This window comes from Flavobacterium ginsengisoli, from assembly GCF_029625315.1.
GTDB classification, from domain to species: domain Bacteria; phylum Bacteroidota; class Bacteroidia; order Flavobacteriales; family Flavobacteriaceae; genus Flavobacterium; species Flavobacterium ginsengisoli.
Window position 1 is genome coordinate 3,518,428 of sequence record NZ_CP121110.1, and the last position, 57,671, is coordinate 3,576,098.

At 31.9% G+C, this 57,671-nt stretch carries 44 protein-coding genes and 13 pseudogenes (2 of these 57 only partly in view); 22 read left to right on the forward strand and 35 right to left on the reverse strand.

Going from position 1 to position 57,671, the window contains the following annotated elements:
* The 12 genes and pseudogenes from P5P87_RS16395 to dusB all read left to right on the forward strand — a co-directional run.
* Nucleotides 1-369: the 3' portion of an outer membrane beta-barrel protein gene (locus P5P87_RS16395; RefSeq protein WP_278019963.1), read on the forward strand. 243 nt of this gene lie to the left of the window's left edge; 369 of the gene's 612 nt are visible here — the last part of the coding sequence; its start codon lies off the left edge, out of view; its stop codon occupies nucleotides 367-369.
* 5 nt (nucleotides 370-374) lie between these two features.
* A complete protein-coding gene (locus tag P5P87_RS16400) occupies nucleotides 375-746 on the forward strand; it encodes an ApeI family dehydratase (RefSeq protein WP_278019964.1) in 372 nt (123 codons plus the stop codon).
* 2 nt (nucleotides 747-748) lie between these two features.
* The gene (locus P5P87_RS16405) at nucleotides 749-1,234 is read left to right on the forward strand and encodes a hypothetical protein (RefSeq protein ID WP_278019965.1); all 486 of its coding nucleotides are present in this window, start codon (nucleotides 749-751) and stop codon (nucleotides 1,232-1,234) included.
* Between the two features lie 16 nt (nucleotides 1,235-1,250).
* Nucleotides 1,251-2,426: pseudogene (locus P5P87_RS16410) on the forward strand (DUF2062 domain-containing protein).
* A gap of 225 nt (nucleotides 2,427-2,651) precedes the next feature.
* Nucleotides 2,652-3,041, forward strand: a complete 390-nt coding sequence (locus tag P5P87_RS16415; RefSeq protein WP_278019966.1) for a hypothetical protein — start codon at nucleotides 2,652-2,654, stop codon at nucleotides 3,039-3,041.
* 48 nt (nucleotides 3,042-3,089) lie between these two features.
* Nucleotides 3,090-5,522, forward strand: coding sequence for an MMPL family transporter (locus tag P5P87_RS16420; RefSeq protein ID WP_278019967.1), 2,433 nt, complete (start codon nucleotides 3,090-3,092; stop codon nucleotides 5,520-5,522).
* A 17-nt stretch (nucleotides 5,523-5,539) separates the two neighbouring features.
* Nucleotides 5,540-6,106, forward strand: a complete 567-nt coding sequence (locus P5P87_RS16425; protein WP_278019968.1) for a lysophospholipid acyltransferase family protein — start codon at nucleotides 5,540-5,542, stop codon at nucleotides 6,104-6,106.
* A complete protein-coding gene (locus tag P5P87_RS16430) occupies nucleotides 6,075-6,329 on the forward strand; it encodes a hypothetical protein (protein WP_278019969.1) in 255 nt (84 codons plus the stop codon). Before P5P87_RS16425 ends, P5P87_RS16430 begins: the two co-directional genes overlap by 32 nt.
* Complete coding sequence (locus P5P87_RS16435) at nucleotides 6,326-7,843, forward strand: phytoene desaturase family protein (RefSeq protein ID WP_278019970.1); 1,518 nt, start codon at nucleotides 6,326-6,328, stop codon at nucleotides 7,841-7,843. Before P5P87_RS16430 ends, P5P87_RS16435 begins: the two co-directional genes overlap by 4 nt.
* 7 nt (nucleotides 7,844-7,850) lie before the next feature.
* Nucleotides 7,851-9,514 (forward strand): annotated as a pseudogene (locus P5P87_RS16440) (C45 family autoproteolytic acyltransferase/hydolase).
* A pseudogene (gene flxY, locus P5P87_RS16445) lies at nucleotides 9,511-10,798 on the forward strand (flexirubin biosynthesis putative acyl-CoA ligase FlxY). Before P5P87_RS16440 ends, flxY begins: the two co-directional pseudogenes overlap by 4 nt.
* A gap of 142 nt (nucleotides 10,799-10,940) precedes the next feature.
* Nucleotides 10,941-11,934 (forward strand): annotated as a pseudogene (dusB, locus tag P5P87_RS16450) (tRNA dihydrouridine synthase DusB).
* 105 nt (nucleotides 11,935-12,039) lie between these two features.
* Here the strand turns inward: dusB and P5P87_RS16455 are convergent.
* The 5 genes and pseudogenes from P5P87_RS16455 to rbfA all read right to left on the reverse strand — a co-directional run bounded on the left by P5P87_RS16455 (nucleotide 12,040) and on the right by rbfA (nucleotide 16,095).
* Nucleotides 12,040-12,246: a hypothetical protein gene (locus tag P5P87_RS16455; protein WP_278019971.1), complete on the reverse strand. Its 207-nt coding sequence runs from the start codon at nucleotides 12,244-12,246 to the stop codon at nucleotides 12,040-12,042.
* Nucleotides 12,247-12,262: 16 nt separating this feature from the next.
* Nucleotides 12,263-12,805, reverse strand: coding sequence for a DUF6934 family protein (locus tag P5P87_RS16460; RefSeq protein ID WP_278019972.1), 543 nt, complete (start codon nucleotides 12,803-12,805; stop codon nucleotides 12,263-12,265).
* 94 nt (nucleotides 12,806-12,899) lie between these two features.
* Nucleotides 12,900-14,331: pseudogene (locus tag P5P87_RS16465) on the reverse strand (MATE family efflux transporter).
* A 168-nt stretch (nucleotides 14,332-14,499) separates the two neighbouring features.
* Nucleotides 14,500-15,701, reverse strand: a pseudogene (locus tag P5P87_RS16470) (ABC transporter permease).
* A gap of 1 nt (nucleotide 15,702) precedes the next feature.
* Nucleotides 15,703-16,095: a 30S ribosome-binding factor RbfA gene (rbfA, locus tag P5P87_RS16475; RefSeq protein WP_095930618.1), complete on the reverse strand. Its 393-nt coding sequence runs from the start codon at nucleotides 16,093-16,095 to the stop codon at nucleotides 15,703-15,705.
* 229 nt (nucleotides 16,096-16,324) lie between these two features.
* Between rbfA and P5P87_RS16480 the strand changes: the two genes are divergently transcribed.
* The 3 genes from P5P87_RS16480 to P5P87_RS16490 all read left to right on the forward strand — a co-directional run bounded on the left by P5P87_RS16480 (nucleotide 16,325) and on the right by P5P87_RS16490 (nucleotide 21,711).
* On the forward strand, nucleotides 16,325-16,744 hold the full coding sequence (locus P5P87_RS16480; RefSeq protein ID WP_198855020.1) for a CBS domain-containing protein: 420 nt from the start codon (nucleotides 16,325-16,327) through the stop codon (nucleotides 16,742-16,744).
* Between the two features lie 377 nt (nucleotides 16,745-17,121).
* Nucleotides 17,122-20,112 (forward strand): SusC/RagA family TonB-linked outer membrane protein, encoded by a 2,991-nt coding sequence (locus P5P87_RS16485; RefSeq protein WP_278019973.1) that lies wholly within the window; start codon nucleotides 17,122-17,124, stop codon nucleotides 20,110-20,112.
* Between the two features lie 18 nt (nucleotides 20,113-20,130).
* Nucleotides 20,131-21,711, forward strand: coding sequence for a RagB/SusD family nutrient uptake outer membrane protein (locus P5P87_RS16490; protein ID WP_278019974.1), 1,581 nt, complete (start codon nucleotides 20,131-20,133; stop codon nucleotides 21,709-21,711).
* Nucleotides 21,712-21,777: 66 nt separating this feature from the next.
* On the opposite strand, the pseudogene P5P87_RS16495 reads toward P5P87_RS16490, so the two are convergent.
* The 20 genes and pseudogenes from P5P87_RS16495 to P5P87_RS16590 all read right to left on the reverse strand — a co-directional run bounded on the left by P5P87_RS16495 (nucleotide 21,778) and on the right by P5P87_RS16590 (nucleotide 42,183).
* Nucleotides 21,778-23,033: pseudogene (locus P5P87_RS16495) on the reverse strand (murein hydrolase activator EnvC family protein).
* A gap of 24 nt (nucleotides 23,034-23,057) precedes the next feature.
* On the reverse strand, nucleotides 23,058-23,837 hold the full coding sequence (gene lolB1 / locus P5P87_RS16500; protein ID WP_198855024.1) for a lipoprotein insertase outer membrane protein LolB1: 780 nt from the start codon (nucleotides 23,835-23,837) through the stop codon (nucleotides 23,058-23,060).
* A 12-nt stretch (nucleotides 23,838-23,849) separates the two neighbouring features.
* The gene (locus P5P87_RS16505; RefSeq protein ID WP_198855025.1) at nucleotides 23,850-25,202 is read right to left on the reverse strand and encodes a tetratricopeptide repeat protein; all 1,353 of its coding nucleotides are present in this window, start codon (nucleotides 25,200-25,202) and stop codon (nucleotides 23,850-23,852) included.
* A 46-nt stretch (nucleotides 25,203-25,248) separates the two neighbouring features.
* On the reverse strand, nucleotides 25,249-26,265 hold the full coding sequence (locus P5P87_RS16510) for a sugar phosphate nucleotidyltransferase (RefSeq protein WP_198855026.1): 1,017 nt from the start codon (nucleotides 26,263-26,265) through the stop codon (nucleotides 25,249-25,251).
* Between the two features lie 63 nt (nucleotides 26,266-26,328).
* Nucleotides 26,329-26,764: pseudogene (dut, locus tag P5P87_RS16515) on the reverse strand (dUTP diphosphatase).
* Nucleotides 26,765-26,791: 27 nt separating this feature from the next.
* Nucleotides 26,792-28,252, reverse strand: coding sequence for a lipopolysaccharide biosynthesis protein (locus tag P5P87_RS16520; protein WP_278019975.1), 1,461 nt, complete (start codon nucleotides 28,250-28,252; stop codon nucleotides 26,792-26,794).
* Nucleotides 28,253-28,347: 95 nt separating this feature from the next.
* A pseudogene (locus tag P5P87_RS16525) lies at nucleotides 28,348-28,795 on the reverse strand (GNAT family N-acetyltransferase).
* Nucleotides 28,796-29,456: 661 nt separating this feature from the next.
* On the reverse strand, nucleotides 29,457-30,317 hold the full coding sequence (gene atpG, locus P5P87_RS16530) for an ATP synthase F1 subunit gamma (protein ID WP_278019976.1): 861 nt from the start codon (nucleotides 30,315-30,317) through the stop codon (nucleotides 29,457-29,459).
* 88 nt (nucleotides 30,318-30,405) lie between these two features.
* Nucleotides 30,406-31,983, reverse strand: a complete 1,578-nt coding sequence (gene atpA / locus P5P87_RS16535; protein WP_278019977.1) for a F0F1 ATP synthase subunit alpha — start codon at nucleotides 31,981-31,983, stop codon at nucleotides 30,406-30,408.
* A 28-nt stretch (nucleotides 31,984-32,011) separates the two neighbouring features.
* Nucleotides 32,012-33,544, reverse strand: a complete 1,533-nt coding sequence (locus P5P87_RS16540; protein WP_198855031.1) for a hypothetical protein — start codon at nucleotides 33,542-33,544, stop codon at nucleotides 32,012-32,014.
* 9 nt (nucleotides 33,545-33,553) lie between these two features.
* Nucleotides 33,554-34,092 (reverse strand): annotated as a pseudogene (gene atpH / locus P5P87_RS16545) (ATP synthase F1 subunit delta).
* Nucleotides 34,093-34,096: 4 nt separating this feature from the next.
* Nucleotides 34,097-34,598, reverse strand: a pseudogene (locus P5P87_RS16550) (F0F1 ATP synthase subunit B).
* A gap of 90 nt (nucleotides 34,599-34,688) precedes the next feature.
* Nucleotides 34,689-34,886, reverse strand: coding sequence for an ATP synthase F0 subunit C (atpE, locus tag P5P87_RS16555; RefSeq protein WP_278019978.1), 198 nt, complete (start codon nucleotides 34,884-34,886; stop codon nucleotides 34,689-34,691).
* 34 nt (nucleotides 34,887-34,920) lie between these two features.
* Nucleotides 34,921-36,096 carry a F0F1 ATP synthase subunit A gene (gene atpB, locus P5P87_RS16560; protein ID WP_278019979.1) on the reverse strand — a complete coding sequence of 392 codons (1,176 nt, stop codon included), beginning with the start codon at nucleotides 36,094-36,096 and terminating at the stop codon, nucleotides 34,921-34,923.
* Nucleotides 36,097-36,665: 569 nt separating this feature from the next.
* Nucleotides 36,666-36,827 (reverse strand): AtpZ/AtpI family protein, encoded by a 162-nt coding sequence (locus tag P5P87_RS16565; protein ID WP_422854073.1) that lies wholly within the window; start codon nucleotides 36,825-36,827, stop codon nucleotides 36,666-36,668.
* 43 nt (nucleotides 36,828-36,870) lie between these two features.
* Complete coding sequence (locus P5P87_RS16570) at nucleotides 36,871-37,272, reverse strand: bactofilin family protein (protein ID WP_198855036.1); 402 nt, start codon at nucleotides 37,270-37,272, stop codon at nucleotides 36,871-36,873.
* A gap of 12 nt (nucleotides 37,273-37,284) precedes the next feature.
* A complete protein-coding gene (gene porW / locus P5P87_RS16575) occupies nucleotides 37,285-38,778 on the reverse strand; it encodes a type IX secretion system periplasmic lipoprotein PorW/SprE (RefSeq protein ID WP_278019981.1) in 1,494 nt (497 codons plus the stop codon).
* Nucleotides 38,772-39,812 (reverse strand): type IX secretion system periplasmic lipoprotein PorW/SprE, encoded by a 1,041-nt coding sequence (gene porW, locus P5P87_RS16580; RefSeq protein ID WP_278019982.1) that lies wholly within the window; start codon nucleotides 39,810-39,812, stop codon nucleotides 38,772-38,774. The genes porW (P5P87_RS16575) and porW (P5P87_RS16580) overlap by 7 nt, the downstream gene beginning before the upstream one ends.
* A gap of 175 nt (nucleotides 39,813-39,987) precedes the next feature.
* Entirely contained in the window at nucleotides 39,988-40,683 is a 696-nt protein-coding gene (locus tag P5P87_RS16585; RefSeq protein WP_278019983.1) for an ABC transporter ATP-binding protein, read from the reverse strand.
* Between the two features lie 39 nt (nucleotides 40,684-40,722).
* Nucleotides 40,723-42,183: a DUF5687 family protein gene (locus P5P87_RS16590; protein ID WP_278019984.1), complete on the reverse strand. Its 1,461-nt coding sequence runs from the start codon at nucleotides 42,181-42,183 to the stop codon at nucleotides 40,723-40,725.
* Nucleotides 42,184-42,311: 128 nt separating this feature from the next.
* On the opposite strand from P5P87_RS16590, the gene P5P87_RS16595 reads away from it, so the two are divergent.
* Entirely contained in the window at nucleotides 42,312-43,364 is a 1,053-nt protein-coding gene (locus tag P5P87_RS16595; RefSeq protein WP_278019985.1) for a 2Fe-2S iron-sulfur cluster-binding protein, read from the forward strand.
* Nucleotides 43,365-43,646: 282 nt separating this feature from the next.
* Complete coding sequence (locus P5P87_RS16600; RefSeq protein WP_278019986.1) at nucleotides 43,647-44,036, forward strand: hypothetical protein; 390 nt, start codon at nucleotides 43,647-43,649, stop codon at nucleotides 44,034-44,036.
* 87 nt (nucleotides 44,037-44,123) lie between these two features.
* On the opposite strand, the pseudogene P5P87_RS16605 reads toward P5P87_RS16600, so the two are convergent.
* Nucleotides 44,124-45,130 (reverse strand): annotated as a pseudogene (locus tag P5P87_RS16605) (glycosyltransferase family 9 protein).
* Between the two features lie 40 nt (nucleotides 45,131-45,170).
* A pseudogene (locus P5P87_RS16610) lies at nucleotides 45,171-45,775 on the reverse strand (DUF4254 domain-containing protein).
* A 110-nt stretch (nucleotides 45,776-45,885) separates the two neighbouring features.
* Here P5P87_RS16610 and upp point away from each other — a divergent pair.
* Nucleotides 45,886-46,539, forward strand: coding sequence for a uracil phosphoribosyltransferase (gene upp, locus P5P87_RS16615; protein ID WP_198855045.1), 654 nt, complete (start codon nucleotides 45,886-45,888; stop codon nucleotides 46,537-46,539).
* Between the two features lie 142 nt (nucleotides 46,540-46,681).
* On the opposite strand, the gene P5P87_RS16620 is transcribed toward upp, so the two are convergent.
* On the reverse strand, nucleotides 46,682-47,464 hold the full coding sequence (locus P5P87_RS16620) for a hypothetical protein (RefSeq protein ID WP_278019987.1): 783 nt from the start codon (nucleotides 47,462-47,464) through the stop codon (nucleotides 46,682-46,684).
* 141 nt (nucleotides 47,465-47,605) lie between these two features.
* Here P5P87_RS16620 and P5P87_RS16625 point away from each other — a divergent pair, with 141 nt between their 5' ends.
* Entirely contained in the window at nucleotides 47,606-47,836 is a 231-nt protein-coding gene (locus P5P87_RS16625) for a DUF6341 family protein (protein WP_198855047.1), read from the forward strand.
* A gap of 42 nt (nucleotides 47,837-47,878) precedes the next feature.
* Here P5P87_RS16625 and purD read toward each other — a convergent pair whose 3' ends face one another.
* Nucleotides 47,879-49,153 carry a phosphoribosylamine--glycine ligase gene (gene purD / locus P5P87_RS16630; protein ID WP_278019988.1) on the reverse strand — a complete coding sequence of 425 codons (1,275 nt, stop codon included), beginning with the start codon at nucleotides 49,151-49,153 and terminating at the stop codon, nucleotides 47,879-47,881.
* 135 nt (nucleotides 49,154-49,288) lie between these two features.
* On the opposite strand from purD, the gene P5P87_RS16635 reads away from it, so the two are divergent.
* The gene (locus tag P5P87_RS16635; RefSeq protein ID WP_278019989.1) at nucleotides 49,289-50,599 is read left to right on the forward strand and encodes a phenylacetate--CoA ligase family protein; all 1,311 of its coding nucleotides are present in this window, start codon (nucleotides 49,289-49,291) and stop codon (nucleotides 50,597-50,599) included.
* Between the two features lie 35 nt (nucleotides 50,600-50,634).
* The gene (locus tag P5P87_RS16640; RefSeq protein ID WP_198855050.1) at nucleotides 50,635-51,165 is read left to right on the forward strand and encodes an ORF6N domain-containing protein; all 531 of its coding nucleotides are present in this window, start codon (nucleotides 50,635-50,637) and stop codon (nucleotides 51,163-51,165) included.
* A gap of 35 nt (nucleotides 51,166-51,200) precedes the next feature.
* Here P5P87_RS16640 and P5P87_RS16645 read toward each other — a convergent pair whose 3' ends face one another.
* From P5P87_RS16645 to P5P87_RS16660, 4 genes are all read right to left on the reverse strand, one after another.
* A complete protein-coding gene (locus P5P87_RS16645; protein WP_278019990.1) occupies nucleotides 51,201-51,968 on the reverse strand; it encodes a glycosyltransferase family 2 protein in 768 nt (255 codons plus the stop codon).
* 75 nt (nucleotides 51,969-52,043) lie between these two features.
* A complete protein-coding gene (locus P5P87_RS16650) occupies nucleotides 52,044-53,027 on the reverse strand; it encodes a UDP-glucuronic acid decarboxylase family protein (protein ID WP_066033174.1) in 984 nt (327 codons plus the stop codon).
* Entirely contained in the window at nucleotides 53,024-54,142 is a 1,119-nt protein-coding gene (locus P5P87_RS16655; RefSeq protein WP_278019991.1) for an O-antigen ligase family protein, read from the reverse strand. The genes P5P87_RS16650 and P5P87_RS16655 overlap by 4 nt, the downstream gene beginning before the upstream one ends.
* Nucleotides 54,143-54,433: 291 nt before the next feature.
* The gene (locus tag P5P87_RS16660) at nucleotides 54,434-55,393 is read right to left on the reverse strand and encodes a DUF1972 domain-containing protein (RefSeq protein WP_278019992.1); all 960 of its coding nucleotides are present in this window, start codon (nucleotides 55,391-55,393) and stop codon (nucleotides 54,434-54,436) included.
* A 136-nt stretch (nucleotides 55,394-55,529) separates the two neighbouring features.
* Here P5P87_RS16660 and P5P87_RS16665 point away from each other — a divergent pair, with 136 nt between their 5' ends.
* Complete coding sequence (locus tag P5P87_RS16665; RefSeq protein ID WP_198855056.1) at nucleotides 55,530-56,306, forward strand: 2OG-Fe(II) oxygenase; 777 nt, start codon at nucleotides 55,530-55,532, stop codon at nucleotides 56,304-56,306.
* Between the two features lie 6 nt (nucleotides 56,307-56,312).
* Here P5P87_RS16665 and P5P87_RS16670 read toward each other — a convergent pair whose 3' ends face one another.
* Complete coding sequence (locus tag P5P87_RS16670; RefSeq protein ID WP_278019993.1) at nucleotides 56,313-57,428, reverse strand: glycosyltransferase family 4 protein; 1,116 nt, start codon at nucleotides 57,426-57,428, stop codon at nucleotides 56,313-56,315.
* Nucleotides 57,418-57,671, reverse strand: the 3' end of a protein-coding gene (locus P5P87_RS16675; protein WP_278019994.1) for a hypothetical protein. 1,009 nt of this gene lie beyond the right edge of the window; only the last 254 of its 1,263 coding nucleotides appear in the window; its start codon lies beyond the right edge, outside the window; it ends in the stop codon at nucleotides 57,418-57,420. Before P5P87_RS16675 ends, P5P87_RS16670 begins: the two co-directional genes overlap by 11 nt.

The following is a 57,671-nucleotide window of genomic DNA, read 5'->3' on the forward strand; positions in this document are numbered from 1 at the left end:
TATTTTGATGAAAATACACAGACCAATAAAGTAGAACATTTAGATCTTGATATCAATTATTTGTCACTTTCTGTTATGAATAAATTTACTTTACCAGTAGGAATTCAATTTCAAGCAGGACCAACATTAGATATTTTATTGAATGATAATCTTGCGGTTAGAAAAGCACAAAATGATCTTGGTTTGGTTTTAGGAGTTGCCTATGCCCTGCCTTCTGGTTTAACATTTGAAGCGCGATTCAAAAAAGGGTCGCTTGATATTTTAAGCGACGATTATTATCAAAATGACTCCAATAATTATTATTTATTTGGAGATTATAACACGAATATTAATTTTCAGTTGGGGGTTTCCTATTCATTTGGAAAATAAAAAATATGATTTTACAAGATTTTTATAAAATACTATCAGAAGAAAAAGTATCTGATTCGAAATATATTATTACAATTTTAGTCAATGAGAAACATGAGGTTTTTAAAGGGCATTTTCCTGGAAATCCTATTATGCCTGGTGTTTGCATGATTCAGATTATCAAAGAACTTACAGAATCGATTACCAAAAGTTCGCTGATGATTCAGTCTTTGGCAAATGTAAAATTCATGGCGCTGATTAATCCGGAGGTTACTCCAGAATTACGCTTGGAATTGGATGCTACCACAACGGAAGACGATTTAGTAAAAGTGAAAAACACGACTTACTTTAACGACACAACTGCTCTTAAATTGAGCACGGTGTACAAAAAAATATAATTATGAAACTGTTACTGACATTACTTTTATGGGTGAATTTTGCTGGAACGCCAGATTTGGCTTCAATCCGAAAAATGTATTCTGATGTAGCAAAATCAGAAAGCAATGCCAAAGAGTTTGTAGCCAAACTTGCAGGTGTTTCAAGCAATGATGATAAAATTTTGGTGGCTTATAAAGCGGCTTCTATTTTATTGGATTCTAAATTTGAAAAAAAATTAAGCCAGAAAATGGATCGTTTTAAAGAAGGCGCAAAATTACTTGAAGCTACAATAAAAAGTGATCCAAGTAATATTGAAATGCGAATGATCCGATTGAGTGTTCAGGAAGATGTTCCAGGTATTACTGGCTACAAGAAAAATATTAAAGAAGATAAAAAATTCATAACGACGTATTATGCTTCGCAAGGCGCAGCTTTGAAAGATTATCTAAAAGACTTTGTTTTACAATCTAAGAGTTTCTCCGAAAAAGAGAAACAATTTGTAAAGTAAGCTCAAAAAACTCCCCATGAAATCACAGCAAGAATTACTCAGTTCAACTAACTTTTGCGTTATTGTACCCACTTACAATAACCAAAAAACACTGAAAAAAGTACTGGATTCTATTTTAGATTTCACCACAAATATCATTGTTGTTAATGACGGTTCAACCGATTCTACCAGCGAAATTCTAAAATCATATTCGCAACTGACTCAAATTCAACATCCTAAAAACTTAGGAAAAGGACGAGCGCTGAGAAACGGATTTAGAAAAGCATTGGAATTGGATTTTGAATACGCCATTACAATCGATTCTGACGGTCAGCATTTTGCTGTAGATATTCCTGTTTTTTTGGAAGCAATTCAAGATGAGCCTAACGCTCTTTTGATTGGAAGCCGAAATATGACTCAGGAAAATGTTCCGAAGAAAAGCAGTTTTGGAAACAAGTTTTCTAATTTCTGGTTCAAGTTTGAAACTGGAATTAAGCTAGACGACACACAATCTGGTTTTAGATTGTATCCGCTTCGTTTGCTTCCAAAACGTTTTTATACCAATAAGTTCGAATTTGAAATCGAAGTTATCGTGCGTGCTGCTTGGAAAGGAATTGTGGTAAAAAATATTCCGATTCAAGTTTTGTATGATCCTGCTGAAAGAGTTTCACATTTTCGTCCGTTTCAAGATTTTACCCGAATCAGTATTTTAAATACGGTTTTGGTGACCAATGCTTTGCTGTATATAAAGCCAAGAGATTTTTTTAGAAGAGCAAAAAAAAAGGTTTTAAAAAATTCTTTTTAGAAGATATTTTAGAAAGCAACGATTCTAATTTTAAAAAATCGGCCGCAATCGCTCTAGGTATTTTTATCGGACTTTCTCCTTTTTGGGGATTTCAGACTATATTACTTTTTACCTTTCTTTGCCTTGTTCCGACTTAACAAAGTCATTGCTTATCTTACTTCAAACGTAAGTTTTCCGCCTTTTATTCCATTTATTATTTATGCTTCACTTCAGGTTGGAAGTATTTTCGTTTCTAGCGATGCGCCACTGGTTTTGGACAGTTCAATTACTCTCGATGATATTCAAAAAAATGCTACGCAATATATCGTAGGAAGTCTTATTTTAGCAACCGTTTCAGCGCTATCAGTTGGTCTTATAAGTTATTTGCTTTTAACGGCTTTTAGTTCTAAAAAACAAATCGAAAATTAAATTATGTTTGCCACAGATTAAAAGGATTAAAATGATTTTTTTTCGCCACGAATTTCACAAATTTCCGCGAATTAATTTGTGAAATTTGGGACAAACCGACACTGATTAGAATCTTTCTAATCCTTTTAATCTGTGGCAAAAAATAAAACAAATTTATGCCCTTTTTCAAATAAGAATTCGTGAAAATTCGTGAAATTCGTGGCGAAAAAATTTTAAACATAAATCATGCATCAATACTTCTACGCCATTCATTTATTTGTAAACCGAAGAAAATCTCTTTCGGTTTTTTTGGCTGTTCTGATGCTTCTAGTTTTTGGATTTTTCGCTTCAAGATTGAAGTTTGAAGAAGATATTACCAAACTTATTCCAACCAACGACAAAACCGATGTTACCGCCAAAGTCTTAAAACAATTAAACTTTGCCGATAAAACCACCGTAATTTTTAGCTTGGATAAAAATGGTACTGCCGAGGATTTGAAAGAAATGGCAACTGTTTTTTCAGATAGCGTTTCTAAATCTTGCAAACCTTACATAACCGAATTCAAGGAAAAATTGATGAAGAAAACATTCAGGAAACTATCGATTTTGTTTACAATAATCTGCCGCTTTTTCTAGATGATAAAGATTATTCGGCTATCGAAAAGAAACTTCAAAAAGACAGTATTGCGAGCAACCGTTCAAGGAAATTACAAATCGATTATTTCTCCGTCTGGATTTATAACCAAAGATTTTATTTTGCAAGATCCATTTGGGATTTCTTTTATTGCTCTAAAAAAATTACAGCAATTAAATATTGGCGACGATTTTACGCTCGAAAACGGTTTTGTAATGACGAAAGATAAAAAGAAATTACTGCTTTTTATCACATCCAATATTCCGTCGAGCGAAACAGAAAAGAATACCATTTTTGCAGAAAAACTGAAATCGATTCAGGAAAATCTAAATACACAATTTAAAGGAAAAACGTCTATCAGTTATTTTGGTTCTGCTTTAATTGCAGTTGCCAATGCCAATCAGATTAAAGGAGATATTATTTTAACGACATCCATTGCGATGTTTACTTTAATGCTCATTCTGATTTTATTTTATAGAAAAGTCTTAATTCCGTTGATTATTTTTCTGCCAACGGTTTTTGGCGGTTTGTTTGCGGTTGCCTTTTTATATTTTGTGAGAGAACAAATCTCAGCAATTTCATTAGGAATTGGTTCTATTTTATTGGGAATTACGATTGATTATTCTATTCACATTCTCACGCATTACAAACATAATAGCGATGTAAAAACGTTGTATAAAGATATTACGATGCCGGTCATCATGAGCAGTTCTACAACCGCAGTTGCTTTTTTATGTCTGCTTTTTGTAAAATCGGATGCCTTAAACGATCTCGGAATTTTTGTCGCTGTTATCGTTATGGCAACGGGAGTTTTCTCGCTTTTGATTGTTCCGCATTTGTACAAACCAAAAGAAAATCCGGCAGAACATAAAAAGAATGTGATCGATAAAATGGCTCATTTTTCTTTTCACAACAATAAAATCTTAATCGGACTTTGCGTTATTATTACCATTATCTGCTGTTTTACTTATAATGATGTTGGTTTTAATAACGATTTATCTCAGCTGAATTTTATTCCGAAAGAAATCAAAGTCGCCGAAAAACAGTTGGAAGAAAGCACGAGCTTAACTTCTAAAACCATCTATGTCGCTTCTTATGGAAAAACCATGGAAGAAGCTTTAGAGCATAATAGCAAACTTTTTGATGATTTATCTGCAGCAAAAAAACAGGATAAAATTTTAAATTTCAGTTCAGTTGGCGGCATTGTACTTTCGCAAAAAGAACAAATTGAAAAAATTAAAAAATGGAATTCGTTCTGGACTTCACAGAAAAAAGAATTCATAAAATCAGAATTAATTGCCGAAGGTTCTAAACTTGGTTTTAAACCCACAACATACAATCTGTTTTTTGATCATTTAGATTTTGATTTCAAACCTGTTTCTGCGACTGAATTTCTAAAAATTAAAGCACTCCAGTTACAAGAATTTATAACCGAAAAAAATGGTTTTTATACTATTTCAACCTTAGTAAAAGTATCGCCAGAACAACGAGATATTTTTGTAAAATCGGCTTCGGCAAAAGAAAACGTAATTGCAATTGATCGCCAGCAGATGAACGAAACGTTTTTCAGCACTTTAAAAACCGATTTTAATTCGCTTGTCAATTATTCATTTGTTGCCGTAATTTTAATTCTGTTTTTCTTTTTCCGAAGAATCGAATTAGTAATCATAAGCTGTATTCCAATTGCATTAACAGGAATTGTGACCGCAGGAATTATGGGCATTTTTGGCATTCAAATGAATATTTTCAGTATGATTGTCTGCACCTTGATTTTTGGTCACGGAGTCGATTTCAGTATCTTCATGACTAGTGCATTACAAAAAGAATATACCAATGGCGTTAACGAAATTGCCATTTACAGAACCTCAATTATTCTGGCAGTTATCACGACAATCTTAGGAATCGGCGCAATGATTTTTGCCAAACATCCTGCGCTTACTTCCATTTCTCTGGTTTCATTAATAGGGGTTTTTGCGGCGCTGATTATTACTTTCATTTTCTATCCGATTTTGTTCAAACTGTTTTTATCAAATCGTCCCAAAAAAGGAAATCCTCCTTTTCAATTGCGAACTTTTGTTCACGGTATAATTTCGTTTGCTTATTATGGTTTAGGCGGCATTGTAATGTCGATTTTCAGTTTTACTATTATGCCGATTTTGCCTTTCAGCAAAAAATCAAAAATGAAAGCTTTCCGATATGTGATTTCAAAATTCATGAAATCGGTATTGTATTCAAATCCTTTTATTCGCAAAAAAGTCATTAATAATTTCAATGAAACTTTTGAGAAACCGGCCGTAATTATTGCTAATCACTCTTCATTTCTAGATATTCTTTCAATCGGAATGTTAAGCCCAAAAATCATTTTCTTGGTAAGCGATTGGGTGTACAATTCTCCTATTTTTGGCGGTGTTGTTAGAAAAGCAGGTTTTTATCCCGTTTCTGAAGGTCTTGAAGGCGGCGTTGAACATTTAAGAAAAAAATAGAACAAGGCTATTCGTTAATGGTTTTTCCAGAAGGAACTCGTTCCGAAAGCAATATCATTAAGCGATTCCACAAAGGTGCTTTTTTCCTTGCCGAAGAATTTAAACTGGATATTATTCCGGTTGTTATTCATGGTGCTTCAGAACTAATTCCAAAAGGTGATTTTGTGATTCACCACGGAAAATTGACAGTTACAATTTTAGAACGAATTGCTCCAGATGATCTTTCGTTTGGAAATAATTATGCCGAAAGAACCAAACAAATTAGTTCGTTTTTTAAAGCAGAATATCGCAAAATTAGACAAGAACTTGAAGGTCCAGATTATTTCAAAACAATGTTAATCAACAGTTATGATTACAAAGAAATTGAAATTGGACAAAGCGTAAAAAAGGATTTGAAACATAATCTCGAAACGTATTACAGCTTAAATAAACACGTTCAGCCAAAAGCAAAAATCCTTCATTTAGGAAGTGATTACGGGCAATTGGATGTTTTATTGGCTTTGCACGAACCGCAACGAAAAATATTTTCTTTTATAAATGATGAAGAAAAAATTGTTGGTAGCCAAAACGAATTATTTAGTTAAAAAGAGAAAAATAACATATCTCGACAAATTAGAATCGGCATTTGAAAATCATTACGATATACTTTTAATTTCTGACGAAAGCTATCGCGATGAAATCGAAAAACGAATTCTAAACGTTTCTTTTATAATTTTAGTCAATTGTTCTCGTTTAAAAAGTCAGTTTGAGAATTTTGAAATTGTTTCTGAAGAAAATGCTTTACTAGTTTTAAAGAAAAAAGGATGAAAAAACAATACGATGTAGTTATCATTGGCAGCGGTTTAGGCGGATTGGTTTCTGCTGTTATTCTGGCAAAAGAAGGCTACAGCGTTTGTATACTCGAAAAAAACAATCAATATGGCGGAAATCTTCAGACTTTCGTTAGAGATAAAACTATTTTTGATACGGGAATTCATTATATCGGAGGTTTAGGCGAAGGCCAAAATCTTCATCAGTATTTCAAATATATTGGAATAATGGATCATTTGAATCTAAAAAAATTAGACGAAAATGGTTTTGATATTATTTCTTTTGATGATGACCAAACCGAATATCCGCATGCACAGGGTTTTGAAAATTTCATTCAGCAACTGACAAAATACTTTCCTGAAGAAAAAGAAAATCTCGAACAATACTGCCAGAAAATAAAAGCAGTCTGCAAAACATTTCCGCTTTACAATCTAGAATCGCAAGGAAAATATAATGATGAAATTTTAGCGCTTAACGCGAAAGAAACTATCGATTCTTTTACTGGAAATGAAAAACTAAAAGCTGTTCTGGCGGGATCCAATTTTCTCTACGCCGGAATTCCAGATAAATCGCCATTTTACGTTCATGCGCTTGTTGTCAATTCGTACATCGAAAGTTCTTGGCGTTGTGTAAATGGCGGAAGTCAAATTACCAAACAATTGCTGAAACAGCTTAAAAAATATGGTGGAGAGTTTTTCAAACATAAAGAAGTCACCAAAATTGAAGTCGAAAATCAAAAGGTAAATTCGGTACAAATGAAAGACGGAACCGAAGTTTCTGGAACGTATTTTATTTCGAACATTGAACCGAAAACGACTTTGAAAATGGCGGGTCAGGAAAACTTTAGAAAACCGTTTTTCAATAGAATTCAAAATCTAGAAAACGTACTATCTGCTTTCAGTTTGTATATCGTTTTTAAACCTAAAACTTTTAAATACATCAATCACAATTATTATCATTTTAAAAGTACAAATGATGTTTGGACTGCTTATGAATATGATGAAAATTCATGGCCAAAAACATTTATGGCTTCTATGAATCCGTCGAAAAAAGATGAAGAATGGGCAGACGGAATGACGTTTTTGACTTATATGAAATATGATGATGTCAAAGCTTGGGAAAACACTTTCAATACTACTTTTGAAGAAAATGATCGAGGGGAAAGTTATGAGAATTTCAAAGCTAAAAAAGCAACCCAATTTTTAGAAGAAATAGAGAAAAAGTTTCCTGGCATAAAAGATTGCATCAAATCAGTGCATACTTCTACTCCACTTTCTTATCGTGATTATATTGGCGGAGACGGCGGAAATATGTACGGATATGTTAAAGATTCTAATAATCCGATGAAAACTTTAATTCCGACTAAAACTAAGGTAGAAAATCTTTATCTTACAGGCCAAAGTATCAACATGCACGGTGTCTTAGGAGTTACGGTCGGAGCGGTTATAACCTGCTCAGAAATTGTAGGAAAAGAATATCTGCTCGAAAAAATTAAAAAAGCATCTGAATAGTCTCATTATGAAAAGCCGAATTTTTTATTTCTTCCTTATCGGTTTTTTAAGTTTGATGGTTTCCTGTGGTACTTCAAAATCAAAAAAGCACACGCCAGATCTTACTGGTTTAAATAATACAAAACCAACTGTCACCAAATTATCTGATAGTATTTTTATTTCTGGAAAAAACTCCCTTTTAAAAAACAAACAAGGTCTTTGGGAATTATATGTAGAAGGCGATCCGCTCGAAATCGGACTTTCGACTGGTGCTCTGACAGATTCACTTTTACACAAACAGCAACGCATTTTTTTCTCCAAAATAACCGATTTAATTCCGTCAAAATTCCAGCAGAAAATGCTTCGTCAGTTTTTAAAATGGTACAATCGAAAATTGTATCTGAATGTTCCTGACGAATATCAAACGGAGATTTACGGTGTTTCTCAATATACTTCGAACGACTTTGATAATATCGCACCGCAATATCAGCGCGGTTTGTACTTACATGCTGCACATGATATTGGACACGCTTTACAGGATTTGGCTTTAGTGGGCTGTTCTTCTTTTGCGGCTTGGAACGAAAAATCGGAAGATGGAAATTTAATTCTGGCCCGTAATTTTGATTTTTATGTCAATGACGCTTTTGCGGAAAATAAAATTGCGACCTTCATTAAACCAAAAGAAGGATATCCGTTTATGATGGTAACTTGGCCAGGAATGATCGGCGCTGTTTCTGGAATGAATTACGAAGGATTGACTGTAACGATAAATGCATCAAAATCTAAAATTCCACTTAGCGCTAAAACTCCGATTTCTATTTTAACTCGCGAAATTTTACAGCATGCCAAAAATCTAGATGAAGCTATTGTTATTGCAAAAAAAAGAAAAGTCTTTGTTTCTGAATCAATTATGGTTGGAAGCGCCAATGATAACAAAGCTATTTTAATTGAAGTTTCTCCAGATAAAATGGATGTTTATGATGTTCCAAACAGCGATCAACTAATTTGTTCCAATCATTTTCAAGGAGAAGCTTTCAAAGAAGATAAACGAAATCTGGAACAAATTGCCAACAGTCATTCTGAATATCGTTACGAAAGAATGCAGGAATTACTGTCTGAAAACCCAAAAGTAAATCCTGAGATTGCATCAGAAATTCTTCGAGATAAAGAAGGCTTAAAAAATATTTCTTTAGGATATGGAAATGAAAAAGCACTCAATCAATTGTTGGCGCATCACGGAATTATCTTTAAACCAAAAGAAAAATTAGTCTGGGTTTCGGCAAATCCGTTTCAATTGGGCGAATTTGTTTGTTATGATTTGACTTCAATTTTTAGCGAAAATAGAAATGAAACAAAATCGTTTCAGAAAGAAAATCTGAATATAGCAAAAGATCCTTTCTTGGAAACAGTTGCTTTTCAGAATTTTAAAAAGTTCAAAATTGAAGATCATAAAATAGATTCTATTTTAGAAAAAAAGAAACTGTATCTCTAGAGTTTCTTCAGAATTATCAAGCGTTAAACCCTAATTATTGGGTTGTATATTATAAGACAGGATTGTACTTTTACCAAAAAAAGGAATTTCTACAAGCAAAGCTGAATTTTGAAAAAGCTTTGAGTCACGAGATCACTACAGTTCCTGATAAAGAAAAAATTGAAAAATATTTAAAAAAAGTCAAAAGAAAATTACAATGATTCCAGCAATAGAAAAAGATTCTTTAGAAGAAATTAAAATTTTTCAAGAAAAAAAATTAGCCGAACTTTTAGCATACATCAGCGAAAATTCCCCTTTTTACAAAAGACTTTTTGCAGGACAAAATATTGATATTTCCAAAGTTAAAACACTGGAAGATTTACAGCATTTACCTGTTACTACTAAAGAGGATTTACAACAATATAATGATGATTTTTTGTGCGTTCCGCAAGCATAAAATTATAGATTACGCTTCGACCTCAGGAACTTTAGGAGATCCCGTTACTTTTGGTTTAACCGATTCTGACTTAGATCGTTTGGCTTATAATGAAGCAATTTCATTTGCCTGCGCCGGAATTGCAGAAGGAGATGTTGTTCAATTGATGACGACAATTGACCGAAAATTTATGGCTGGTTTGGCTTATTTTTTAGGTCTTAGAAAATTGAAAGTGGGCGTAATTCGAGTTGGTGCAGGAATTCCAGAAATGCAGTGGGATTCTATTTTAAAATACAATCCGAGTTATTTGATTACGGTTCCTTCTTTCCTTTTGAAATTAATTGAATATGCTGAAATACACGGAATTGACTATAATAATTCGAGTATAAAAGGCGCCATCTGTATTGGTGAATCTTTGAGAGAACAGGATTTTTCAATGAATATTTTATCCAAAAAAATCACTGATAAATGGAATATTAAGTTGTTTTCGACTTATGCTTCTACCGAAATGAGCACTGCTTTTACAGAATGTGAACACGGAAAAGGCGGACACCATCATCCAGAATTGATCATTGTAGAAGTTTTAGACGAAAATAATCAGCCTGTAAAGAATGGAGAAACAGGCGAATTGACTTTTACTACTTTAGGAATTGAAGCTATGCCTTTATTACGTTTTAAAACGGGCGACATGGTTCAGTTTCATGATGAGCCTTGTGCTTGCGGAAGAAATACTTTACGTGTTGGTCCAGTTGTTGGACGCAAAAAACAAATGATTAAATATAAAGGGACAACGCTTTATCCGCCAGCGATGAACGATGTTTTGAGCAGTTTTGATAATATCGAAAATCACCTTATCGAAATCTCTACCAACGATTTGGGAACAGATGAAATCTTGATTAAAATTGCTGTGAAAAACCAAACTCCAGAATTTTTGCAAGAAATAAAAGATCACTTTAGAGCAAAATTGAGAGTGACTCCAAAAATAGAATTTGCTTCAAAAGAAGTTTTGAATCCGTTGGTTTTTAATCCAATGAGCCGAAAACCAATTCGTTTTTTTGATTACCGTTAAAGGTACAAAGTTACAAAGGCTCAGATTTACAAAGGTTTAACATCTGAATATAAAACCTTTGCAACTTTGTCACTTTGAACCTTTGAACCTCAATTTGGTACAAATTGAACTAAATGTTGTAATTTTGCAAAAAATTACGAAGATGGTCAAGATTGGCAACATAGAATTACCCGAATTTCCTTTATTACTCGCACCGATGGAAGATGTTAGTGATCCGCCGTTTCGCAGATTATGCAAAACGCATGGAGCTGACATGATGTATTCTGAATTTATTTCATCGGAAGGATTAATTCGTGACGCTATAAAAAGCCGCATGAAGCTGGATATTTTTGATTACGAACGTCCGGTTGGAATTCAGATTTTTGGTGGTGATGAAGAAGCGATGGAAATGTCATCTAAAATTGTTTCTACTGTAAAACCAGATTTAGTAGATATCAATTTTGGATGTCCAGTAAAAAAAGTAGTTTGTCGTGGTGCAGGTGCAGGAGTTTTAAAAGATGTTGATTTAATGGTTCGTTTAACGAAAGCGGTTATCAAAGGAACTGATTTGCCTGTTACAGTAAAAACACGTTTAGGATGGGATGATAGCTCAATTAATATTGATGAAGTTGCAGAAAGACTTCAAGATATTGGTGTTCAAGCTTTAACTATTCACGCTAGAACTCGTGCGCAAATGTACAAAGGTCATTCTGACTGGTCACATATTGCACGCGTGAAAAACAACCCAAGAATTACAATGCCTATTTTCGGAAATGGCGATATTGACAGTCCGGAAAAAGCATTAAAATATAAAAACGAATACGGAATTGACGGTATCATGATTGGCCGTGCTTGCAATTGGTTATCCGTGGATTTTTAACGAAATCAAACACTATTTCAAGACAGGCGAACACTTACCTGCTCCAACGGTTATTGATCGTGTTGAAGCGGCTAGAAATCATTTAATGTGGTCTATGGAATGGAAAGGCGAGCGTTTGGGAATTGTTGAAATGCGACGTCATTATACCAATTATTTTAAAGGAATCCATTCGTTTAAAGAGTTCAAACAAAAATTAGTTACGACTGATGCTCCTGAAGATTTATTCGCTATCATGAAAGAAATCGAAGAAGTTTACGCAGGATACGAGTTTGTTTAAAAATAAAAAAGAATCTTTGTTAAAGTTTTGAACTTTGACAAAGATCTAAAAACTGAAAAGACCTTCAATACTGAAGGTCTTTTTTATATGTTTTTTACCAATAATTTATTCTAAAGCACTTCTTTTAGCAAGATCAATAGCTGACTTTAGTTCAGAAAAAAATAATTCTGCCTCTTTAGCATTTCGAATTGATTTGGTCAAGTTATCACTATTATTTGATATCGTAGCATCTCTACTATCTGCTATATTATTCTTCGAAGCAGAAGCAATTTCTTGAATTTTATTAATTTTATTTTGAATAGAATCTTTCATAAAACAAATTTAAGCATTATTGATTTAAATTAAACATATAGTATCTATAAAGATCATCTGTTTTCCTTTTAAAATCAAAAGGTTCTGGTTTTGGTTTAAAAAAAGCCAATCCATTACTATCTAACTCTATTGTTCCGTTTCGAAGTAATCTCACATACCAATCTACACCAATAATCACTAGAAAATCTTTCAAGTTTTTATAATTATATCTGAACATTCGATGATATAAATTTGCCCGTAAATCATCTGAGCCATCGATACCAATTGAAGCATGAGGATTATTTTTTAAAAAAGTTATTGAAAACAAAATGATTGTCGAAAACACTTTATTACTATCCTTATGTTTAAGATTTATAGAGTCATTTATTCTTCCACTTATATCAAATGGTCCAAAAGCTAAATTATAAACATTTGGCAGTAAAGATTCTGCAATGTTTGTAAACTTAACCTTCAGCTTAATTATTGTATCATCTTTTAAAACAGATTCAAAAATATATTGGTCAAAATTGTGACTTACAGAAGTCGCCTCAAAAGTATTCTCTAAATTAATTTTAATCATAAAAAATATTAAATTCAATCAAAATATAAATTTCAAATTTAATATAATTTTCTTACAAAATAAAAGGCCTTCAAATTTGAACGCATTTTTTAAACTATACTTGAACTCGTTTCCACTTTCCTCTTTTATAGAAAAATATTCCCGCTAAAGTGATTGCGGTTTCAGCAACAGGAATAGCAATAAAAACTCCTGTTGGTCCCATATTAAAATGCTTTGCTAATATATAAGCAAGCGGAATTTGAAACAACCAAAATCCGAAAAAGTTAATTCCTGTTGGTGTCCAAGTATCTCCTGCTCCATTGAAAGTATTGATTAAAACCATTCCGATTCCGTAGAAAATAAATCCGATGCTCATAATCTGTAAAGCTTCAATTGCAATGGTTTTTACTTGCTCGTCATTCGTGAAAAACGAAATAATATATTGTCCAAAAATCAAAGTAATAATCATAATCGTAGCCATGAAAATTACATTATATCTGGCTGTTGTATAAACTGATTTTTCGGCACGTTCGATTTGTTTTGCTCCTAAATTTTGTCCAACCAAAGTAGTCGCAAGCATTGCTCAATCCCCAAGCTGGAAGTATGAAAAACATCATAATTCTTAAAGCGGTTTGATAACCTGCAGAACCGTGATCGCCTCCAGTTGTCGCGACTAATTGTGCTAAGAAAATCCAACTGCAAGATGCTATTACAAATTGCAGAATTCCTGGTGCTCGCAATTTTTACTAAAGCTCGTATCTGTTTAAAATCGGGTGCGAAATAAGGTATTTTGATTTTTAAAATTCCATTTCCAAAAAATAAATGATAAACCTGATACAAAACTCCAATACTTCTTCCGATAGTAGTTGCTAAAGCTGCGCCAACTAGTCCGAAAGCAGGAATTGGTCCGAAACCATTAATTAGAACTGGACATAAAATAATATTACAAATATTTGCAATCCAAAGGCTTTTCATTGCAATGGCGGCATTTCCAGCTCCGCGGAAAATTCCGTTAATTAGAAATAAAAGCATGATACACAAGCTAGAACCAATCATAATCTGAGTAAAACGGAAACCATGTTCGGCCGATTCTACAGAAGAACCCATTAAAATTAAAATATCTTTTGCGTATATAATTCCCAAAATGCTCATTATACTATTAATTGCAAATGCAATGATAATGGCTTGCATTCCCGCTTTAGTCATGCAACAACAGGATCTTTTTCGCCAATACGTCGTGCAACTACTGCAGTTGCGGCCATACTCATTCCGATAGCGAGCGAATAAATTACAGTTAACACAGATTCGGTTAATCCAACGGTCTGTATGGCAAAACTGCTATGTTCTAAATGTCCTACGAAATATAAATCAACTAGAGCAAAAACCGATTCCATCATCATTTCCAAAACCATCGGAATGGCCAATAGAATTACGGCTTTTTTTATACTTCCAGAAGTATAATCAAAAGATTCGTCGCCTTTTAAGGCTTGTTTTAAAGTGGTAAAAATTTTGGAAATAAAACTTTCCTTTATAGATGTTTCTGTCATGATATTTTAGGATAAATGATAAAATTGGTTCAGATGTATAAATCTGAACTAAAAAAGTAAAAACGTAAGTATCCTAATTATTCTAAAAATAAAATAGGATTAGGCAGAAACAATCATATGCTGTAGTTTTTAAGGCGGTAAATATACTTAATATTTCTTAAGTAGTTATTAGTCAAGTAGTTTTTTACTCACTCGACTGCTTGCAATTAGTGAAGCAACAAAACCTAGAGAAATAATCGTTGTCATTACAATTAGAACATTTTCTACTGTAAAGACAACTGGGTAAGCCAAAGTTGGTGTAATCATAATAAGATCAAACTTCTGCTCTGCAATATTACGAGGATTATCCCTAAAGCAAGTCCTATTAAACCTCCAAAAACACTTAATAAGGTTCCTTGAAGCAAAAATATTTTTCGAAGCCCATTGATGTCTGTTCCTAAATTGAAAAGGGTTTTAAGATTTCCTTTCTTTTCTAAAATCATCATAATTAAGGCTCCAATCAAATTAAAAAGCGCCACAATGATAACTAATGTAAAAATAAGATAAACGGCAATGTTTTCGGTATTTAACATTCTATACAAAGACTCATTCAGTTGTGCTCTATTTTTTAAAGTAACTTTATTTTTAAAAATAGAATTAAGCTGTTTTTTTATTGCGTCTTCATCTGCGTTTTCTTTTAATTTAAATTCAATTCCAGAAATCTGATTGGGTTTGTACATTAACAATTCCTGTACTAAACTTAAATCTGCGAATACATATTTTGAATCTAAGTCTTCACTGATAGAATAAATTCCAACAGGTAAAACATCTGTTTTTGTGAAAGCTTCTTCGGGGTTCTCGATTGCTCCTTTTCCTGGTTTTGGTGCAAAAATCTGAAGCGGATTTTCAAAATCAAGAATTCCCATTGAGAAATTTTGAGCTAATCCATAACCAATTACAACTTGAAAACTATCTGGTTTAAGCCATTGGCCATTAAAGAGTTTTTTCTTGATATCATTAACAACGGGGTAAATGCTGTCAACTCCTTTTAAGTAAGTAACTTGCTGTTTGTCTTTAAATAGAAACAAAACACGTTCTTCTATTATTTTAGTGTAAGAAGCAACACCATTGATTTTCTTAATCTGATTTTCCTGATCTGGTGCAAATAAAAAAGATTTTCCGTAGGTACTTGTTAATTTTAAATCCGGATCAATTTCGTTTGTAAACGAAAGACTAAAAACCTTTAATCCGCTAAAAACAGATAAAACCACAAACAAAGCCATTGTACCAACAATGATTCCCATGCTGGCAATGCGGTTGATAATATTTATAGCATTGTTTTTACTGTCGCTAAAAATATAACGTTTGGCTATGTATAAAGGGAAATTCAAATTACGACTTTCTTCTTTTTTCTAAAAGATCACGATTTTCAATTGGGTTTTCTTTTCCAGCAAGTGCATTGTCGATTTTCTCTATATAATCTAAAGAGTCATCAATAAAGAATACTAAATTCGGAACGCGACGTAATTGCAAACGAACACGTTGCGACAAATCATGTTTGATTAAAGTTGTATTGGTTTTGATTGCTTCTAAAGTTTCTTTGGCTTTTTCTTGCGGAAAAATGCTTAGATAAACTGTTGCCACAGACAAATCTGTAGTTACACTCACTTTGGATACAGAAATTACCAAGTTTGTAATTCCGTTTTTTCTCACTTCACCTTGCAAAATGTCAACCAGATCTTTCTGAATAACACCGCCTATTTTTTTCTGTCTATTTGTTTCCATACTGCAAAAATACTACTTTTTAAATTCAATACTCACAATTTGCACTCAACTAAAAGAATGAATTTAGTATTGTTTTCGCATAAAACTAAATTTAAATAAAATTCCTTATTCTCTTTTATCATTTTCTTATAAAAAATCTAACTTGAGTTCATGTCTCAAAACTGATATATATCATTATTTTCCTCAGAAATAATTTACATATTTGATATAAATCTAACACTATCAAATTATGAAAAAGAGAGAACCACTAAGTCATATAATGACTAAAAGCGTTATTACAGTAAATCAAAATGACGATTTAAAAAAGGTTGTTGAAAAACTAAAGGCCAACTCAATTCGTCATATTCCAGTTGTAAACGGTAAAGAAGTTGTCGGAATCATTAGTCGTACGGATATTAATCGTTTAACTTTTGGAGCATTATTTGATGGACAAGATGGAGCTGATGAAGCTATTTTAGAAATGCTTACTATTTCGCAGGTTATGACTTCTAAACCCAAAACTGTTTCATCTGATACTATAATAAGAGATTTAGCCGAAATTTTTGTGAAAGAAGAATTTCATGCTCTTCCAGTTGTAGACAATGGAGAATTGAAAGGAATTGTTACTACAACAGATGTTTTGAAATATTTCTTAGAACAATACGATTAAAAATTCAACCTAATAAATTTTACTAAAAGGCGGCAGAAGTTATTTTTTGTCGCCTTTTATTTTGCAATTTTTCATTTTTCTCCTAAAAACAAATTGTTGGTTATTTTGTAATTTAACAACCATATAATCAAAAAAACATATCTATTTTTAAATATTAAATAATTTTATTATTGATAAAATATTAACTTTTTTTGATAAAAATAAAACCAATACTAGATAAGTTAAAAACCACTAAATCAGTCATTCAAAAGAAAAAATAGCTTTAAAAATTTTAAAATAAAAGTTATTTCATTCATAATTAACAGGATAGAGCAGGATACAAAGAGTTTCGGTTATAAATAAGTTTAAACAACTTTACTAACCGAAAACTTTTACTTATGAAAAACAAAATTAGACATTTGATAATTTTGGTCTTTTCCATTTTTGTGCACTTGACCAGTTTTGCACAAACCAAAATGGTTACAGGAATAATAACTGATTCAGGCGGAATTCCCATTCCCGGAGCGAATATTGTCGTAAAGGGATCGCAAACGAATACCACCTCTGACTTTGATGGAAAATATTCAATAAGCGCCAATACCGGAAGCGTCTTAATTTTTAGTTCTACTGGTTCTAAAACAATTGAAAAAACAGTCGAACAATCTTCTATCATCAACATTACTCTAACTGACGAAGTTTCTGAACTTAAGGAGGTCGTTGTTGTGGGTTACGGAACGATGAAAAAAAGCGATTTAACCGGTTCGATTGCACAAATTAAGGGTGATGTTCTAAATACCGTTACAAGTTCAAATCCGTTAGAGGCTGTTCAAGGAAGAGCAGCTGGTGTAGCAGTTCTTAACAATGATTCTTCTCCAGGTTCTTCTCCGAAAATAAGAATTCGCGGAAACGGATCTGTGAGTGCTGGTAATGATCCTTTAATTGTTGTTGATGGTTTTCCGTTGGTAAACAGCAATTTAAATGACATTAGTTCTAACGACATCGAATCTATGGAAATTCTTAAAGATGCTTCTTCGGTCGCTATTTACGGATCAAGAGGTGCAAATGGTGTTATCCTTATTACAACAAAAAGAGGAAAACAAGGACAAAACAATTTAGAAATTGTTGGTACACAAGGAATCTCCACTCCTACTCGACTGCCTAAAACTTTAAATAGAGATAGTTTTATCAGTTTTATAAACAACGCCTATACGTATTCTACAGGAAAGCCGGTTTATTCTGCTACAAATCCTGCTCCAAACATCAATACAGATTGGCAAGACGAAATAATTCAGAATATGGCGCTTATGCAAAACTATTCTTTGTCTTTTAGTGGTGGAAAAGAAAATACAACTTACCTTCTTTCTGGAAACATCTTTTCGCAAGATGGAATTGTAGAAGCTTCTGGTTTTAAAAAATTGACTGTCAGAACTAATTTAAATCATGAATACAAACCTTGGCTTACCGTTGGAACACATTTACAGGTTGGCCGCTCCCAGAGAGATATTCGAGATAATCCAACTGGAGATATCTTTCGATACGGATGGCCAACCATACCTGTAAAAAATCCAGATGGAAGCTGGTATTATGCTACAGAAGATCCTGCCGTAAGTTCTTATTTTGAAGGAACTTGGAATCCTGTTTCGGAGGCATCAGAAATGACAAACGAAATTTCTACAGATCGTATTCTTGGAGATGTGTATGCGCATTTTAAACTTGCAAAAAATTTAACCTTTAAAACCAATTATGGTGTCGATATTTCTAATGAAAAACAATATGAATACTACACTTCTAAATCTACAGCTGGAATTGGGTCTGGAAGCACAGGAACTGGTGGACAATATTATAGAAGACAAAGTTCTCAACTTACTGATAATATTTTAAGCTATTCTAACATCTGGAAAGATAAACACAGTCTTACTGCAACAGCAGTTTATTCATGGCAAGAATATGTTTATGAAGATTTGGGCGTTAAAGGATCTGGTTTTCAAAATGATGCCACAGGAGCAAATGATATTACGTACGCCGACAGAGGAAGTATAACCAATTCTTCTAACAAATATTCGAGCAAATTAATTTCCTGGACGGCAAGGACTTCATATGCTTATAATGAAAAATATCTTATAACATTAACAGGACGTTATGATGGATCATCTCGTTTTGGAATCAACAATAAATGGGGATTTTTCCCTTCTTTGGGATTGGGCTGGAATGTTGATAAAGAAAACTTTCTTAAAAACAGTAATGTCATTTCTGCTTTAAAACTTAGAGCGAGTTATGGTGTTACCGGTAATCAGGAAATTGGAAATTATCAATCTCTTTCTAAACTTGTTAAAGCAAATTATGTTTACGAAAATAATCCAATTTTAGGATTTGTAGAGACAATTGGAAATCCAGATCTAAAATGGGAGCGTAACATTCAATACAATGCCGGTATCGATTTAAGTTTATGGAAAAGATTTGATTTGAATTTAGATTTTTATCAGAGACAAACTTCAGATCTTTTATACAACGTTCCTATCCCTACAACTTCTGGTTATTCTAGTATGCTTCAGAATATTGGCGAAGTCAAAAACGTTGGTATCGAAGTCACTGCAAGAGTAAAAGTAATAGATTCTGATTTTAAATGGGAGATAGGCGGTAATATTTCTAAAAACAAAAATGAAATTGTGAGCCTTTATGGAGATGTAAGTCGCATAAATGTTGGAAGTTCTTCTGCAGGAATTGCCAAATATCTAATTGTAGGACAGCCTGTAAATAGTGTTTGGGCAAGAGAATCTGCTGGTATTATTAAAACTCAGGAACAATTAACAGCTTATCAGCAAATACGTCCTACTGCGCAACTTGGAGAAGAAATGTATGTGGACAAAAACAACGATAAAATCATCAACAATGATGATTATGTAAATATCGGAACTACTTCGCCCGATTTCTTTTACGGGATATCAACTAATCTAAGTTATAAAAACCTGACATTAGATATTTACGGGCAAGGTGCAACAGGTCTGGCTTCTGATGAGGATAATAACTATATGATTTATGGAGAAAATCAAATTCAGAACAGAAATTACATTCCTACTCAGTATGCTTATGACAGAATGTGGAGCCCAGAAAACCCTTCTGGAAATTTCCCTAGAGCTGGTGCAAAAGATGTATATCTATCAAATAGAACAAATGGTGACTGGAATTATTTTGTAGTTAAAAATATAAAACTAGCCTACAATTTATCTAAAGTAATCAAAAACGCTGATTGGGTAAAACAATTAAACGTGTATGTGAATGCGCAGAACTTTATCAATATTGCAAATCACAGAGGATATAATCCTGAAAGCGGAAACGTAACATCTCCATACGTAAAAACAATGCTTATTGGATTTACTGCTAAATTTTAATTCTAAAAATCAATACTCATGAAAATTCTAAAATATATCTTTTCAGGTTGTGCAATACTATTTTTTTCACAGTGCACTGATTTAGCAGAAGAACCGTATACTTTCCTGTCTCCAAGCAATTATTATAAAAATGCTGATGAATTGAATACTGCATTGGTTGGTGTTTATGATGGCTATCAAAATGGATTTAATGGTTATTACAAGTATATCATGTACTTGGAAGTCTTAACTGAATTTGGTTCTCCCGCATACGCTAAAGATGATGCACAACTCTGGAATGTTTGGTCAGACATGAACAATGCTGATAAAATGGTAATTACAAATTGGGACGATGCCTACAACATTATCAATAGAGCAAATTTAGTTATTGGCAGAGGTGCAGATGTTGAAATGGACGAAACTCTAAAAAAGCGATATTTTGCAGAGGCTCGTTTTATAAGAGCCGCAACATACTACAATCTAGTACGCATGTACGGAGGTGTTCCGATTCCTGAAACTTTTACAGAAGGATTAAAAAACCTTGCAATTCCACGAAAAACAACAGAGGAAACTTATGCCTACATTATTTCCGATCTAGAATATGCCGAAGAAAATTTGCCTCTAAAATCTAATTATCCAAGCGATAATATTTGGAGAGCTTCAAAAGGAGCTGCACAAGCTTTGCTTGGAGATTTATATCTTACTCGAGGCAGTATGACTGGAGACAGAACTTTTTTTCAAAAGTCTAAAGATTACACTGCAAAAGTTATTCAATCGGGTCAATATGATTTGCAACCCGACTTTAAAGATCTATGGTTTTGGTGGAACATCAACAATAAAAATGGAATTGAATCTGTGTTTGAATTACAGTTTGGAGGTGTCGAAAATGAATACAACAACAACCACGTAATGTTTGGTGTAAACATAACCGAAACAACATTGGGTTGCTATATGTATCATCGATTTGGTCCTTCAATACAGCATTATCTTTCATATGGTGATAATGATGCTAGAAAAGAAGGCAGTTTTTTAACGAAAGCAAATGTTACTGAAAAAGGAAATCCAAGTCATATTTTACAAACCATCGAATTTGTTCCAGCCGACAAAGGTTTCTTTCCTGGGTCTAAAGGATGGAAAACAGCTTCGCCAGGAAATCTGAAATTTTATGACCGAACCGAAAGTTCGGCCACACTAAAAAAACCTCAAGCAAATTCTTATGCTATTCGTTATGCCGATGTATTGCTAGATTATGCTGAAGCAGAAAATGAAATTAACGGTCCTGCTGCAGCTTATGCATACGTAAATAGAGTGCGAAATAGAGCTAAGCTTCCAGATCTAACTCCAGGTTTAAGTAAAGAACAATTTGCTGATGCCATTTACAAAGAAAGAGGATGGGAATTTGTAGGAGAAGGGTTGTTATTTTTTGACGAATTAAGAACCAATCGAATTGGAAAAAACGTTGCCGATCATGTTAAATATGGAAATGATAACGGAATTAATATGTACGTAAACAATCCTTTGCAATTTGTTCCTTCCAAAAATTTCTTATTCAAAATTCCACGATATGATTTAGATTCTAATCCTGCTCTAGTTCAAAATCCTGATAATGTAAGTAATTAAAAACAAAAAATCCTTTCCATCTTTAGCGATAGAAAGGATTTTTTTAGGTTTAAATCTAGAATAAGATTATCTGCTTTGCGACCATCCTTCTGGATTATTATTTGATGTATTTTGTAGAATCAAGAATTTGATGATTGTTTTTCCTGTATCACCACTTGTTCTAACTTTTCCAATATTTTGTTTAATAGTCACTTTATCTCCCTGACTAACAGAAACTGAACTTAAATTTTGATATACCGTGAAAAAGTCTCCGTGCTGAATTACAACTGCTTTATTCACTGGCGATAAAACGATAACCTTAGAAACTTCTCCCGCAAATACTGCTCTCGCGTTTGCACCGTCTTCTGTTGTAATCTCAACTCCAGAATTATGAACTGTAATTGAAGGGTGCAATGGGTGTGGCTGATCTCCATAGCCAAGAGAAATAAATCCTTTCTCTACAGGCCAAGGCAATCTTCCTCTGTTTGCTTTAAAATCTGTCTGCCAGAACTTTATCCTCAGGAGTCATGACAATTTTAGAAGAAGAGACTGGTGCCGTTTTTGTTTCAGTCGAACCTGGATTTGCTTTTGCTCTTTCTGCACTGCTTTTCTGTTTGCTTCCGCAATAGCTTCACGAATTAAACGGTCAATTTGTTTATCAATACGCTTAGATTCATTTTGTTTTGATCGAATATCAGCGACAATTTTATTTTTATCTTTTTTAAGCGCATTAACTAATTTTTGCTGTTCTTTTTTCTCTACTTCAAGCGTAATTTTTTCTTTTGATTCTCGGCTATAATCTTCTTTTTTACCTGTCTTTGCCCATCAAGTTTTGCGTTAAAATCAACTAACTGAGCTGTTTTTGACTGAATTTCAAGACCTTGATTTTTTCTAAAAGTAGTATATTGTTTTAAATATTGTGCCCTTTTGTAAGCTTGCAAGAAACTTTCAGATGATAAAATAAACATCGCACGGCTTTGTTCAGATCGGCTTTTGTATGATTTTAAAATCATTTCTGCATAATCTTCTTTTAGAACTTTTAGTTCTTTTTTAAGTTTATTTACTTGAACCTGATTAATATACATGTCATTACTAATCAGTTTTTCTTGTTTTGCTGTAGTATTAATTAATTTCTCTTTTAGCTTAATTTTGTTCGCCTGAATTAAATATTCATTCACAGCAGATTTCTCTTGTTTTCGAACAGACTGAAGCATCTTTTCGTTATCTCTGATTTCCTGCTGAATTTGAGCTTTACGCTGCTCCAGTTTTTCTTGCTGAGAATCTTGCGCCCATACAAATGTAGTGGCACAAACTAAAACTAGACTTAGGAGAAATTTTGGCATGTTTATCTTTTTATTTTTGCAAATTTACTTAATTGTAACTTTTTTATAACCGCTTGGTACGCTATACGGAAAAGAAAGTTCTTCATTAAATGAAATATTGTTGTAATTCAAGTTAATGCTTGTCTTGCCTTTTGGCTGAACTGCATTGATTTCTATACTTGTAGGCAATGTTCCCTGATCAAAATTTTTAGCTTCTGAATAGGCAATTTGCAATGTTCTGTTTTCTGATGGCTGAGAAATCTCTTCTTTCTGAATTAAATATTTTTCCCCATCTAAGAAAAAGGTTTTCTTTATGTTGGCATCTTTATCTTCATCTAATCTGAATAGATTTTCTACAATAGTTTGCGTATATTTTCCTTTTCTTAAATCATCAAAAGCTTCTCCAATCAATAGATTTTGAACTTTGGTATAATCTAAATCTGTTCCAAGCCATTTGCTCAAACTTGTAAAATCTCCTTCATAATAAGTACTATTAATTTTTTCATAATAACTTACTGCCGAAGGTGTTATCAAAGCTTTTGCCATTGTAATTCCTAAGAAACGAACGCTTATTAGAATCTGTTTGTCTTTTTCAATTCTGATTTCTGCCGTAACATTTTGGCTTTGTTTTTCATCAGCATATCTTGCGCTCGCTTTTATGTACAAAGTCGAAAAATCTAACTTGTTGTCGTAATGTTTTTCGATTACTTTTTTGTCTTCTTTTGGTGCAATTGTCTGGCTTGTATTTCCTTGCACTGCTACTGCTTTCGTTTTACAAGAAATTACAGCAATAGATAATGCTAGTATTGATATATATTTTTTCATTTGAATTCTCTTTTATTTTTTCTTCTTTAATACTTCATTTGCTTTCAAAAAGTATTCCTCTTTTTTCTTTGCATCTCCCAATCCATTGTATGCCTCTCCTAACTGAATATTAAAATTTGATTCTAATTTTACGTCATCAACCACATAATCAAGACCCATTTCTAAGACGGTTTTTGCATTTTTAAACTGTTTCAACTGATTGCTTCCTAAACCTGCATAGTAATAAAACTGTGGTTGACTTGGATAAACTTCGATCAGCATCATAGCTCTTTTGGTCATTGGTTCATACTGCTTAACTTGAGAATATGCCTCCAATAATAACATATTGGTCTCAAGGTCAGTATCTGAATGACTCTTTAAATCTTTTTCATAATATTTAATGGCATTTTCAAATTGTCCTTTACTATGGTAAAACTTTCCAATTTCTTTGGCAACATCAACATCTTTATCGTTGTCAAAATAAGAAATGGCTTTTTCTAAATCAGCAGAATACTGTGGATTTTTATTTACATAAATCAAAAATTCATTCAAAGTTCTGTGTTTGATTTTTGAATCGATTTTTGAGCTTGCTAAAATCATATTCATCGATTTTATAGCTTTATCTGCTTGATTGGCATCTAAATATCCTTTAAACGAACTCACTTGACCCCATTCAGAATTCGGGAGTTCTTTTGCCAATTGTTTTGCTACTTCTAGCGATTTTTCATTTTCATTATTTTTCGAATACAAAAAAATCAGATTTACATAATTTGATTCTTCTTTCGGATTTTTTTTAATCTGTTCCAAAAGATTGTCAATTTCAGCATTTTGGTATTTTCCTTGAGATAAAATCTGTGTTTTATAAATTTCACGTTCAGCAGATTTTCCGAACTTATCATTCATTTCATTTATCGCGGTCAATGCCTTGTCATACTGATTGGTAATCATATATAACGAAATCAAATCGTCTTTGTATTCTTCGTCAAAAACAATAATTTTTTGAATAATTTCAATTGCCAAAGGATAGTTTTTGGTCTCGTAACTTACATCATAAATCCCAAGCCAAAACCATTTGTTTTTAGGATCAAGTTGTGTTGCTTTTTCAAAAGCATCTTGTGCATTCTGATATTGTTTAAGCGACAAATAGTTTTTTCCTAATTCAAAATAAGCAACTGCATCATTGGGTTTAAGTTTTATACATTTTTCCAATGATACAATGGCTTTATCATAATTTTCAATTCCTTTTTGTTTTAATGATTCATAAAATGAGTCCTGATATTCGTCTGTTGCCATAGCAATATCTTCGGGTTCTGTCTGTGCAAAAACCGAAAATGATGTGCTCAACAAAGCAAAAAATAAAACCGTAAAAACTCTTTTTTTGATCATTTGTAAAAACTACATTTTAAACAAAACGAAACCTTGCTAATTTATTTTATTCTAAAACAGCATAATCTCCAATACTAATACTTGTAAATTTACCATCGTAACTCACATGGTTTCCGATCATTGCATTATCAAGATTAGCATTTTTAATTTGAGAATATGTTTGTATCAAACTGTCTTTAATTGTGCTGTCTGTTACGTGACATCCTTTTCCAAGAGAAACATTTGGACCAATTGTAGTATTCTTCAAAACTACATTTTCGCCAATATAACATGGAGGGATAATCGTTGAATTTTCTAATGTAACACCGTAATCAACCAAATGCTCGCCATCATTATGAAGAAAACCTAACATTCTTGTATTAGTTTCAACTGTAACATCTTTGTTACCGCAATCCATCCATTCGTCAACACTTCCTGTTTTGAAAACTTTTCCGTTTGCCATCATCGCTTTGATACCATCATTAATCTGGTATTCTCCACCATTCTGAATATTATTGTCCAAAACATTTTGAAGTTCGTTTCTTAAAATTCCAACTTCTTTAAAATAATAAATTCCTATAACAGCTAAATCGCTAACAAACTCTTTTGGTTTTTCAACCAATTCTATAATTTCATTATTTTGGTTTAGTTTTACAACACCAAAAGCTTCGGGCTGTTCTACTTGTTTTACCCAGATTACTGCATCTGCTTCTGGATCTAATTCAAAATCTGCTCTAATTAAAGTGTCTGCATAAGCAATTACCGCTGGTCCAGAAAGAGATTCTTTAGCACACATAATAGCATGTCCGGTTCCTAGAGGCTGATCTTGGCGATAGATTGAAGCTTTAGCTCCTAATCCTTTAGCTAAATCTTCTAAACTTGTTACAACATCTTCTCCAAAAAAAGCTTCATCTCCTAAGATAAAAGCAACTTCTTCAATTGGTTCTTTTAATATTTTGGCAATATCTTCAACTAAACGGTGTACGATAGATTTTCCTGCTACTGGGATTAACGGTTTTGGAACTGTTAAAGTATGAGGCCTCAATCTTGATCCGCGGCCTGCCATTGGCACAATTATCTTCATTTTTTATTTGATTTTATGGGAAGATTAAAAAAAATCTTCATTGGGTTTGGTCTTTCTTTTTTATTATTTCACTCCAGTGCTTCCAAAGCCTCCTTCACCTCTTGATGTTTCAGTTAATGTTTCAACTTCAATCCATTCAGCTCTTTCGTGTTTTGCAATAATCAACTGCGCAATTCGTTCTCCGTTTTCTATTACAAAATCGTCATTAGATAAATTTACTAAAATTACTCCTATTTCTCCTCTGTAATCTGCATCAATAGTTCCTGGCGAATTTAAAACGGTTACCCCTTTTTCTGTCGCCAGACCGCTTCTAGGCCTTACCTGCGCTTCGTAACCAATTGGCAATTCTATAAAAAGTCCTGTTTTTACAATAGTTCTTTCTAAAGGTTTTAACGTAATTGGTTCTATAATATTGGCACGCAAATCCATTCCTGCAGATGCAATTGTTTCGTAATTTGGTAAATCGTGCTTGCGATTTATTGATAATTTGAATTTTCATTTTTGAATATAATTTTCTTAAAACGTCTTATTTTCTTTTCATTATTCCTTTTATAGTATCTTTTTCAAAATGGTAAACCATATACATAAAGATTAAAAGAAGTGGGATTCCAACATAATATTTTTCTCTAAATCCGTAAAATGAGATTACTGAAAATACTATTGAAACACCTAAATAAGCACCAATCTTGTTCATATCATAAGGAATCGGATAATATTTATTTCCTAAAACATAAGAAATAAGCATCATACTTCCGTAAGCCGAAATGGTTGCAATTGCAGAGCCATAATAGCTGTATTTTGGAATTAAAAGATAATTTAAAATCAAAGTTACAATTGCTCCTACAATAGAAATATAAGCTCCAATTTTTGTTTTATCAGTCAGTTTATACCAAACCGACAAGTTGTTATAAATTCCCAAAAAGAAATTTGCCAAAATAATTAAAGGCACAACTTTCATTGCTTCCCAATACGATTTATTATCTAATAATAAATACTTTAAAAGATCTGCAAAAACAATTACACCCAATAAAATCAATGATCCTAAAATCACAAAATATTTGGTTATAACAGCGTAAGTCTGTGGTGCATTTTCATTTTTAGCATGACTAAAAAAGAATGGTTCAATTCCTAATCTAAAAGCTGTTGCAAAAAGAACCATAAATAATCCTAATTTGTAACAAGCAGAATAAGCTCCAACTTCAGATTTTGCAAGATTTTCAGGAAGTAAATATCCTAATAGGATTTTATCAAAATGCTCATTTACTGCAAAAGCCAAACCTGCCACCAAAATCGGAAGTCCGTATTTCATCATTTTCTTCCAAAGCACTGGATCGAATTTTCGTCCAAGCGAAAGATAATTTGGAGAAAGCACAATAAAAGTTGCCAAACTTGCTAAAAGGTTTGCAATGAAAATGTAAGCAATCTGGAAGTTTTGTACATATAAATTATCCCAAATAGAGTTCGGATTTGCTTCTGCCAATTTTGGAAGATACATCAGGAAAAATATATTCAGTAATAAGTTTATAACAACATTTCCAATTTTGATTGCCGCATAAACCATAGGCCTTTGATTGGCTCTAAGTTTAGAAAACGGAATTAAAACCAATGCATCCAAAACTAAAATCCATACCGAATAAGTAATATACTGAACATCGACTTCGGCTAAATTTGCCAATGTATTTCTAAAAATCAAGCCTGCAAAAAGAAATAGAATAGAGGTCCAAAAAATAGAAATAGTAGAAGTAGCAATTACATTTTTCTTATCATCTTCTGCACTGTAAAATCTAAAAAATGCAGTTTCCATTCCGTAAGAAAGAACCACATTAAAGAAAACCATCCAAGACAATACAATCGAAACTTCACCATACTCAGCTGTTGGTAAAATCCCTGTATATAATCTCACTAATAAAAAACTTAGCATTCTTGGTAAAACTGTCGCCAGTCCGTAAATTGCTGTTTGCTTGAATAGATTTTTATATAATCCCAAAATATAATTCTAATAATGTTTATAAGACAAAAATAACCATTTCTTTTGTTTAATGGTGCTTTTGTTGATGCAATAAAGAAAACTTATGATTGTTTTTAGACAGTCATTTTCTTTTCATCTAAAATTTTGACAAAATGAAATCCTTTCGGAGCATAACCCTGATTATAATAAAATCGATGAGCTCCAAAATTTCCTGTAAATGCATCCAAAACTATACTGCTCGCAATTTAATTCTATTGCCTTCTTCTCTATATAATCGGTTAACATTTTTCCTATCCCTCTAGATCTAAACTCAGGATTAACAACAAAATTGTCGATTTCTAGATATTTTCCTGTCCAAAGTTTTGTCGCAGACCAACAACCAGTAAGTCCAAGACAAGAATCATTTTCAAATACCGCAATCTGTATATAATTATGCGGAACCATTTCAGAGAGAAATAATTGATATTTTTCAAGCGAAATATTCGGATATAAAAATCGAATCGTATTTATCTGAGCGACCATATCTTCAGCGGTAGTAAGCTCTCGTATTTGTAAAGTCATTGTATAAAAAAGAAATAGAATTCAAAAGTACTTAAAATAAAAACTACGAAATAGACGTTTAATATTTGAAAAATAAATTAAACTTAATAAAAAAAGAAAAACACAAAATATACTCACGCTTAAAACCTTTATATCTAGATAATTATAATGTGTTTTTTATCAAAACATGTGAAATATATAAAATTTAATTAAAAATTATGTAACATTTTTTTTACAGTCTTTATTTAAATTTGTTTCAAAGGGAATGAGAAAGCTAGATACAACCCTTATAAAAAAGAAGCACTGGGACTGATAAAGCTTGTTTGTTCCCATAAAAGACAAAGCATAAGGGATTGATTCAGCTGCAGTAACCCTAAAAAAACAGAGCACTGGGACTAATAAAGCTTGTTTGTTCCCATAAAAGACAAAGCACAGGGATTGATTCTGCTGAAATGTAACCCTTAAAAAAACAGAGCATTGGGATTAATAAAGCTAGTTTGTTCCCATGAAAGACAAAGCACGCAGAGTTATCTGTCTATTTTTATAAAATGGTAGTGATTCTCAACTTAATTGTAATTTGAGAATCACCATTTTATAAAATTATTTTTAAAAAAGAATAAAACTTCCAATAAAAAGAAAAGCCAGCTAACGCTGGCTTTTCTTTTATATATTACGGAATAAATTATCCATTTAAAGCTTCTGCTCCACCAACGATTTCTAAAATCTCACTTGTAATCGCAGCCTGACGAGCTTTGTTATAAGTTAATTTCAATTGGTTTCTCAATTCAGTAGCATTATCTGTTGCTTTATGCATCGCAGTCATACGTGCTCCATGCTCAGAAGCAAATGAATCACGGATACCTTTGTATAATTGTGTTTTTAAAGACTTAGGAATTAAAGCCAATACAATCTCTTCTTTTCCAGGTTCAAAAATATAATCTCCAGAAGTAGCAACTGCATCAGTATTAATAGGTGCTAACGGTAAAAACTGTTCTACTTGAACAATCTGAGTCGCAGCATTTTTAAACTGATTGTAAACCAATTCAATTCTATCGTATTCTCCAGTTAAAAACTTTTGAGTTAAATTATCAGCAATTCCAGCAACATTTTCAAATGTCAAATGATCAAAAATTGCATTATGATGACCGTGGATTTTATGCGTTTTAGCTAAAGCATCTCCACCTTTTTTACCAATGGCAAAAACGTCAACTTGCTTTCCAGCATAAAACTCTGTACGGTTTTTAATCTCTTTAATAATATTTGAATTGAAAGCACCACATAAACCTCTGTTTGAAGTTACAGCAACTAACAATACTTTTTTTACTTCACGTTGAGTAGTGTAATCTCCCCCTATTTCACCTTCTAGTGTAGCAGAAAGATCTTGCAATAACTCCGTTAATTTCTCGGCATAAGGACGCATTGCAGTGATTGCATCTTGTGCTTTCTTCAGCTTTGCGACAGAAACCATTTTCATAGCCGATGTAATTTGCATCGTCGATGAAACGGAAGTAATTCTATTACGGATTTCCTTTAAATTTGCCATCTATTAATTAGAAAATGTGACAATTTTGAAATTAGATAATTAGAATAATGATTACATTTTCTAATTATCTAATTTACCAATTATCTTATTAGTTATATTTTGCTGAAACTTCTTTTGTCGCTTTTTCGATAACGTCAGTAATAGCGTCATCTAATTTTCCAGCTTTCAAAGCATTAAGTGTATCTTTATGTTTGCTGTTTAAGTAAGCTAAGAAATCTGCTTCGAATTCTTTTACTTTATTAACAGGAACATTTCTTAACAAGTTTTTAGAACCAGCGTAGATAATTGCTACTTGGTTTTCAACTGTATAAGGATCATTTAAACCTTGTTTTAAGATCTCAACGTTTCTTTTTCCTTTTTCAATTACGTTTAAAGTAACAGAATCTAAGTCAGAACCGAATTTAGCAAAAGCTTCTAATTCACGGAATTGAGCTTGATCTAATTTTAAAGTTCCCGAAACTTTTTTCATTGATTTAATCTGTGCATTACCTCCAACACGAGATACAGAGATACCTACGTTAATTGCAGGACGAACCCCAGAGTTGAACAAATCTCCATCAAGGAAAATTTGACCATCTGTAATAGAAATTACGTTTGTTGGGATATATGCAGAAACGTCACCAGCTTGAGTTTCGATAATTGGTAATGCAGTTAATGAACCACCACCTTTTACGATAGATTTGATAGAATCTGGTAAATCGTTCATGTTTTTAGCGATACCATCATCAGCGATTACTTTACAAGCACGCTCTAATAAACGAGAGTGTAAGTAGAAAACGTCTCCAGGGTAAGCCTCACGTCCCGGTGGTCTTCTTAATAAAAGAGAAACCTCACGGTAAGCAACAGCTTGTTTAGATAAATCATCATAAACAATAAGAGCTGGACGACCAGAATCTCTAAAATATTCTCCAATTGCAGCACCAGCGAATGGAGCGTAAACTTGCATTGGAGCTGGATCAGAAGCATTAGCAACAACGATAACTGTATAAGCCATTGCTCCTTTTTCTTCTAACATTTTAGCGATTCCTGCTACAGTTGAAGCTTTTTGTCCAATTGCAACATATATACAGAATACAGGTTTTCCTGCATCGTAAAATTCTTTTTGATTTAAGATTGTATCGATACAAACAGTAGATTTTCCTGTTTGACGGTCACCGATTACAAGCTCACGCTGTCCACGTCCAACTGGGATCATAGCATCAACTGCTTTTACTCCTGTTTGTAATGGTTCAGTTACTGGCTGACGGAAGATAACTCCAGGTGCTTTTCTTTCTAAAGGCATTTCATATAAGTCTCCACCGATTGGTCCTTTTCCATCAATTGGAAAACCAAGAGTGTTAACTACACGCCCTACCATTTGCTCACCTACTTTAAGAGAAGCAATACGTTGAGTTCTTTTTGCAGTAGATCCTTCTTTAAGTCCAGTTGATGGTCCTAATAATACAACCCCAACATTATCCTCTTCAAGATTCAATACGATACCTTCCATACCGTTATCAAATTCTACTAACTCTCCATATTGTACATTAGATAGCCCGTAAACACGAGCAATACCGTCTCCAACTTGAAGTACTGTTCCTACTTCTTCTAGCGTAGCACCAGATTCAAAACCTTCTACTTGCTTTCTTAATATTGCTGAAATTTCAGCAGGTTTTATTTCCGCCATAATTATTATTTTTACCTACTTTTACTTTTTATTTAAAATTAGAATATAAATCAACTAGATTTTTTAAGCCCTCCAAATTGCTGTAGTCAATTTTTTCCAAATCACTACTAGCAACAGAATCTCCTACATATTCTTTTAACTTACTTAAAAATTTATCTTCTTTACCTTTTTTTACTAAAATCTGAAATCCTTTTTCTTGCTTCGGTACTTTAATCACATAAGTGTTTGATGGTATATCCTGATAGATGCTCATCTTATCTGTAACTTGTACTTCTTTAAAATACTTCCAAGATGCTGAAGCTAAAGACACTCCTGCTAAAGCTCCTAAATCAAGAGCTGTATTGTCTTTTGGCGCAACATTTTCAATTTTTACCAAAAGAGCTCTGTATTTTGTTTCTGTATTGTCATCATTATAGACACCAAACATTACGTTTTCTTTTGCTTTGAAATTGAATGTTCTTAAATTTCCTTTTTCATTTGGACCAAAAACCGTTACCAGTTTCCCATCACCACCGCTATCTAAATCTACCATACCATTGCTAGATTTTGGAACAGCGATTCTTTCAAAATCAATAGTTACTTTTCCTTCTGTTTTTTCACCTTTTGGATCAATAGCATATCCTTTTTTATCAAAAATATTAGCTGAATTTTTCTTAGCTTCCTCATATTTAGCCATCTTGTCAGCATTTTGAGCACTTAAAAGTACTTCTGCCTCACTTAAGGTCATAAATTTTTGACCATTTAAATACGAGTTATCTACAACTTCTTTAACTAATCTTTCAGTATCAGCTGCGCTGCTTCTGCTTGTATATTCGAAAGATGGTGCATAAGTAAATGTTTTATTTGACTCAGTCAAAGCTACTACCATTTTTCCTCCTCTGTCAACAGCTTTAACCAAAGATCTTCCGCTTAATGACAAAATATCAACATTCAAAACTGGATAAGGAGATGAATCTTGTTTCCAAGAAACAACATATTTTGCTACCACTTTAGACATAAACTCTTTACGCTCTGCATCACTATATTTTGACGTAAAAGCATCTTCAGGAACTTCACCAGAAAAAACCAATTTTTCAGCTGTATGAATTTGGTAATTTAAAGTGGCTAATTGTTTCGCATCAACTTTACCTGCTTCTTTTACTTTTTCTATTTCTGCAGAAATACTCGGGCGTTCTTCAGCAAAAAAAGCATCAAGATTTTCAATACCTTTTGCAGTGAAAATTGTATACTTTTTAGCAAGAAGCTCTGCTATTGCTTTTTTATAATTTAATGTAAAAGACAATAACTCAAAGTTTACCTCTGTTTTTTTAGACCCATCTAAATTCGTAACCACTAACCAGCTTTTAGAATTTTGAGCATCAATTTTATGTGTTTTCAAATTAGCAACAATCCCTGTCGAACCATCTAATGATGTATATGTAAATTGTGTACCTGTTTTATCTTTATCGACCTTAGCAATTGCAGTACCGTCAAATAAAATTTTGTTATCATCTTCTTTGATCTTTTGACCAAACGATAGAAATGATATACAGAAAACAAATAAAATTAAAAAATTCCTCATAGGTTAGATTTAGTTTTGGGTTAACTCTCTTTTTAATACTTGTAATCTGTTAGCAACTGAAGCGTTGTACTGATTATCTCCTATTCTTAAAATAAATCCACCAATAATTGAAGGATCTACCACATTTTCAATTGTAATTTTTTTATCTGATAAAGTTGCAACTTTTGCTAAAACTTTAGCTTCTAAAGCAAGCATCCATTGGAATTGCTGTTGTAACTTTCGCTACTTCAACACCATTACTTTCATCAAATAATTTATTGTATTCTAATGCAATTGCATGTAGAATTTCAAATCTTTTGTTTTCGAATAATAAACGGAATAATCCTTTTGTCACTCCATTTACATCTGCAAAAACTTCTAAAAGAGCACCTTCTTTAACTTCAACTGTTGTTGTTGGGTTTTGAATAAATGTACTCAACTCTTCATTAGTCTCAATTACCTTAGCAATTGATTTCATATCGTTATTGACAGCTTCGGCAACACCTTTAGAGTTTGCTAAGTCTAGAATTGCTTTTGCATAACGAATTGTCTGCTCTTGTACTTGCCATAATCTTAGTTTAACTTTACGTCACCTAACATTTTCTCAACCAATTTAGTTTGAGATTCTTTGTTAGATAATTCTTCTTTCAATAATTTCTCAGCAATACTTAATGATAGAGAAGAAACTTGAGATTTCAATTCTGCCATTGCAAGCATTTTTTTCACTTTCGATAGCGGCTTTAGCTTGTTCGATCATTTTTTGACCAGCTTCTTGCGCTTCGTTTTTAGAATCAGCAATCATTTTCTCTTTCATTTCGCGAGCTTCCTTCAACATCGCGTCACGTTCAGCACGAGCTTCATTCAAAATTCTTTGATTGTCAGCTTGTAAATTTTCCATTTCTCTCTTTGCGTTTTCAGCAGAAAGCAATGCATTTTTAATACCTTCTTCTCTTGCAGTAATAGATTCCATAATTGGTCTCCAAGCAAATTTTACTAAAAGTAAAATCAAAACTACCAAGATTAAAGCTTGCCAGAAGAATAATCCGAATGAAAAATCGTTAATTAACTTATCCATTTTATATAACTATATTAAATATTTAATTTCTTTTTTAAAAGTAACAACATCTTTAACCAACCGTTAAAGATGCTGTTATTTCTCTCTTTATTATTTTCCTAAGATTAAAGCAACAAATGCTAAACCTTCTAATAAAGCCGCGATAATAATCATCGCAGTTTGAATTTTACCAGCAGCTTCTGGCTGACGAGCAATAGCGTCCATAGCAGATCCACCGATTTTACCTAAACCTAAACCTGCACCGATTACTACTAAACCAGCACCTACTAAAGTTGGAATTGTTCCCATAACTATTTATATATATAAAATTAAACTTCTAAAATTAAATAATCGCAGTTTCGTCTTCGTGGTGGTGAGCATGATCATGATCTTGAACTGCCATACCAATAAACAATGATGATAACATTGTAAAGATGAACGCTTGCAAAAACGCAACTAAAATTTCAATAACAGAGATAAACAATGTCAATCCTAATGAGATTGGCAAATCTGTCGCTAAATTTTTTCCAACAAAAATCATTGCGATCAAACTCATAATTACTACGTGACCTGCAGTAATATTTGCGTACAAACGAATTAATAATGCGAATGGTTTTGTTAATGTTCCTAAAATCTCAATTGGAGCTAAGATAATTTTCATTGGAACTGGTACTCCTGGCATCCAGAAGATGTGACCCCAATAATCTTTGTTTGCACTAAATTGAGTAATGATAAATGTAAAGGCTGCTAGACAAACTGTAATAGCAATGTTTCCTGTTACGTTGATTCCTAGCGGAGTCATTCCTAATAAGTTCAAGATCCATACAAAGAAAAATACAGTTAATAGGTAACCCATATATTTACGGTATTTTTTCTCTCCAATATTTGGAATTGCAATTTCATCTCTAATGAAAATTACAAGTGGTTCTAAAACTCTACCAAATCCAGTTGGGATTGGTCCTTTTTTATATGATTTTGCTAAACCAGTAAACATTAATAATAATAATACTGATACGAAAAGCATTGAAACAACATTTTTAGTAATAGAAAAATCTAATGGCTTTTCATTTTCTGGATGACCGTGCTCATTAAAAGTAATTGTTCCGGCTGCATCTGTTTTGTAAATTTTACCGTGAACTAATTTGTAGAAGTTTCCATCAACTTCTGCAACTGTTTCTCCAAAGTGGAATTTTGAAGAAGAAAAAACTTTAAGACCACCATCAATTAAAATAACTGGTAATGGAAAACCGTAGTGTTTGTTTTCTTTCTCATCTTGAAAGAAAACAAAATCGTGAGAATCTTGTAAGTGGTGATCAATAAATGCATCAACTTTTGCCTTTGGATCTAGAGCAACGTGCTCTCCTTCTTCGGGAGCATTATGTGAAACTACTTTCTCTTCGTGAGCAGTTTCAGTTTGTACATGCGTCGAATCATTCTCTTGATTTGCAAAACCCATAATAGGTAGAGAAGCTACAAAAGCCGCAAGAATAAAGCTGAGTGGTTTGTTTGAAATCACCATATCGTGGAAAATCTTATTTTTTTACGTTTCTAAAATTTGGTGCAAAGGTACATTTTTTATTAATATTCAAAAGGATATGAAAAATTATTTTTAAACCTTGTTTTAAAGAATTGTTATTTTAACGCTTTTCATTTAATAATCGGGCAGTTAAAAGCGTCTGAAATAACAAAAACAGCACAAATGTTACAAAAAAACTAATTTTTTCAACATCGCTCTCCCCTGTTTTGTTTTTTAAGATTGGCCGCAAAACTAAATAGGCTAATAACATTTGTGTAAAGGTTCCGAATAAAAACGTCATTCCGACGATTTCAAAATTCTTCTTTTTTACTACTAATAATATAAGGTATAATAAAGACGAAATCGCGAAGAAAGAAAAATACAGTAATTCTAAACTGTAATGAAAATTCTTCGTACTAATTTCACTAAAGAAAAAAATTGCTTTATGAATAATATAAGTCCCTAAAGCAAGGCCAAACAAATAAAAAAACGGTTTGTAATTTTTTGAAAGCATTTGAAATAATTTTTGTGCAAAGATGCAACTTTTATCTCAAGGCTTTTTTATTTACAAACTACTTTGTTTTATTGATATCATTTACTTGTCGGATTACATTATACAATGCAACCCCAACACCGGCTAATACAAAAATGGTTTTATAATATACTTTGGGGCTTGGATGTTTCTCATCGAGCCAAGTTCCGAAATAAGAGAATACAAAAATGATTACTCCCATTTGAAAGGGAATGTTAATAAATGCCAACCATTTATTTCTCCTATCATTGTTCGGCTCCTTTTCCATCTTCTAACATTATAACTGTGTTTGAATGTGCAAGCATTGTGCAGGTTGCTGTAAAGTCGGCACCTGGTTCTATTGAAAGTTTTCCTACTGCAACTTCTCCATGTATTTGAGCAGTCGATTTAATATTAAGGGTTTCTAGAACTTTTATTTTTCCGTGAAACTCTCCTTCAATATCTGCATTGTTACAAATTATTTCTCCTTTAACAACTCCTTTTGCCCCAATCACTATTTTGCCTTGCGAAGTAAAATTTCCAATCAATTCGCCATCTAATCTAAAATCGGCTTTAGAGACTATATCTCCTACTATTGATGTTCCTTCAACAATTCTATTTGTTTTTCCTAATTGTTCAGTTCCGTTTTTTTTTACTTTTTCAAACATGGCGGTTAAGATTTAAGGGGTTTTTGGGCTAAGATATGTATCTAGATTTTTTTTAATTTGAACAATTTTATAATTGTCATTTGATATAATTATTGCTTGATCTGGGATTTTATATTTCTTATCATCTCTGAAAACTCCAGCAACATCATTTGCATAAGCCTCAGATTTTAAACCATGAATAACTACAAAACTTTCTGTTTTATTGTATTTATCCAATGATGTTGTCAATCTTTCGTAATTTTCAACTAATAAAAATACTCTAATTGCTTCTTCAATTCTTTTAACCGCCTTTGTATCGTTATTATTAACTCGATATACTATTTTCCAGTTTTTAGTGTCTGTTGTTGTAAAATTAAGTTTCTCTAAAATAGGAACCTGTTTTTCTAGAATTTCTCTTGCATTTTTACCTTCTTCACTATTCGGATAATTATCAGCTACATTCTCAAGTCCTTTTTTATAAGCTTCTAAACCATATACTTTTCCTTGAGTGTTAGCCTTTAGCAATTCGTATTTTGAAACAATATCATCTCCAGAATATTGGTTAATTAGATTGTCAATATTTGCCAAGACTTCGTTAAAATGTTCTTGCTCAAAAAGTTTATACCATTTTTGATATTCTTTGTCTGGACTAGAATTTGGATCTTCTTCTTTATTGTTTAAAATATGAGCATATCTCGAATCTGGATATTTTGAAGATATCTCAGCTTTTATAGCTTCAGCTTTTGCTGGGTTTGTAATTTGATATATTTTGTATAAATTATACATTGATGGCAATACCAATTTTTCTTCAGGATTATTTTGAAGTAATTGTTCTAGCTTATCACTTGCCAAATTATATTCTTTAAACTTCTCCTTGTATATAAGTCCCAATTGATAGTATGAAAAGTTTCGTTCTTTGCCAATGCTATCCATAGCTGTTTGCGAAGTTGGAAGCTGTTTTACATAATAGGCTACAGTATATTTTTCTGGTACAATGGTATCTTTTAATGCGTTAGCAACTTCTTTAGTTGCAATAGAATCATTCATCGCATCATTATTAATGGCTCTCATTCCTGCCAATCTCCAGTTTCCGGCCATAGTTCTGTTACCCCACATTTTTTTAAACTGTAGTTTTCCATAGGCTACGGTTGTAGGGTTATAAAAATAGAATGTACTTGCGTTATCATTTCCTCCAGGCGGCACGATTCCTTCTGGTTCCATTGATTTACCTAAAGATTGCGGGTTTACTGCTCCATTTCCTGGAATTCCCGATTGAGAATTTCGATCGATATTGGCTAATCGTTCTTTTTCTTTTTCTTCTAAAAGTCTTTTTTCTTCGTCTTTCTTTTTAAGCTTTGCAATATAACCTTCGAAATAATCTTTCTTTTCGCTTGGTGGCAAATTGTATACCTTAATAATACTATCATTGCGTTTTGCGATAGCTTCGTATTTAATTACGTCATCAAGATTTTTTCTGTTTTTTTCTATAAAAGCAAATTCTCTGGTTTTGGGATCCAGTTTTACCAAAGTACTATCATAATACTTTGCTTCGCCATAGAATAATCAGTGTTTTTAAAATACATGTTTCCGATGTTTCTGTAAGCAGATGCCATCAAATAAGGATCTTTAGATTTTCTGCCTAAAGATTTATTGTAGAAGAATAATGCATTTTCTTGATCTTTCTTTTTATCATAATAAACTCCCATTTCATAAAAAAGAACATCATAATAAGGACGATTTTCACGATCAGTCACCAATTTATTAAATGTTTTTAAGAAAATCGTATCATTATCTTTACCATAATCAAACATTTGTGCTTTTTTCGCGTAAGCGTGCATCATATACTTACGATCTGCTTTTCGGTTTAAATCAATAACAGCATCATAGAAATAAATGGCGCTGTCACGTTTTCCTTCTGCTTGATACATCTGACCAAGTATAAAACGATACCTTGCGCGTTCTTCATTCTTTCTTGTAAATTGTTCTGCAACTCTAAGTCTAGAAACAGCACTGTCTTTTTGTTCCAGATTAATAAAAGCTTCTGCCAAAAGAGCGTTGGCATCAGCATAAGTCTGTTTATCTAAATCTGTTTTTTTAAGTAAAATTTTAATATTCTTAAGAACAATCGCATCGTTTCCTAAACGCATATTGGTTTTTTCGCGCCAAATTTTTGCGGTATAAATATTATTACTTTCTGGATATTTGTATAAAATATAATTGAAAGCCTCAATTGCTGGAATGAAACGTTGGTCGTAATATCTCGCTTTTCCTAGCATAAGATACGCTTCGTCAATCTGCCAGTTTCTTTCTCTTCCTCCAATATTCATGGAGTGTTTCTGAATGGCTTTTGTAGCTTTGGTTTCTGCCTTTTCAAAGTCAGGATTTTTAGTTTTTTCCCCTTCAGAAAAATTTTCATCAAACTGCATTTTTTCAATTGGCAGTATCTTCCAAAAATTATCTTCGTTATTAGCCTGAATTGACTTTAAACCTTTTTCTAGACCAATTCCTCCATTATAAAGAATGTTATATTTTGTCCCAATCGAATGAGAACTTCGAGCCAAAAAAGTATTTTTTTTGGTAGAACAAGCTATCAAAAAAGAATAAAAAAACGAGAGTAAAACTATATTTAAGAGTATTCTTTTTCAATAGAAAAGAGTTTAAAACAGATAACTACTAAAAATTGGTTTTAGTATATTCACTTGTAAAAATACGCTTCTTTTTGAAATATAGAAATTCTTACACAGCAAAAAACAATTCTAGTTCTTGTAAGGTCTCTTTTGAGGTCTGAATGTCTTTGACAATCTCCCCCTTATTAAGAGCAACAATACGATTACAAACCTCGACAGTATGTTGTAAATCATGGCTTGAAACTAAAACCGTTACGTTTGGATCATCGGCTAATTCTTTGATTATTTTTTTTAGTCGGCTCACCGTTGTTGGATCTAAATTTGCAAAAGGTTCGTCTAAAATTACAACTTCTGGATTACCAATAAGAGTAGCAATTATTCCCACTTTCTTTTGGTTTCCTTTTGATAAATCACGAAGATATTTTTTATTCTTTAAAATTTCTCCGTTAAAAAATTCCTCGTGCTTCGCCAGCAAAGCATCAATATCTGCCTTATTCTGATTGCGTAAATCTCCGATAAAATAAAAATATTCTTCTGGAGTTAAATATCCGATAAGAAAATTTTCATCTAAAAAAGATCCAGTAAAAGATTTCCAGTTTTCACTTGTATTCACCTGAATATCATTACTTTTTATATATCCTGTTGAAGGCTGGATTAGGTCTAAAAGCAAACTGAAGAAAGTTGTTTTTCCTGCTCCGTTATTTCCTACCAACCCAAAACTTTGTCCTTTTGGAATTTCTAGACTATTAATATTTAAAACTGTTGTTTTGTTATATGTTTTTGAAAGCTGATGTACTTGTATCATGGCAATGTTAGGTTTATTTTCTAATGGGCAAATTATCAATTAACTCTTTTGTTTATAAGCACTTATTGTACTATATTTTTCTCTTTTGTATATCTTTTCTATTAATGAAAACACTTTTTCTTTAAAGATAAAACCCAAGATTCCTACTCCTGCAACTAAGGCTAATGCAACCGTTTTATCTGCATAATGCAAACCAAACCAATATAATATCGATGGTAGAAATATTTTTGGCAATGACAATAACATTGCATTAACATTAAACACTTTTTTATCAGAAAAAGCACCGCCAGCATTACTTAAATCAATTGGCGTTTTGGTAAAAGCGCCACCCAAAAGCACTAAATGAGAATTGACTCCTATATTATAAATTGCTCCAACTACAACAATTAGATAAGTTTCCCAACCATATAAAAGATAAAAAGAAGCAAGTATTGTTGAAATGAAAGTTGCAATTACAACAAGCCACCATTTTGCAGTAATGTAACCTCTATACGGAATATTCTGCGTCATCATTAATTGATAGTATGAACTGTCCCAACTCGGTACAAATTGTCCAAATACAAATAGAAATCCGCCCGAAACAAAAATTCCAGCAAAAATTTGCATAGCAGGCGGCTGATTCATGTTTCCGAAAAAAATCAATCCGTAGAATAAAAAGATAACACTCATTACTATAGTGGTTTTGGATCTTTTATTTCTTTTGATGAGTTTAATGTCATTTTTAAGAAAAGTTCCCAAAGTCCCGAACTGATTCAGCCACGAAAGATTTTCTGTAGAAGCAACATCTTGTTTTACAGAGAGTCCTGCATCGAGATATAAATTCTTTTCAAAGTATTTAAAAGTAAAATAATGCAGTGTTATTAATACTAGAATCGGAATCAAAAACAATCCGTCTATTTCATAAAAACTTTGAAAAAATGGCGTTGTAAACTTTGTAATATCAAATAATTGATAATATTGTGCACTTCCTAAAACTATAATCAATAATAGAAAAAGAGCAAATAATCTGTCAATATTACTCAAAATAATATTTAGAAAATTGTTGATATAAATAATAGACATTACACCCAAATGCCAAAAAATAATCTGAACAACATCATATCCGTTTAAAATTAGAACAACAGTAAATGGAACAAAAAATAAGGCATGTATCCAATTAAAAAAAGATAAAATCGTTTTGCCTAAAGAAAAATGAACAATGGTCCTTTTTTTTAAAGGAAGAACCAGCAAAGGTTTGATATTTAGAACAGGAATTGACTGTAATAACAATCTAATCATTAAATCGGCTAAAAAATAATAAATCAGAAATTTGTTTAAAGTCACCAATGGTTCCAATTTCATTTCTTTAAGCATATAAAATGCTCCAACTCCCATACCAATAAAAATTAAAGAAAAATAGATCATCAAAAAACCTATTACAATTTTCATTGCCAGATTTTTACCGAAAGATGCCGATCTAGTAAAAGCCTTCCATTCGAGATAAATAAACTTCTTAATCATGGTTTATGGTTTAAGTATTTTTGTAGTAAGAGCCCAAATGTAGGAAAACGTTACAAAAAAAGTTAAAAAAAATAATTTCGTGCTAAAATTTTAATAGTGGTTTGCTACTTTTGCATAAAAATTCTATCATGCCTTCATTCTTAAAACTTATAATTAAAGAGGTTAAAAGAGAAACTGCAGATGCTGTTTCTATTCTTTTTAATGTTCCTGAAGAACTAAAATCTGACTATAAATTTATAGCAGGTCAATATATAAATTTAAAATTAACTCTTGACAATCAAGAAATTAGACGTGCATATTCTATTTGCTCTGCACCAGACAGCGGCGAATTAAGAATTGCTGTAAAAGCAGTAAAAAATGGTCTTTTTTCTCAGTTTGCCAATACTAAATTAAAAGCAGGAGATGTTCTTGAAGTAGGCCAGCCAGAAGGTAAATTTACTTTTGAACCAGATGCTGAAAGACAAAAGAACTATGCGGCATTTGCTGCAGGAAGCGGAATTACTCCGGTTCTTTCTATCATAAAATCAGTTTTAAAGAATGAACCAAAAAGCTCATTTGTATTGGTTTACGGAAATAAAACTCCTGAAAGTACAATCTTTCATCAAGAGCTTCACGATTTGCAATTGCAATATGTAGGAAGATTTTTTGTGCATAATGTATACAGCCAAGCAAAAGCTGAAAATGCTTTATTTGGACGAATTGAAAAATCGGCTGTTAATTTTGTTTTAAACAACAAACACAAAGAACTTCAATTTGATAAATTTTTCCTTTGCGGGCCAGAAGAAATGATTAATACTGTTTCTAATGTTTTAAAAGAGAAAAACGTAAAAGAATCTGCTATTAAATTTGAGTTGTTTACATCTTCTTCTGAAGAGCACGAAATTCAAGGTTCTCAAGAAGGACACACAAAAATTACTGTTTTGGTAGACGATGAAGAGACTACTTTTGAAATGTCTAAAAAACAAATAATTCTTGACGCAGCTCTAAAACAAGGTGTCGACGCTCCTTATTCTTGCCAAGGCGGAATCTGCAGTAGTTGTTTAGGTCGTGTTACGAAAGGAACCGCAGAAATGACGAAAAATTCTATTTTAACAGATGGAGAAATTGCTGAAGGTTTAATTTTAACTTGTCAAGCACATCCAACTTCAGAAACTATTTATGTTGATTATGATGATGTTTAATTGTTAAACTCTCAAAATATAAAATTCCAAATCTCAATTTTAACGTTGAAATTTGGAATTTTTTTTGCGCTTATCTTTCCTCTATGATATTTTTCTTATAGAATTTTGATTTAAAAAAATATCGAAAAAGCCTTCATCTTTTTGAGTATTTTTTAAAAAATGTCCTGAAAATTTACTAAATTAGTAGTACGCTCTAGACTAATACATCTTTATCTTTTAAAGATACATTTTGTAAAGTCGCATTTAATTGTTAACACGTTTAAAACATTAAATATCATGGAAATGCATCACTACCTCCGTCTAACTTTTATATTGCTTTTTGTAATAACTGCACTATTCTGTGGCTATTTTATAATTAAAGCAGGAAAAAACAGAAAAGTTCCCAAACTCCTTTCAAAAGAAGAGTATAATTCTTCAACAGCTAAGGAAATTAAAGAAGTATCAATCTCTGATAGTTTTTTTAATATTTGGCCTTATGTAAGCGAATTAAAAGCGACTAAAATTTTATCTAAAAAAATTAAAGAATCTGAATTGGTACATAAAGTTTACCGAAATTCTGCTGAAGATAGAGAATACATTTTACTAGCTACAGAAAAAGAAAATCAGTTTGTTGAAATTGTCGTTGACAAAAACAAAAAGAAAGTATTAGGCTATCTTTTTCTAAGCTTATAAAAAAACAGCTTTAAAAATTAAAAGTAAGATCTTTGTCAGAGTTTTAAACTTTGGCAAAGATTTTACTTTTTCTCCATTTTTTATATTTTAAATAATGGTATTTATCTTTGAAACAACATCTTCTGGTAAAATTGTTCTCATAGCATCTTCATATCCTTCGACAATTTTGTTTCCATAAACTGAAGTTGGTAATTTTGGATATTGATTTCGGTCTGAAGTTAAAGCATCTACCATCTTCTGGTTAAACGGCAAAAATCCTGCGTACGGATGCGTCGCGCCCCAAAGCGTAACTACTTTTACACCCAACATTGCCGCGATATGTGCATTTCCAGAATCCATAGAAAGCATCACATCAAGATTGCTGATTAATTGTAATTCCTGCTGAAATTTAATTTTTCCAGCCATATTTATTACATTTTCAAATGGTTGTGCAAGAGAATCTAAAATTTCGATTTCCTTCTTTCCTCCACCAAAAAGTAAAATCGTCTGATCTTTATTTTCGGCCAATTTTGCAATTACTTCCTGCATTAAATCAAGAGGATAAACTTTAGAATCGTATTGCGCAAAAGGCGCAATTCCAATTAGTTTTCGATAATCGTGTCCAATTAAATCGTTAATTTCTGCACTTAAGTCTGCTTTTTTAGGAAACTCCGGATGAGACAAATCAATAGAAAAACCAAGTTCTTGAAACACTTTTACGTGTCTTTCAAACATCGTTGGCAATTGCTTGAAAATCTTATTTTCAGCACGTGTTAATTCTTTTTTACCTTCTCTTCCTTTATCAACAGTTGCTCTTTTTTTCCGCTTAAAGCGAAAAGTAAACTCACCACCTTAGATCTCAAAACATTATGAAGATCAGCAAATGCATCAATCTTCAGTTTTTTTATATCTCCATATAAGCGTAAAAGCCCAAGAAATCCTTTGTGTCTTTCTTTTTCATCAAAAGCAAAAAACTCAAGATTAGGAATTCCGTCAAAAAAAGGTTTGAAAAATGGACGAGAAATAACGGTTAGTTTTACCGTTGGATATTGTTTTACAAAAGCTCGTAAAACAGGAACCGTCATGGCGACATCTCCCATTGCGGATAGTCTCATGACGGCTATATGCTTAATTTTGCTAGACAAGTCTGCCAAATTATTTTTTATTTTGATATAAAACTGGGTTCAAATCGTCGTCGTTGTACATTTTCATTTGTTTGTAAACTTTCATGAATTTGTCACCGTTTTCGATATCTGTCAATAATTCTTCAATTGCTGTAGATAAATCTGTTCTTTGCTCTAAAAGAATATTTAATTTTTCCTGACATTTATCTCTATGTTCCTGAGAAGCTTCAGCACGATTAGCTTCTTCATGCATGTGATAAATTTTTAAAGCCAAAATAGATAATCTGTCAAAAGCCCAAGCTGGACTTTCAGAATTGATTTTTGCTCCTTCTTTTACTTTTACATCGCTATATTTCTGTAAAAAGTAACTATCAATGTATTCCACCATATCAGTACGTTCCTGATTTGATGCATCAATTCTTCTTTTAAAGTTAATGCCGCAACTGGATCAATCTGTGGATCACGAATAATATCTTCAAAATGCCATTGAACAGTGTCAATCCAATTTTTTAAATATAACAAATGCTCGAACTTATCTTTTGGATAAGGATTATTGATCGGCTGATCTACATTATCAAACTGGTGATAATCTTTGATGCTTTGCTCGAAAACAGAATATGCTAATTTTGAAAACATGTTTTTATTTTTTTATGAAACAAAGATACTTTTTATACTTTTATACTTTGAAAAAAAACATTAATTTTTCAATTATTCCTAATAAACAATTGATCTTCTAAAAAAATATTATGAAAATCCATTATATCTCTGAGAACAACAGTGTATTAAATCATTTTTTAGGTCAGATCCGAAATGTAAAGGTTCAAAACGACAGTATGCGTTTTCGTCGAAATATTGAACGTATTGGAGAAATCATGGCTTATGAATTGAGTAAAATTTTACCTTACAAAGAAGTTGAAATTCAAACGCCTTTAGGAATTAAAAAGACGACAGAAATTGATGCAAATTTGGTACTATGTCCAATTTTAAGAGCTGGATTGCCTCTACATAATGGTTTTCTAAATTATTTTGATCATGCAGAAAATAGCTTTGTTTCTGCCTGCAGATATCATCCAAATAATGACGATGAATTTGAAATTCGAGTTGAATATCAGGCAATTTCTGACTTAAATAATAAAACAGTCCTTCTTCTTGATCCAATGCTGGCCACTGGACAATCAATTGTTGCGGTTCATGAAAAATTAATAGAAAATGCTACTCCAACAGAAATTCATATTGTTGTTGTTATTGCAGCTCCAGAAGGAATTGATCACCTTGAAAAAAATCTTCCAGAAAACTGTCATCTATGGGTTGCCTCTCTAGACGAAAAACTAAATGAGAAAAACTACATTGTTCCTGGACTTGGAGATGCTGGCGATCTTGCTTACGGAAGTAAATTATAATTGAGAGAAAAAAGTAAATAAACTACACACAATCAGAGTATAATAAACAATCTCGTTATTAAGTTTCTGTTGCATGTATTCTACATGACTTGTTGCCATTATCGTTAATGGTGCAATACTGAATAATAATAAATCATTGCTTTTATTTGGCGAAATGATATAAACAAAAGCGACTATAAAAAAACAAGCTACAACTTTCTTGTACGAAGAATGTACAATTTGAGGCCTGTTTGATAGCGTCATTAGCATCGAAGTAACAAAAAATAACGCTACAGCGGTGTAAATTGAAAGTGCTTGCGTTTTCGTAATTATTTTTAAAATAATCTATTCTAAAATCGATTACAGCTTTTTCTTGGATGAAAGCTATTGCATCAATATTTAAAATTAATGATGTCATATAGAATAAAATAGTTACGGCCAAAAGCGCTATAAAAGGCAGAACCCAGTTTCTATAATCTCTTGAAACATGAAAAATAATAGATATATAAACTAAAATTATAAAGAGAATACTCCAAAATTGAAATAAAGAAGCTACAAAAATCCAAAATGCGGCATCAAATATTTTTTCTTTTGATGCTTTAAGAGATTGCAATGAAATTAATCTTCGAAGTGCCAATAAAATGAAAAAATTGGCATAGATAACATTTGAGTTATTAAAAATCGTTGGGAAAAATAAAATAAACAATAAGTAAAAAAGTATCGAGTAACCGTTGTCTTTACTGAGTCCGTTCTTTTTTACAATGAAATTAATCATAAAAAAAGAAGCCAAAATAAAGCATAACAAACTCACTTTTTGAAACGCCAAAAAATAAGAAGTAACCCAAGATGGGTCTTTAATTTGGAACATAAAAAAGAAAACCAGTATTAAAATTACAACCAATGAATAATTTAATGGCGTAGATTTTTTAAAAACACTTGTTATCATAAGGATATTTTATACTTTTGTGATTGTAAAGATAATACTTGTTTAAAAGGAAAGACCTAACAAGTTGAAAAAAGATTTGGTTCGCCGAATTTTATCTTCAAGGCATTACACAACAATAAATAACATATAATTTTTAAAATTATGACAGCTTTTTTTGAAGGAATTCAATACCTATTCGTTAACATTTTGTTTGCTCCTCTTGACTTTTTACGTCATTTAGAATTAAAAACATGGTTTGGTGCAAACACTATTAACTGGATTTTTATGATCATCTGTGCATGCGCAATCGTTTATTGGATTAAACAATTACGTATTTTTGATGACGCTGGAACAGAAAACCAAGATACAACGGCTCATTCATTTTTAAAATAAAAAACCAAACCCTTTAATTAAAAAGGGCTGGTGAATTTATTTTTAGATTAAATCGAAACCGATATCTTTTCTAAAATACATCTTATCAAAGCTTAGTTTATCTATGTTTTGATAAGATTTTTTTATGGCCTCTTGGAAATTATCTCCGTAAGATGTCACAGCAATTACACGTCCTCCATTAGTAACGACATTTTCGCCATCTAATTTTGTTCCTGCGTGAAAAACTATAGAATCTTCAATATTTTCTAAACCAGAAATTACTTTTCCTTTTTCGAAATCTTCAGGATATCCGCCAGAAACTACCATTACAGTTGTTGCACTTCTTGGATCAACTTCTAAATTAAAGTCTCCTAATTTCTGATCTGCAACAGACAAGAATAATTCAACCAAATCAGATTTTAATCTCGGAACAACAACTTCAGTTTCAGGATCTCCCATTCTTACGTTATATTCGATAACGATTGGTTCGTTTTTAACATTGATTAAACCAATAAAAACAAAACCTTTATATTCGATTCCGTCTTTTTGGAAACCTTCGATTGTTGGTTTTACAATACGAGTTTCAATTTTTTCCATCAAAACAGCATCAACATAAGGAACTGGAGAAACTGCTCCCATTCCGCCTGTGTTTAAACCTGTATCTCCTTCTCCAATTCTTTTATAATCTTTCGCCGTTGGAAGAATTTTATAACTTTTCCCGTCAGTTAAAACGAAACAGCTTAATTCAATTCCATCCAAGAATTCTTCAATAACCACTTTTGAACTTGCTGTTCCAAATTTTGCATGAACCAACATGTTTCTTAATTCCGTTTTGGCTTCTTCAAGATCTTGAATGATCAGAACACCTTTTCCAGCAACTAATCCGTCTGCTTTTAAAACGTAAGGAGGCTGTAAAGTTTCTAAAAACTCACATCCTTTTTCAACTGTTTCAGCTGTGAAACTGTCATAAGCTGCAGTTGGAATGTTATGTTTCATCAAGAATTCTTTTGCAAATTCTTTACTTCCTTCTAATTGCGCACCTAATTGAGATGGCCCAATAACCGGAATATGTTTTAAACTTTCATCGTTTTTAAAATAATCGTAAATACCTTTTACCAACGGATCTTCTGGTCCTACGACTACTAAACTTATATTTTCTTTAAGTACTAATGCTTTCACTGCTTCAAAATCAGTTGCAGATATTGCAACGTTTTCAGCAATTGCGGCAGTTCCTGCATTTCCAGGTACTACAAAAAGTTTTTCGCAAAGCGGACTCTGTGTCATTTTCCATGCAAAAGCATGCTCTCTTCCGCCTGATCCCAATAATAAAATTGTCATGGTGTTGTTGTATTTAGTTGTGGTGCAAAAATACTTGCTTTTGCACGTAAAAAATAATTAAATCTTCAAAAAATTGTTGGTTCTACATTGTTAGTAATTCCTAAACCTTATTTTTGACGAAAATTTTTCTGAAAAATGATTCGCCTTTTTGATATTTCCCTTCAATTAAATGGTTTTCCGATAAAGAAAGCTAAAGCCGAATTGGACAAAATTGTTCATTTTTCTGAAGAAGAATTTACGGTTTTTCTCGAAAACAAAAAGAAGGAAATTGTTGATTTTCATCTTAAAAACAATTCTTTTTATGCAGCATTAGCTGGAAATACAACTGCCGAAAATTGGGAAAATCTGCCGATTTTAAACAAACAGAATTTACAAAAACCCCTTGAAGAAAGACTTTCAAAAGGTTATTCTAAAAAATCTGTTTATCTCAACAAAACCTCTGGATCAAGCGGAACTCCTTTTGTTTTTGCCAAAGACAAATATTCACATGCCTTGACTTGGGCTTCCAATATTATGCGATTTGACTGGTTCGGAATTGATTTTAATCATTCGTATCAAGCTCGTTTTTACGGAATTCCAATGGATTTTATTGGCTATCAAAAAGAACGTTTCAAGGATTTTTTGACACATCGATTTCGTTTTCCAGTTTTTGATTTATCTGATGAAGTTCTAGAAAAATTTTTTCAAAAATTCAAAACAAAAAAATTCGATTACCTCAACGGTTATACAAGTTCTATTGTTTTATTTGCCAAATTTTTACAACAAAAAAATATCGTTTTAAATGAAATTTGTCCAACTTTAAAAGCTTGTTTTGTCACTTCGGAAATGCTCTTTGAAGCGGATAAAAAACTGTTAGAAAAACAATTCGGCATTCCGATTATTAGCGAATACGGCGCTTCTGAATTGGATTTGATTGCTTTTGAAAATCCGCAAGGCGAATGGCAAGTAAATGCAGAAACTTTGTTTGTAGAAATTTTAGATGAAAACAATAATCCTGTTCCACATGGAACAGAAGGAAAAATTGTGATTACGTCTCTATTCAACAAAGCAAATCCTTTCATTCGATATGAAATTGGCGATATTGGAATTTTGGATGAAAAAAGTACGCCTCAAAAACCAATTCTTAAAAAACTTATCGGCAGAACAAATGATGTTGCAATTCTTCCAAGTGGGAAAAAATCGCCAGGTTTGACCTTTTATTATGTAACTAAAAGCATTATTGAAGATGATGGAAACGTAAAAGAATTTATCATCAAACAAACCCAAATTGATACTTTTGAAATTGAATATGTAGCTGAAAAAGAATTAGTTTCAGAACAAATTGAAAAAATAAAACAAGCAATTGATTTGTATTTAGAACCCAATCTAAATTTCACTTTTACTCGAAAAACAGTTTTAGAAAGAACCAATCGCGGGAAACTGAAACAGTTTAAATCTTATTTGTAAATAAAATATTACATTTGTTTTTTATTTAAAAACTTATGGACGATAACTCTTTACTTTCTGAAGAAACAATTTCAAATAAAATATATTTTATTCGTGGTCAAAAAGTGATGCTCGATAGTGATCTGGCTTCTCTTTATGATGTCGAAACTAAGCGATTAAATGAGCAGGTAAAAAGAAATTTGTCAAGATTCCCAGAAGATTTTATGTTTCAACTAACTGAAAATGAATATAATTCTTCAAGGTCGCAATTTGCGACCTTGAAGAATGGTAGAGGTTCAAACTTAAAATACCTTCCTTATGCCTTTACTGAACACGGCATACTTATGCTTTCAAGTATCTTAAAAAGCGACAAGGCAATTCAAACCAATATTCAAATTATGAGAATTTTTACGAAAGTGAGACAAATGCTTTTGGATACAACCGAAATTAAAGTTGATATTTTACAGATTCAGAAGAAGTTAGAAAACCACGATAAAAATATTGAATTGGTTTTTTCTTATTTAGATGAATTAACTGAGAAGAAAGAAAATGAATCTGAAAGAGTGAAGATTGGCTATAAAAAATAATTCTTTAAGGTCACAAATTGTGACCTTAAAGAATACTAAACTTTCTTAATATATTTTGTTTTGATTATCAACTGAGTAAACAAAAACCTCATCATCAATAAAACAGAAAAAACGAGATTATACCTGTGAAATTCCCTGTAAACACCAAAATTATGTTTGATCAATTTAAATTTTGAAGAAGAAACAGAATCTTTTCTAATTCTATAAAAAGCTAAAGGTTCTGCGACTGGTTTTGCTATTTTAATTTGCTTCAAAATTGTTAGCCAAATTCTCCAATCCTGACGTTTTTGTGTGGTTTCAAGAATAATTTTTCCGAAATAATCTGCATCATAAATGGCTGTCAAATTGCCTACATAATTACAGAAAAATAATTCTTTATAAGTTAATGGATTTGGTGATTCAACCCTTCTGTTTAAATCGTTTCCTTCTTCATCAATAGAATCGTAAAAACTAAAAGTAAAGTGTAAATTATTTGTTTTTAGAAACTGAATTTGTTTTTCTAATTTCTCAGGAAACCATAAATCATCGGCATCTAAGTAGGCAATATATTTTCCTGTGGCTTTTTCTAAAGCGGTATTTCGGGCAAAACCATTTCCGCGATTTTCTGGTAATTTGAAGAGTTTTATTCGATTGTCATTTTTCGCAAACCCTTCAATTATTGCAACCGTTTTATCTGTTGAAGCATCATCAGCCAGAATCATTTCCCAATTGCTATAAGTTTGATTTTGAACAGATTCAATTGTTTGTCTAATGAACTTTTCAGTATTATATGTTGGTACAATAATAGAAACTAATTCGTTCATCTACAACAGATTTATTTGGAGTTTAATTAAAAAACAGCCCGAATTCAATTGGAAATTCGAGCTGTTATAAAGTTTTTATTTGATATAACTAGAAAAATCTTTGTGTTCTTCTTTTGCAAGCTCTTCCGGAGATAATGATTTGAAATACTCATAAGTAATTTTCATTCCTTCGGCACGACTTACTTTTGCTTCCCAGCCTAATAATTCCTTTGCTTTTGTTGTATCGGGCTGACGTTGTAATGGATCATTTATTGGCAACGGATGATAAACCACTTTTTGGTTTGTACCTGTGAGTTTTATAATTTCTTCAGCAAAATCTTTAATAGTGATTTCGTCTGGATTTCCAATATTTACTGGATATACATAATCAGAATGTAATAATCTGTAAATACCTTCTACTTGGTCGTCTACATAACAGAAAGAACGCGTTTGCATTCCGTCTCCAAAAATCGTTAAATCTTCGCCACGTAAAGCCTGTCCAATAAAAGCAGGAATTACACGTCCGTCGTTTAGCCGCATTCTTGGACCATATGTATTAAAAATACGTACTATTCTAGTTTCTACACCGTGAAAAGTATGGTAAGCCATTGTGATTGATTCCTGAAAACGTTTTGCTTCGTCATAAACGCCACGCGGACCTATTGTATTTACGTTTCCGTAGTATTCTTCCGTTTGCGGATGTACTAAAGGGTCTCCATAAACTTCAGATGTTGATGCAATTAGAATTCTTGCTTTTTTAACTCTTGCCAATCCAAGCAAATTGTGTGTTCCTAAAGATCCTACTTTTAAAGTCTGAATCGGAATTTTTAAATAATCAATCGGACTTGCTGGCGATGCAAAGTGCAATATATAATCTAAATCGCCAGGAACATGAACAAACTTAGTGATATCGTGATGATAAAATTCGAAGTTTTCTAATTTGAATAAATGTTCAATATTTTTAAGATCTCCTGTAATTAAATTATCCATTCCGATTACAAAGTAACCTTCCTTAATAAATCTGTCACATAAATGCGATCCTAAAAATCCTGCCGCTCCAGTAATAAGTATTCTTTTCATTTCATTATTTTCTGTTCATTACAATTATTTACCAAATTAAACATGCAGTAAAAAATTATAAAGAAAATTATTCCTCTTTGTCGACTCAAAAAAGATTCGGTCAAAAATAAGATTATCATTGTTACTGCGAAAGCAATATGTATAAAATCTTTATTGAAAATTCCTTTTCTAATGGTAGCAAACAACATACTTACTACTATTAAAAAGCCAAATATTCCTAATTCTGAAAATATTTGAACATATTCATTATGGAAGTTAAATTCTCCGTAATTTGGGTATAGGTTATGTTCTTTGACCTTTTCTTTTATTTTATTTTGCGAAGCATCTAATCCAAATCCTGTGAAAAAAATATTCTCTTCCTCAAGCATTTCTTTAAAAATTCTTATCTGAAAAAGTCTAAATGCTGTACCTGGAAAAAAATCATTTTGTTGAAATTGATCTTGGTTCCACGCTTGTTTTAAACTAATATTATAGATTCGTCCCTGATTCTTTTCTATAGTTTTATTCAAAGATCCATCAACAAATATGGTTTCAAATTCAATCATAAATCGGTCTCTAACCGGTTTAATAAAAAGTACAGAACTTATAGAAACTATAATGACTGCCAACAATATTATTTTCTTTGTTTTTTTGGAAACAGGAGAGAAAAACGAATAATACATTATTGTCATTATTAAATCGACTACAATGATATTTTTAGATGACAATAAAAATATAAAGACAATAAGAATCGAAAGTCCTATTTTATCAACAATTGACTTTTCTTTTTTAGAAAGAAAGAAAAACATGGCTAATGAAGCAAAAACAGCCATATAAATTGCATTTAACTCTAAAGTAACTAGTTCGTGATAGAAAAAGACTTCTTTGTTTCCAGAATTTATAAATTTTACAACCGCCCTTAAAATATAGAATACCGCAAAACCCGTTATGGCAAAACTGTACGATCTTAAAATCTTGTTTATATCGTTTCGATTTATTTTTGGTAAGTCGCAAAATGCTAAAGGAATCAATAAAAATAAAACTTCTTTTTGTAATCCCTTGATTGTCTCCTTGCTTCCAATAGTCCAAAAAAGTGACATAAGCATTAAAACATACAATAGAATTGGAAGCAACAAAACCTTAGGAAGTGAAAAATGTGCTTTTTTAAATTTGACTAAAGAAACCAATAAAAAAACAATGCAAGTTAAACTCCCTATCGAATGTTTTAACGGAAGGGTAATCAACATTGCGCTTAAAAGAAAAATTAGCAATGTTTTGTTTTGCCATAATTCATCGATTTTACTGAAGGCTTTTTTCAAATAATCTGAGGTACGATTCATTTATTTTATTCCAATTAAATTCTTGAATTATTGTATCGAAGTTATTCTGAACCATTTGGTTATTTTCTTTTCTATTTACCGTTTCGATCAGGCGTTTAACATCTGTCGCATAAAAAAGTAAAATGCATTTTCTTGTAAAATTGCATGGTTAAATTTATTGTTGTGCGCTACAATTAATGCTTTTGCTGCCATAGCTTCTAGCAAAGATGGATTTGTCCCTCCTACAGAATGCCCATGAAAATAAAGATTAGAAAAATATCTCAAATTGTCTAAATGCTCTTTATTATAAATTCCTCCTATAAAACGTATATTCGAATAAGCATTAAATTTCTTTTTAAGATAATTTCCAAAACTATTATCTTTATTTCCTACGACCAATATGTCTTTATCATCTTTACTATCAACAATTCCGTCTAAAATTATTTCGATGTTATTCTCAGGTTCAAAGCGGGCAATCAATAAGTTGTACTTGTTTTTTTCTACATTATATAATGAAAGTACTTCTTCGTTTTCTTTAAGGAAAGGTTCAGCACCATAAGCAATGTAAGTTGCATCAATGCTATATTTCTCTTGCAGATATTGTTTAATGCCAATAGAATCTGCCACTAGATAATCGCTGCTTTTCACTGCTTTCTTTTCGGCAAACTTTAGAAATTTTTGGGTATTGTACGAATATTTAGTTCTCTTCCACTCCAATCCATCCATATTGGTAATAATAACTGCTTTTTTGGGTAAGAGAAAAGACCATATAGAACTGCTTGTGTATCCTAATTGTAAAATAATATCAAAATTTCTCTTTCTAGAATCGAGAATACAATTCAAATCGTAAATAAATTGTCCAGCAGAACCTATTTTGTTTTCAGGGTCATATTGATGAATAATATTTACTCCCTTGTAGTTCTTCTCTTGAAAAACATGATTATGGGAATTATAAACATAAACCTCATGTTTTTGTTGTACTAAATAGACAGCAAAAATTTCAGCAAACTGCTCAAAACCGCCATAATTATTAGGGATTCCTCTGGTACCAAGAATGGCTATTTTCATCTAAATTTTATCAATCTGAAATCAAAAATAGCAATTTTAAAATTCTTAATAATTTAATTACAAACAAATTCGTTTTTAATTAATGAATATTTAATTTAATTTCTACTTTTGTTTGGAAGCGACTAAAATAGCACCTATGATTAATTTTGAATATCTGGAAAACCATTTAGATGATTTGCGTTTAAAATATTTAACTGCCAGACCATTTCCACATTTAATAATAGATGCCTTTTGTGAAGAAGAAAAATTACTAAAAGCCCATAAAAGCATTCCTGAACTCAACAATAAAAGCCGCGATTATTCTTTTGCAAATAATAAATTTGAAAAATCAAATTATAAAGAATTAGGCCCTGAATTGAATGAGCTTTATAATGATCTCTCGTCTGAAAGATTCAATAAAATCATATCGTACATAACATCAAAATCAATTTTTGTTGACCCAAAAAATCACGGCGGAGGATTACATCAGGGCAAGAAAAATAGTTTTCTAGATATGCACTTAGACTTTAATTACCATCCTATTAACAAAAATTGGTATCGAGAGTTAAACTTACTTTTGTATTTAAATAAAGATTGGAAACCGGAATATAAAGGAGGTTTAAAAATTTGTGATTTAAGAACTGGTGAAGAAGCTGAACTAGATGTTCCTTTTAATCGTTTAATTATCCAACAATGCGCACCTTATACACTTCATGGATATGATATGACTAATTTTCCTGAAGGAAGCTATAGAACATCAATCGCGACATATGCCTATCAAATTCATAAAAAGCTAATTGAAAAACCACGTACAACAGATTGGTTTCCAAAAGAAGATGCTTCTTTTTTAAAAAAACAATTTGCAAAAAATTATAACTTTTTAGTGCAAACGAAGAATAAATTATTTGGAAGCAATACTGCTAAAAATCAGTAAATCAAATTATTTCGTTTTTGTTATAAGATGATATAAAATCTCTGCTGATTTTTTCCAGCTGTATTTTTCTTTAATGTCTTCTGCCATTCTTTCGAAATCTGAACTTAAGTTTTCGTCCAATATTTTTTGGAGCTTTATATTAAATTCAGCTTGATTATAAGGATCAAAATAAAAATCTTTGAAAAAACTAAAATCGGACATTGCCGTTTTATTGGAGCAAATTGTCGGTATTTTTGCCGCTACTGATTCTAATGGAGGAATTCCGAAACCTTCTGCTATAGAAGGATAAACAGCTGCATTTGCTCCTCTTAACAATAATAACATGGTCTTAAAATCAATGTTTTTTAAAGTTATGATCTTCTTTTTTATTTCAGAATCGAGTTTGTTAAATACTTCAGTAAATTGAGGATTCTCTAAAGTATCATTTCCTAAAAAAAGAAGTTCGTATTCTTTATATAATTCCAGATTTAAAAAAGCTTTTAAAACCATTTGATGATTTTTTCTTGGCTCCCATCGGCTTACATAAATAATATACTTTTTTAATGAAAAAATTTTTGCGACTTCAGCCTTAATTGATTCTTTATCATATGCTTCAAAAAAGATTTCATCAATTGCATTTGGAGTAATCTCATAATTTGACATTACAAAATGCTGTCGGATTTTTTCTTTGGAATACTCTGAAACTGTTAATCTGATTTCTGACCATTTAGCACTTTGTTTATATAAAAACGTGTTGATCGTTTTACTAAAGAAAGAGAAATATTCTGGAAAATCGATAAACAATATATCGTGTGTTGTCACTATGTATTTACATCTTTTAAATGGCGAAACAGTATATTGAAAATGGGCAAAATCTATTTTATACTTTTTGATAATCTGCGGAACATCAATAAGTAATCTCAAATATTTGTTTTGATATTTATACTTCAAATAAGTAACATTTGAATGATTACCAAAAACAGTCGCCAAATTATCGGGATGGGAAGAGACTAGAAAAAAATGAAGATCTTGTTTTGTAATTAATTCAGAATATAAACCTTGTATATATGTTCTAGTTCCTTGAAAACCACTATCAAAAACATGGCAGTCAACAAAAATGCTAGTTGTGTTTTTAATACTCATTTTTTATTCTTTTTTGACTATTATGCTCTCTAATCATTACTTCTCTAAGAGCAACCAAGAATCCAATTATTATCGATTTATTGTCAAGTTTTAAGTACAATCCTAAAAATACCCAGTTTGATACTATCAAAAAAACGCTTGATCCTATTAATAAATAATTTATTGTTTGCACATTGTCAATATCCGATTTTTTTTGTCGGAACAAAACAACTAAAAAAGTCAATAGAAATAAAACGCCTAATA

Excerpts from the sequence above, each read along its gene's own strand:
- P5P87_RS16650 (WP_066033174.1), bottom strand. The coding sequence starts at position 53,027 with ATGAAAAGAATACTTATTACTGGAGCGGCAGGATTTTTAGGATCGCAT.
- P5P87_RS16455 (WP_278019971.1), bottom strand. The coding sequence starts at position 12,246 with ATGAAAGATTCTATTCAAAATAAAATTAATAAAATTCAAGAAATTGCT.
- atpG (WP_278019976.1), bottom strand. The coding sequence starts at position 30,317 with ATGGCAAATTTAAAGGAAATCCGTAATAGAATTACTTCCGTTTCATCG.
- P5P87_RS16505 (WP_198855025.1), bottom strand. The coding sequence starts at position 25,202 with ATGATCAAAAAAAGAGTTTTTACGGTTTTATTTTTTGCTTTGTTGAGC.
- P5P87_RS16595 (WP_278019985.1), top strand. The coding sequence starts at position 42,312 with ATGCCTTCATTCTTAAAACTTATAATTAAAGAGGTTAAAAGAGAAACT.
- P5P87_RS16460 (WP_278019972.1), bottom strand. The coding sequence starts at position 12,805 with ATGATTAAAATTAATTTAGAGAATACTTTTGAGGCGACTTCTGTAAGT.
- P5P87_RS16565 (WP_422854073.1), bottom strand. The coding sequence starts at position 36,827 with ATGGGAGTAATCATTTTTGTATTCTCTTATTTCGGAACTTGGCTCGAT.
- P5P87_RS16585 (WP_278019983.1), bottom strand. The coding sequence starts at position 40,683 with ATGATACAAGTACATCAGCTTTCAAAAACATATAACAAAACAACAGTT.
- P5P87_RS16590 (WP_278019984.1), bottom strand. The coding sequence starts at position 42,183 with ATGATTAAGAAGTTTATTTATCTCGAATGGAAGGCTTTTACTAGATCG.
- P5P87_RS16510 (WP_198855026.1), bottom strand. The coding sequence starts at position 26,265 with ATGAAGATAATTGTGCCAATGGCAGGCCGCGGATCAAGATTGAGGCCT.
- P5P87_RS16480 (WP_198855020.1), top strand. The coding sequence starts at position 16,325 with ATGAAAAAGAGAGAACCACTAAGTCATATAATGACTAAAAGCGTTATT.
- P5P87_RS16640 (WP_198855050.1), top strand. The coding sequence starts at position 50,635 with ATGGACGATAACTCTTTACTTTCTGAAGAAACAATTTCAAATAAAATA.
- P5P87_RS16405 (WP_278019965.1), top strand. The coding sequence starts at position 749 with ATGAAACTGTTACTGACATTACTTTTATGGGTGAATTTTGCTGGAACG.
- atpE (WP_278019978.1), bottom strand. The coding sequence starts at position 34,886 with ATGGGAACAATTCCAACTTTAGTAGGTGCTGGTTTAGTAGTAATCGGT.
- P5P87_RS16625 (WP_198855047.1), top strand. The coding sequence starts at position 47,606 with ATGACAGCTTTTTTTGAAGGAATTCAATACCTATTCGTTAACATTTTG.
- P5P87_RS16540 (WP_198855031.1), bottom strand. The coding sequence starts at position 33,544 with ATGAGGAATTTTTTAATTTTATTTGTTTTCTGTATATCATTTCTATCG.
- lolB1 (WP_198855024.1), bottom strand. The coding sequence starts at position 23,837 with ATGAAAAAATATATATCAATACTAGCATTATCTATTGCTGTAATTTCT.
- P5P87_RS16665 (WP_198855056.1), top strand. The coding sequence starts at position 55,530 with ATGATTAATTTTGAATATCTGGAAAACCATTTAGATGATTTGCGTTTA.
- P5P87_RS16670 (WP_278019993.1), bottom strand. The coding sequence starts at position 57,428 with ATGAGTATTAAAAACACAACTAGCATTTTTGTTGACTGCCATGTTTTT.
- P5P87_RS16435 (WP_278019970.1), top strand. The coding sequence starts at position 6,326 with ATGAAAAAACAATACGATGTAGTTATCATTGGCAGCGGTTTAGGCGGA.
- upp (WP_198855045.1), top strand. The coding sequence starts at position 45,886 with ATGAAAATCCATTATATCTCTGAGAACAACAGTGTATTAAATCATTTT.
- P5P87_RS16485 (WP_278019973.1), top strand. The coding sequence starts at position 17,122 with ATGAAAAACAAAATTAGACATTTGATAATTTTGGTCTTTTCCATTTTT.
- P5P87_RS16400 (WP_278019964.1), top strand. The coding sequence starts at position 375 with ATGATTTTACAAGATTTTTATAAAATACTATCAGAAGAAAAAGTATCT.
- P5P87_RS16620 (WP_278019987.1), bottom strand. The coding sequence starts at position 47,464 with ATGATAACAAGTGTTTTTAAAAAATCTACGCCATTAAATTATTCATTG.
- purD (WP_278019988.1), bottom strand. The coding sequence starts at position 49,153 with ATGACAATTTTATTATTGGGATCAGGCGGAAGAGAGCATGCTTTTGCA.
- P5P87_RS16425 (WP_278019968.1), top strand. The coding sequence starts at position 5,540 with ATGGTTTTTCCAGAAGGAACTCGTTCCGAAAGCAATATCATTAAGCGA.
- P5P87_RS16645 (WP_278019990.1), bottom strand. The coding sequence starts at position 51,968 with ATGAACGAATTAGTTTCTATTATTGTACCAACATATAATACTGAAAAG.
- P5P87_RS16570 (WP_198855036.1), bottom strand. The coding sequence starts at position 37,272 with ATGTTTGAAAAAGTAAAAAAAAACGGAACTGAACAATTAGGAAAAACA.
- rbfA (WP_095930618.1), bottom strand. The coding sequence starts at position 16,095 with ATGGAAACAAATAGACAGAAAAAAATAGGCGGTGTTATTCAGAAAGAT.
- atpB (WP_278019979.1), bottom strand. The coding sequence starts at position 36,096 with ATGGTGATTTCAAACAAACCACTCAGCTTTATTCTTGCGGCTTTTGTA.
- P5P87_RS16635 (WP_278019989.1), top strand. The coding sequence starts at position 49,289 with ATGATTCGCCTTTTTGATATTTCCCTTCAATTAAATGGTTTTCCGATA.
- P5P87_RS16415 (WP_278019966.1), top strand. The coding sequence starts at position 2,652 with ATGCATCAATACTTCTACGCCATTCATTTATTTGTAAACCGAAGAAAA.
- atpA (WP_278019977.1), bottom strand. The coding sequence starts at position 31,983 with ATGGCGGAAATAAAACCTGCTGAAATTTCAGCAATATTAAGAAAGCAA.
- P5P87_RS16490 (WP_278019974.1), top strand. The coding sequence starts at position 20,131 with ATGAAAATTCTAAAATATATCTTTTCAGGTTGTGCAATACTATTTTTT.
- P5P87_RS16660 (WP_278019992.1), bottom strand. The coding sequence starts at position 55,393 with ATGAAAATAGCCATTCTTGGTACCAGAGGAATCCCTAATAATTATGGC.
- P5P87_RS16600 (WP_278019986.1), top strand. The coding sequence starts at position 43,647 with ATGCATCACTACCTCCGTCTAACTTTTATATTGCTTTTTGTAATAACT.